General features: G+C 43.9%; 47 protein-coding genes and 1 riboswitch (2 of these 48 cut by a window edge). Of the genes, 13 read left to right on the top strand and 34 right to left on the bottom strand.

What is annotated here, in order from left to right:
- The 9 genes from DXC01_RS05975 to DXC01_RS06015 all read right to left on the bottom strand — a co-directional run.
- Window positions 1-1,379, bottom strand: the 5' portion of a protein-coding gene (locus DXC01_RS05975; RefSeq protein WP_118698505.1) for a family 43 glycosylhydrolase. The gene continues 73 nt to the left of window position 1, outside the view; the window shows 1,379 of its 1,452 coding nt (coding positions 1-1,379); the start codon lies at window positions 1,377-1,379; the stop codon falls past the left edge of the window.
- Between the two features lie 131 nt (window positions 1,380-1,510).
- Window positions 1,511-2,821, bottom strand: a complete 1,311-nt coding sequence (locus DXC01_RS05980) for a hypothetical protein (protein WP_118698506.1) — start codon at window positions 2,819-2,821, stop codon at window positions 1,511-1,513.
- A gap of 2 nt (window positions 2,822-2,823) precedes the next feature.
- Entirely contained in the window at window positions 2,824-4,182 is a 1,359-nt protein-coding gene (locus DXC01_RS05985; protein ID WP_118698507.1) for an MBOAT family O-acyltransferase, read from the bottom strand.
- On the bottom strand, window positions 4,179-5,987 hold the full coding sequence (locus DXC01_RS05990; protein ID WP_118698508.1) for a leucine-rich repeat protein: 1,809 nt from the start codon (window positions 5,985-5,987) through the stop codon (window positions 4,179-4,181). Before DXC01_RS05990 ends, DXC01_RS05985 begins: the two co-directional genes overlap by 4 nt.
- Window positions 5,988-6,124: 137 nt before the next feature.
- Window positions 6,125-7,591 (bottom strand): MFS transporter, encoded by a 1,467-nt coding sequence (locus DXC01_RS05995; protein WP_118252515.1) that lies wholly within the window; start codon window positions 7,589-7,591, stop codon window positions 6,125-6,127.
- A 4-nt stretch (window positions 7,592-7,595) separates the two neighbouring features.
- Window positions 7,596-8,027, bottom strand: a complete 432-nt coding sequence (locus DXC01_RS06000; protein WP_118252514.1) for a hypothetical protein — start codon at window positions 8,025-8,027, stop codon at window positions 7,596-7,598.
- 16 nt (window positions 8,028-8,043) lie between these two features.
- On the bottom strand, window positions 8,044-11,106 hold the full coding sequence (locus tag DXC01_RS06005) for a glycoside hydrolase family 3 C-terminal domain-containing protein (protein ID WP_118698509.1): 3,063 nt from the start codon (window positions 11,104-11,106) through the stop codon (window positions 8,044-8,046).
- Window positions 11,107-11,344: 238 nt separating this feature from the next.
- On the bottom strand, window positions 11,345-13,738 hold the full coding sequence (locus tag DXC01_RS06010; protein WP_118698510.1) for a glycoside hydrolase family 2 TIM barrel-domain containing protein: 2,394 nt from the start codon (window positions 13,736-13,738) through the stop codon (window positions 11,345-11,347).
- A 1-nt stretch (window position 13,739) separates the two neighbouring features.
- The gene (locus DXC01_RS06015) at window positions 13,740-15,704 is read right to left on the bottom strand and encodes an alpha-L-rhamnosidase-related protein (RefSeq protein ID WP_118698511.1); all 1,965 of its coding nucleotides are present in this window, start codon (window positions 15,702-15,704) and stop codon (window positions 13,740-13,742) included.
- Window positions 15,705-15,919: 215 nt separating this feature from the next.
- On the opposite strand from DXC01_RS06015, the gene DXC01_RS06020 reads away from it, so the two are divergent.
- A complete protein-coding gene (locus DXC01_RS06020) occupies window positions 15,920-16,111 on the top strand; it encodes a hypothetical protein (protein ID WP_022213297.1) in 192 nt (63 codons plus the stop codon).
- A 69-nt stretch (window positions 16,112-16,180) separates the two neighbouring features.
- Here the strand turns inward: DXC01_RS06020 and DXC01_RS06025 are convergent, their stop codons facing one another.
- The 25 genes from DXC01_RS06025 to dnaA all read right to left on the bottom strand — a co-directional run bounded on the left by DXC01_RS06025 (window position 16,181) and on the right by dnaA (window position 45,626).
- The gene (locus DXC01_RS06025; protein ID WP_118252510.1) at window positions 16,181-16,900 is read right to left on the bottom strand and encodes a lysophospholipid acyltransferase family protein; all 720 of its coding nucleotides are present in this window, start codon (window positions 16,898-16,900) and stop codon (window positions 16,181-16,183) included.
- A gap of 22 nt (window positions 16,901-16,922) precedes the next feature.
- Window positions 16,923-17,720, bottom strand: a complete 798-nt coding sequence (locus DXC01_RS06030; RefSeq protein ID WP_227222113.1) for a hypothetical protein — start codon at window positions 17,718-17,720, stop codon at window positions 16,923-16,925.
- An 18-nt stretch (window positions 17,721-17,738) separates the two neighbouring features.
- Window positions 17,739-20,273, bottom strand: coding sequence for a DNA gyrase subunit A (gene gyrA / locus DXC01_RS06035; protein ID WP_118698512.1), 2,535 nt, complete (start codon window positions 20,271-20,273; stop codon window positions 17,739-17,741).
- Between the two features lie 11 nt (window positions 20,274-20,284).
- Window positions 20,285-22,210: a DNA topoisomerase (ATP-hydrolyzing) subunit B gene (gene gyrB / locus DXC01_RS06040; protein ID WP_022213293.1), complete on the bottom strand. Its 1,926-nt coding sequence runs from the start codon at window positions 22,208-22,210 to the stop codon at window positions 20,285-20,287.
- Window positions 22,211-22,398: 188 nt separating this feature from the next.
- Window positions 22,399-23,238, bottom strand: a complete 840-nt coding sequence (gene rsmI, locus DXC01_RS06045) for a 16S rRNA (cytidine(1402)-2'-O)-methyltransferase (RefSeq protein ID WP_022213292.1) — start codon at window positions 23,236-23,238, stop codon at window positions 22,399-22,401.
- A gap of 36 nt (window positions 23,239-23,274) precedes the next feature.
- On the bottom strand, window positions 23,275-24,027 hold the full coding sequence (locus tag DXC01_RS06050) for a tRNA1(Val) (adenine(37)-N6)-methyltransferase (protein WP_022213291.1): 753 nt from the start codon (window positions 24,025-24,027) through the stop codon (window positions 23,275-23,277).
- Window positions 24,005-24,919 carry a PSP1 domain-containing protein gene (locus DXC01_RS06055; RefSeq protein WP_118698513.1) on the bottom strand — a complete coding sequence of 305 codons (915 nt, stop codon included), beginning with the start codon at window positions 24,917-24,919 and terminating at the stop codon, window positions 24,005-24,007. The genes DXC01_RS06050 and DXC01_RS06055 overlap by 23 nt, the downstream gene beginning before the upstream one ends.
- Before the next feature lies 1 nt (window position 24,920).
- The gene (locus DXC01_RS06060; protein WP_022213289.1) at window positions 24,921-25,910 is read right to left on the bottom strand and encodes a DNA polymerase III subunit; all 990 of its coding nucleotides are present in this window, start codon (window positions 25,908-25,910) and stop codon (window positions 24,921-24,923) included.
- A gap of 92 nt (window positions 25,911-26,002) precedes the next feature.
- Complete coding sequence (locus tag DXC01_RS06065; protein ID WP_022213288.1) at window positions 26,003-26,590, bottom strand: hypothetical protein; 588 nt, start codon at window positions 26,588-26,590, stop codon at window positions 26,003-26,005.
- 6 nt (window positions 26,591-26,596) lie between these two features.
- Window positions 26,597-28,060: an aminotransferase class I/II-fold pyridoxal phosphate-dependent enzyme gene (locus DXC01_RS06070; protein ID WP_022213287.1), complete on the bottom strand. Its 1,464-nt coding sequence runs from the start codon at window positions 28,058-28,060 to the stop codon at window positions 26,597-26,599.
- 5 nt (window positions 28,061-28,065) lie between these two features.
- Window positions 28,066-28,755, bottom strand: a complete 690-nt coding sequence (locus DXC01_RS06075) for a response regulator transcription factor (protein WP_022213286.1) — start codon at window positions 28,753-28,755, stop codon at window positions 28,066-28,068.
- The gene (locus tag DXC01_RS06080; RefSeq protein ID WP_022213285.1) at window positions 28,748-29,908 is read right to left on the bottom strand and encodes a sensor histidine kinase; all 1,161 of its coding nucleotides are present in this window, start codon (window positions 29,906-29,908) and stop codon (window positions 28,748-28,750) included. Before DXC01_RS06080 ends, DXC01_RS06075 begins: the two co-directional genes overlap by 8 nt.
- 135 nt (window positions 29,909-30,043) lie before the next feature.
- A complete protein-coding gene (gene metK, locus DXC01_RS06085; protein ID WP_022213284.1) occupies window positions 30,044-31,228 on the bottom strand; it encodes a methionine adenosyltransferase in 1,185 nt (394 codons plus the stop codon).
- A 108-nt stretch (window positions 31,229-31,336) separates the two neighbouring features.
- A riboswitch (SAM riboswitch) is annotated at window positions 31,337-31,438 on the bottom strand.
- 78 nt (window positions 31,439-31,516) lie between these two features.
- A complete protein-coding gene (locus tag DXC01_RS06090) occupies window positions 31,517-32,809 on the bottom strand; it encodes a UDP-N-acetylglucosamine 1-carboxyvinyltransferase (protein ID WP_022213309.1) in 1,293 nt (430 codons plus the stop codon).
- A gap of 151 nt (window positions 32,810-32,960) precedes the next feature.
- A complete protein-coding gene (locus DXC01_RS06095) occupies window positions 32,961-33,467 on the bottom strand; it encodes a shikimate kinase (RefSeq protein WP_022213310.1) in 507 nt (168 codons plus the stop codon).
- Between the two features lie 93 nt (window positions 33,468-33,560).
- A complete protein-coding gene (locus DXC01_RS06100; RefSeq protein WP_118252505.1) occupies window positions 33,561-34,142 on the bottom strand; it encodes a flavin reductase family protein in 582 nt (193 codons plus the stop codon).
- Window positions 34,143-34,179: 37 nt separating this feature from the next.
- The gene (locus DXC01_RS06105) at window positions 34,180-35,847 is read right to left on the bottom strand and encodes a putative manganese-dependent inorganic diphosphatase (protein WP_022213313.1); all 1,668 of its coding nucleotides are present in this window, start codon (window positions 35,845-35,847) and stop codon (window positions 34,180-34,182) included.
- Window positions 35,848-35,860: 13 nt separating this feature from the next.
- The gene (locus DXC01_RS06110) at window positions 35,861-36,766 is read right to left on the bottom strand and encodes a S1 RNA-binding domain-containing protein (RefSeq protein WP_118698514.1); all 906 of its coding nucleotides are present in this window, start codon (window positions 36,764-36,766) and stop codon (window positions 35,861-35,863) included.
- 420 nt (window positions 36,767-37,186) lie between these two features.
- Window positions 37,187-37,648 carry a DUF1002 domain-containing protein gene (locus tag DXC01_RS06115; protein ID WP_118698515.1) on the bottom strand — a complete coding sequence of 154 codons (462 nt, stop codon included), beginning with the start codon at window positions 37,646-37,648 and terminating at the stop codon, window positions 37,187-37,189.
- A gap of 361 nt (window positions 37,649-38,009) precedes the next feature.
- Window positions 38,010-38,885, bottom strand: coding sequence for a 16S rRNA (adenine(1518)-N(6)/adenine(1519)-N(6))-dimethyltransferase RsmA (gene rsmA, locus DXC01_RS06120; protein WP_118698516.1), 876 nt, complete (start codon window positions 38,883-38,885; stop codon window positions 38,010-38,012).
- A gap of 14 nt (window positions 38,886-38,899) precedes the next feature.
- Entirely contained in the window at window positions 38,900-41,545 is a 2,646-nt protein-coding gene (locus DXC01_RS06125) for a hypothetical protein (protein ID WP_243111560.1), read from the bottom strand.
- A 91-nt stretch (window positions 41,546-41,636) separates the two neighbouring features.
- Entirely contained in the window at window positions 41,637-42,722 is a 1,086-nt protein-coding gene (gene recF, locus DXC01_RS06130; RefSeq protein ID WP_022213780.1) for a DNA replication/repair protein RecF, read from the bottom strand.
- Window positions 42,723-42,724: 2 nt separating this feature from the next.
- Entirely contained in the window at window positions 42,725-42,934 is a 210-nt protein-coding gene (locus DXC01_RS06135) for an RNA-binding S4 domain-containing protein (protein WP_118698517.1), read from the bottom strand.
- An 11-nt stretch (window positions 42,935-42,945) separates the two neighbouring features.
- Window positions 42,946-44,061 (bottom strand): DNA polymerase III subunit beta, encoded by a 1,116-nt coding sequence (gene dnaN, locus DXC01_RS06140; RefSeq protein WP_118698518.1) that lies wholly within the window; start codon window positions 44,059-44,061, stop codon window positions 42,946-42,948.
- A 191-nt stretch (window positions 44,062-44,252) separates the two neighbouring features.
- Window positions 44,253-45,626, bottom strand: a complete 1,374-nt coding sequence (gene dnaA / locus DXC01_RS06145; RefSeq protein ID WP_022213783.1) for a chromosomal replication initiator protein DnaA — start codon at window positions 45,624-45,626, stop codon at window positions 44,253-44,255.
- 622 nt (window positions 45,627-46,248) lie between these two features.
- Here dnaA and rpmH point away from each other — a divergent pair.
- From rpmH to DXC01_RS06205, 12 genes are all read left to right on the top strand, one after another.
- Window positions 46,249-46,383: a 50S ribosomal protein L34 gene (rpmH, locus tag DXC01_RS06150; protein ID WP_005423866.1), complete on the top strand. Its 135-nt coding sequence runs from the start codon at window positions 46,249-46,251 to the stop codon at window positions 46,381-46,383.
- 55 nt (window positions 46,384-46,438) lie between these two features.
- Window positions 46,439-46,804, top strand: a complete 366-nt coding sequence (gene rnpA / locus DXC01_RS06155) for a ribonuclease P protein component (RefSeq protein ID WP_118252503.1) — start codon at window positions 46,439-46,441, stop codon at window positions 46,802-46,804.
- A complete protein-coding gene (gene yidD / locus DXC01_RS06160) occupies window positions 46,785-46,994 on the top strand; it encodes a membrane protein insertion efficiency factor YidD (protein WP_118252502.1) in 210 nt (69 codons plus the stop codon). Before rnpA ends, yidD begins: the two co-directional genes overlap by 20 nt.
- Before the next feature lie 67 nt (window positions 46,995-47,061).
- Window positions 47,062-48,321, top strand: coding sequence for a YidC/Oxa1 family membrane protein insertase (locus tag DXC01_RS06165; RefSeq protein WP_199704977.1), 1,260 nt, complete (start codon window positions 47,062-47,064; stop codon window positions 48,319-48,321).
- A gap of 23 nt (window positions 48,322-48,344) precedes the next feature.
- Window positions 48,345-49,292: an RNA-binding cell elongation regulator Jag/EloR gene (jag, locus tag DXC01_RS06170; protein WP_118698519.1), complete on the top strand. Its 948-nt coding sequence runs from the start codon at window positions 48,345-48,347 to the stop codon at window positions 49,290-49,292.
- A 270-nt stretch (window positions 49,293-49,562) separates the two neighbouring features.
- Window positions 49,563-50,936, top strand: a complete 1,374-nt coding sequence (gene mnmE / locus DXC01_RS06175) for a tRNA uridine-5-carboxymethylaminomethyl(34) synthesis GTPase MnmE (RefSeq protein ID WP_022213275.1) — start codon at window positions 49,563-49,565, stop codon at window positions 50,934-50,936.
- 30 nt (window positions 50,937-50,966) lie between these two features.
- Window positions 50,967-52,856 (top strand): tRNA uridine-5-carboxymethylaminomethyl(34) synthesis enzyme MnmG, encoded by a 1,890-nt coding sequence (gene mnmG / locus DXC01_RS06180; protein ID WP_118698520.1) that lies wholly within the window; start codon window positions 50,967-50,969, stop codon window positions 52,854-52,856.
- 15 nt (window positions 52,857-52,871) lie between these two features.
- Complete coding sequence (gene rsmG / locus DXC01_RS06185; protein WP_118698521.1) at window positions 52,872-53,594, top strand: 16S rRNA (guanine(527)-N(7))-methyltransferase RsmG; 723 nt, start codon at window positions 52,872-52,874, stop codon at window positions 53,592-53,594.
- 195 nt (window positions 53,595-53,789) lie between these two features.
- Window positions 53,790-54,770: an ABC transporter ATP-binding protein gene (locus DXC01_RS06190; RefSeq protein ID WP_118698522.1), complete on the top strand. Its 981-nt coding sequence runs from the start codon at window positions 53,790-53,792 to the stop codon at window positions 54,768-54,770.
- Window positions 54,767-55,630, top strand: a complete 864-nt coding sequence (locus DXC01_RS06195; protein ID WP_118698523.1) for an ABC transporter permease — start codon at window positions 54,767-54,769, stop codon at window positions 55,628-55,630. The genes DXC01_RS06190 and DXC01_RS06195 overlap by 4 nt, the downstream gene beginning before the upstream one ends.
- Window positions 55,631-55,643: 13 nt before the next feature.
- A complete protein-coding gene (locus DXC01_RS06200; protein WP_118698524.1) occupies window positions 55,644-57,140 on the top strand; it encodes a GldG family protein in 1,497 nt (498 codons plus the stop codon).
- Window positions 57,140-57,671 carry the start of a DUF4340 domain-containing protein gene (locus DXC01_RS06205; RefSeq protein WP_118698525.1) on the top strand. 1,127 nt of this gene lie beyond the right edge of the window, so only the first 532 of its 1,659 coding nucleotides appear in the window; its start codon is at window positions 57,140-57,142; its stop codon lies off the right edge, out of view. Before DXC01_RS06200 ends, DXC01_RS06205 begins: the two co-directional genes overlap by 1 nt.

A 57,671-nucleotide genomic window follows, 5' to 3' on the forward strand; every position in this document is an offset into this window, starting at 1 on the left:
CCAGAAACCTTAAGAGGAGCTTTAAATTCTTTGACTTCTCTGCACGGACTGACAGAAATTGATGCCACAGCTTTTCCATTCTCACTGGTACGAACATACAGAGTTCCTTCTGTGCGTCCTTTTACAGCCACACTGATCTCTTTTGTTGCCCTGAGGTCAAAATACTTAAAGCCTGCCAGGGCACCGTCGCACATATTTGCAATGTACTGATCCGGTCCGGACTCTCTGTCTTTTCCATCCTGAGTCAGATATGGACAGTCTTTCTTCGGATGCTTGATCATGCTTAAGAAACGTGTTCCCTTTTTTCCATAAAGGTTGCAGACAATATAGGACGGGTAAGTTCCTTTCCCTTCCAGCGGTCCGCCATTTAAACCGCAGGAGGTCATCTCTGCCTGATAAAATTTTCCGTCTTCGAAACAGATCTCTTCTGCCATCGCCTGACGGGAGGACTGTTTGCGGTTACTGTGTCTGTGATAGAAAACAAAATATTTTCCATTCAGTTCAATGATACTGCCATGTGTATTTCCAGTATCAAATCTTGCATGCTTCACATCCGGCACACCTTCAAGGCCCACATCACCGTTACTTACCAGAATGCCGCCATACTGGAATCCCTTTACCGGACTGTCACTTGTCGCATAGCAGAGTTCATGGCTGTTCATTGTACTGTAAATAAAGTAATATGTACCATCGAATTTACGCATGGAACTTGCCTCAAGAAAAGAATGACCCTCATAAGGTGTTCCGACAGACTCCTTTTCACCTGCAATGCCAATGTATGATGGTCCGTTCAATACGGTCAGCATATCAGAAGGATCGAGTTCAAAACACATCGGTCCATGCTCTGTTGGTTTGGAGCCATCCAGAAGGATCGGGTTTCCTGCCAGTGCAAAGCCTGTGTACAGATACAGTTTCCCGTCGTCATCCATAAAGATGCCCGGGTCAAACTGGAACGGCTCATTCTTCTTACCGATTGCAACGCCATCGCTGTATTTTACGTATCCGTAGAATTCGTATTTTCCTGCCGGCTCGTCACATACAGCTACGGATATCATCTTTGTACCACCCATAAAATAGTACAGATAAAATCTCCCATCCGATCCCTGTACCATATCTGGGGCAGCAAGGCCATTTGTCAGACGGATCCTCGGTGCCGCCGGATCCTGTTCTCTTTTATAAATACATCCTTCGTAACGCCAGTTACCCAGGTCATCTATCGGTGCGGACCAGCAGACATAATCGCCCAGACAGAAATTCAGTCCGTTGAAGATATCATGAGAACCGTAAACGTACACACGGTCTCCTACAACATGTGGTTCTGCATCCGGGACATATTCCCAGCTTGGCATGTATGGATTTACAGCCTGTTTTGTTTTCATATTTTCCCTCCAATTTCACATTTTCAATTTCACAATTCTGATTTCGTAACTCAAAATTTATAGTCTCACTTTTATCGTATCTGCATTGTATCATGATTTTCCGTATCGGATTTCTTTTGAACGTGGTTGGTTTATTTTTCTGCGTGATCTGTGTTTTCCCGAATCTGTCCCGCATATGTTGACCAGAAATAGTTTCGTTTATAACTGTCCGCGGACATCTGTGGAACAAGAATCTCCGCACTGGTGCCATCCAGAAGGTGCTGACCCACGATACATTTCGAAGGATCTTTCTGTTCAAGTACGATTGCCTTAAGACCTGTGCAGCCCGAAAAAGCATAATCCCCGATCTGCGTCACATTCTCCGGAATCACGATCGTTTCTTCGCCCTGATATGCCTCGCTGTCTCTTGCAGTCCATATCCTTGTCTCTGTAGATATATCTTCCCATGTCCTGTGAGGTTTCTCCGGAAGTTCCACATTTACAGTCCTGTCATCGCCAAGCATCGCTTTGATATCCCGGATCAGCTGCACAGTATTTACTTCTTTTCCCGCCTGATTCAGATGAAAATTGGTGTCAAAAAACCATTCCGCTTCCATCAGGCTGTTTTTCGGATTTCCTATAACCGGAAAATCCAGTTTCTGACGCAGGAACACATCATATGATTTCAGATCATCTGCGTCTTCCACTGCCAGCTCGTTTACCGGGCAATATCTGTACCAGACGGCTGCGCCTTTTTTCTCAAGACGCTCTGCCCAGACATTCATATACTCCAGAAATTCCGGCTGTACCACATCTTCTGTAAATCTTACTTTCTGGTTCACATCATAACCGCCCGGAAGTATATTCTTCTGACATGTATCCAGGTCAATATCTCCATAGGTATTAAAGGATTTTTTCTGATATACGCTGTCTGTCGGAGGATTTTTTCCCTTCCATACATAGTTCAGTTTTTCCAGAGCAAATCCCGGGAAATTTCCCAGCATCACTTCAAAATTTTCACTCTTTATATGGCGCAGCATCCCAAAAGCTCCGTCAGCAGCCTGCCACATATATTCTCCATTAAAATAATCTGAAAGCGTCTGCTCACTCTGTTCCGGGGAAAGGATCACAATATCCCCTTCACGAATATACGCTTCGGAAAGATCCATGACCGCCTTCGTCCCAAGTCCTGCATACATGCCAAAGTTGACAACCTCATACGAAGGAAAAATTTCGTCGATCATCTCGCTGTCACAGTCAAAAGCAACGCCGCTGCCGCCAACAAGTACGATTCTCTGTCCCGGAGTTTCCTTTAATCTCTCATATTTACTTTTCAGTTCTCCCATAAACGTATCCCCATACTGTACAGGCAGTCCAAACCCACAGATCAGGAAAAAAATCTGCTCCACTAGAAGCACTGCCAGCGCAATTATGACAACACGTCTTACTGTTTTTTTATCCATATTTAAAACCTGAAATAAATAAATGCATTTTCACCGCCGGATGCCATCATGCCAAGCCATGAAAATTCAATTACAGTCACTATCACAACAAAACCTGCTGCCGCCAGGCAAAGTCCCTTCCTGGTCTGGCAGTACTTATCAATTTCCTCGGGAATCCGTTCCAGAAGCACCCAGGTAATTCCTGTCGCAAGCAGCCGCAGAATCGCCAGGCCCTGAATGCCAAGAAAACTCATCGTCTCCGAGATTCCACTGCCCAGCGGATTCACAAACGGCTGCAACAAAATCTGCCACGCACCGAAAAGCGAAGGCGCCCGGAAAAACACCCAGGCAATATTCACAAGAAGCATCGTCATAACCCATCCAGCCGCCGGATGCAGAATCCTCTTTTTATCTTTCCTTATCCACGAGAAGCACATAGCCACAACCATATAGATTCCATGGATCAGTCCCCACACAACAAAATTCCAGGACGCGCCATGCCAGAATCCACTCAACAAGAAAACGATCAGCACATTCCGGCATCTCTTCACAAATCCTCTGCGGTTTCCTCCAAGTGGAATATATACATAATCCGTAAACCAGCGCGTCAGGCTGATGTGCCATCTTTTCCAGAAATCCTGTATGCTTACTGCACGGTAAGGATGCCTGAAATTTTCCATAAGCCGTATCCCCATCATACGTGCCGCACCTCTTGCAATATCTGTATATCCGGAAAAATCACAATAAATCTGAACGGCAAAAAACACGGTTCCCAGAACCGCACCAATCCCACCGGCATCCTGCGGTGCAGCATACACTCTGTCAACATACACAGCCAGATAATCTGCCACGACAACTTTTTTGTAAAATCCCCGGAGCATCAGCCAGAAACCATTCAGCAGATCTACCCGGCTCCTTGTATGTTTTTCCTTCAGCTGTCCGAGGAGATTCCCCGCCCTCTCGATCGGGCCTGCCACCAGCTGTGGAAAGAATGAAACAAACAGAGCATAACTTGCAGGATTTTTTTCCGCAGAAATCTCGCCCCGATATACATCGATCACGTATGCCATTGTCTGGAAAGTATAAAATGAGATTCCCACTGGCGGGACCGAATATTTCAGTCCGGTCAGAAGTCCCAGGCACACAGCCACAGCAAAAATCAGCCAGGTTCTTCTGTGTCTGCCTTTCTCGATAGCAATTCCCGCCAGATAAGTAACCGCCGTTGTAAGCAGAAGCAGCCCTCCCGCCCAGGAACTTTCCCGTATATAGAAAAAGTAACTCACTGCCAGCAGAAAAAGTTCTCTGTGTTTCCACGGAATCTTCCAGTACAGGAGCACCACCACTGGAAAAAGGAAAACAAATGTCAGCGATATAAAATTCATTTTTTCTCCTCCTTCGCAAGCTGTTCTTTCAGATCATGGATCACTTTTTCGGTCCGGATCTGCGCCCCTTCTGTAGATAAATGATTATCTGTCCCATACAGATAGATTCCTGTATATAAAGAATCCTCAAGTTCAGAAATAACAGGAACATGCAGCTGACTCTTAAAATATTCATGCAGGCGGGCTCTTTCCTCCTGCGTGCTGTCTTTTGAAAGTGCATATTTATTTCTGGGTGAATAGGTAAAATAAACTTTTATTCCCTGATCCATAAATTTCTGAAACTCTGCATTCGCAGAATCGATATACGTTTCTTTCGGAAAGGCGTTTACTGTATAATTTACCGGAAGTCCGTAAATCGGTTTTTCACTCGTGGAATTCGGGCGATATACGACATAATCCCCATACTCATTGTAACTTGGTTCCTCCACTTCATTTCCATCCTCATCATAATCTGAAGCACAGACATCGTAATTTTTTCGTTCCATATCCTGTCTTGCTGTCTGGTATGCAGAAAAAGCTGTAAAGACCTGTGCATATTCCCTGAGGTCTAAATCGGCAAATGCATCATAATTGGATTCCATCATGGCAAATGTCGCATAATCCAGTTCCTTCTGATAGCAGAACTGCCTGTTTGCCGCATCAAATTCCGGAGAGTCCAGAAGAATATCTCCCTCCTTCATGCAGGACCGGATCAGTTCAAGCTGCGGAAGTGCCGGTGAGTAAGCAAAAACTCCCATATTGACCACCTCATAATCAGGAAAAGCCTGATCGAGCATCGCACTGTCGTATCCAAACCTCGTCGAAGAACCGGAAAACAGGACAATCTTCTTTTTGTCCTTCAGACTCAACAGACGATCATATTTATCCTGAAAGGTATCGAAATAATTTCCACTGTAAGCTGGAGCCTCGATCGAATTGATATGCAGGGTACGAAGCATATCGCAGTCCTGAAATGCATAATCGCTGATTTTCTCCAGATCATCGTAGATATACAGCTGTTCCAGTCGACTGTTCCTGAATGCCCACTTTTCAACTTCATGAATCCCAGGTGAAAGGATCACGGTTTTGCACTCTGTGTCTGCAAAAGCCTGTTCCCGGATGGTTCGCACTGGAAAACCTCCAAGGCTGGACGGAACGCAGATCTGCTGTGCCTTTCCGATATAGCTGGTTATGACTGCAAAGCCTGACACTTTTTTGTATACAAAATCTGCCTCGCCTGTCCAGGGAATCCATTGTGCATACAGCACAAATCCTTCTTTCCATTCGGTCCGGCTTCCGAGCCCCACTGCCTGTCCGGTTCCATCGGCTCTGGTATTCCATCCAAGCAGTGTGTATCCATCTCTGGCAAAAAGATCCGTTCCGGTCGAAGTATTGATCCTCTGATGTGTACCGCGGTAACAGATACTTACTCTGTCTGAATCTCCTGAAATGTTTTGTCCGCCATTGGCATCATAGACAATCTCATATTTTCCTTTTTCGGCCTGAATGCAGATACTCTCTGAATAATTTACTTCATGCAAAACAAGATTTACTGTTTTTCCATCATCCTCTTTTGTTATTTCGGTCTCGCCATGATAATCTGTGCCAAGAAACTGCCAGTTATCATCCAGCATGATCGTAAAGCTCACATCACTTCCAGATTTTATTGTTCTGGCAGGATCTGTTACATGGTAGCCTTCTCCGGCTTCCAGAACGATATGACAGAGATTTTCTTTCTCCGTGTTTTTCTGACCGCATCCGGACAGTCCTGCTATCAGCAGAAGAAGGAATATCCCAGATGCCATTTTCAATTTTCTTTTGCGCATGAATCAAATTCCTCCTTCCATTTCTGACTTAAACTGACTGGCGGTCTTCCGGCATATTCAAGGCACAGTTTCACACTTACTAACCTTATATATACCAGAAGACCGCCTCATTGTAACAGCCCTTTTAGGCTCTTTATTTATTTGTTTTTTCTCGCTGCAATTGCTTTCTGCTCTTCCGGCAGATCCTTCTCTATTGTAAAGAAGAAGATCAGAACTGCACAGATCACATAAGCAATTGTCTCTACCCAGATATATCCGACAGAGATTGCTGTCTGTGCTGCAGCTGTCTGTGCCGCAGTACCAAGTGCGATATCTGCTGCCTGGTCATATCCACTGGCATTTAAGATCGCACTGAAAATAGAGTTGCATACAGGAGTTGCAGCTACCATGATGGAGCTGTAGATAGACATTGTCAGTCCATCTGTACGGATTCCGGATTTGTATTCGATATGATCGATAACATCCGCAAGCATTGCAAGGATCATGTAGCATGCCGGAGCGGATCCGAGACATTTAAGCGCGACGCCAATTGCTACAGGAACGATCTGTCCGTTACCCATAATAGCGATTACACCGCCGACAGATCCCAGAAGCATGCCGACCATACATACGATACGTTTTCCAAATTTGTTGCAGAGAGGTACGATCGCCACTGCTGCCACAGCCATCGGAACCGCACCCATGATGCTCAGGAGTGACTGTGAAGCGCCCCATGCATCTGCTGTACCGAAGAAAGTATTGTCCATTACCCACTTACAGAAATAAGTCATGGAGCCATTTTTCATCGCGCCGCTCCACTGGAATCCCATGTAGAACAGCATAACGATCCACCACATTTTTTCACTGGCAACTGCAGAAAGCTGTTCTTTCAGAGAAGCAGTTTTAACCTTTGCTTCCTCTGTTGCTCCCTCAGACATCTGTTCTTCTGTTACACGCTCACGTGTAAACTTGAACTGTAAGAAGATCGTCAGTGCAGAGAAAATGGCGATCGCAGTCATAGCTACAAACCACAGATGCTGATTTTCTTTCAGCGCAAAAGAAACCAGGATCGGGAATACCATGGAACCAGCACCCATAACGGCAAGTCCTGCCACATTGGTAAAGGAAGCCAGTGCTCCTCGCTGCTTACTGTCTCTTGTAGATACAGGGATCAGTGTGGAGTTTGCTGTATTGTAGATTGGATAAGCTACTGCGTAAAACAGGTTGTACGCGATCGCGATCCATACCATCTTGGCAGTTCCCTCAAAAGGAACTACAAACATCAGAACAGAGGCAATAGACAGGGTCAGTGCGGACAGAAGGATCCACGGTCTTGCCTTTCCTGCCATTGTTCTCGTGCGTTCAATAAGCTGACCTACGATCAGGTTTGCCGCTACGATCAGGATGGTCGAAAACAGCTGTAAGGTTGTCAGAAATGTCAGGTTCAGTTTCAGGACATCTGTAAAATAGTTCTGAAGGATACTGGTAAAGATACCGGAAGCCAGAAGTGCTCCGAACGGTCCGATAAAATATCCGATCAACATCTCCGGAAGTTTTACATCATCTGATTTGATCCTGGAACCGGTCAGGGGACCGTTCCAGAAATCTTTCTTTGTCTTGGTCATAAAATCAATCCTTTACTACTTTGAAGAAGGAAGAAATAATTGTACAGATCAGAGCAGCCGCGCACACGATCATTCCAATGATTGCACCCTTTAAATCCGCCATATTCTGAGCGTTGTTCTCAAAAGTCATGATCGATCCGATCGCAGCGATCCTGCTGCTGATAAACTGAATCAGTGCATATGCTGTCAGTACACCACACGCTACTGGAAGGATATCCAGAACCGGTTTTGCTCCCATTTTCATAGAAGCTGCGATCATAACGATCTCAAGGATCGCAGCTGCAGCCAGGCAGGCTACAACCGCATTATTAACGCCACTGTTTATAAAATAATTTGTTTTGCAGTTCATCATGTACAGAACCAGTCCTGCAACAGTCACAAGAGCAGTGATTACACTTAAGACCAGTCCTGCGCCCATTTTTTTCTTTTCAGCCATAGTTTCGTTTTCCTCCTTACTGCTCTTTCTTTTTCAGTCCAAGCAGATACATTGCTGCACAGAGTACAGTCAGTACACCGAATCCAACGCGAAGACCTGTGATCAGGTTATCGTACCATGTATTCAGTTTTTCAATATGTGTAGTAGTTGCCATGCCATCCATTGCATTGGAATTTGCAAGTGCATAGTTCTGATACAGCATTGCCTGTTTCAGGTCTGTCAGAAGTTCTTCACTCTTGCTTGCATTCTCTACACTCCAGTATGGCCATACTGCTTCTACTGCTGCCATTGTGTTATCACCGGTGTTACATGTCATGGTTACACCATTATGTACTGCCATGCGGATCTTTGTATAAGTCGGATCCTGAATGAAGTCCTCAGACATCAGACCCTTGAATCCCCATTCTTTACGAACGATGTTCAGAAGCAGTCCGGTATGTGCATTACTTGTCACACAGCCGACACGGTTGTATGCAGTCATTACAGCAAGCGCATTTGCATCTTCGATACAGGACTGTACACCACGCAGTTCATTTTCACGGGCAGCCTGCTCTGTCATAAACTCGGCAATACCTGTACGGTTGATTTCAGTGTCATTGAATGCCAGATGTTTCGGTGCGATCAGTACGCCATATTCATGTCCGGCTTCGATGATTGCTGCACCCTGACCAGCTGTCAGAACTGCATCTTCAGAGAAGTACTCGTGGTTACGTGCATTGTAAGGTGTACGATGAAGGTTTGTTCCAACGCCCCACCAGATTGCTGTGTTTGCCCACAGAGAATAGTTACCGATTACTTTGCCCCATTCTTCTGCCAGCTGTTTGCTGAATGTCTGACCAATTACAGTTTCAACTGCCATAACACCCATTTTGTAATCACGGTTCGGATCATCCTCTGCGATCACGCATGGATCTCCTGTGGAATCGTCTGAGTTTGCATACTGTCCCAGCGGATAGGAGTTGAATCCGTTCGGTCCGTCGTTCTGGATAGCTTCCGGAGAAGTGATAGATTCGATCGTTTTTGTACTGGTTCCGCCAAGTCCTGTACGAATCAGGCATTCTTCCAGAGTGATCTGATCCATCAGAGTGCTCCATCTTTCATCTGTAATATCGTCTACTCCTTTGAGGTTAGCCAGAGTCATTCCATTGTCTGCACCAAAGGTTACAGAAGACGGATCTCCGTTTGCTTCGATATCACTGTAGTCATCAGCCATAGTACTGATCATTTCGTTTGTAGCTGTCAGGTCTTTGTATGTTTCCGGCCAGGTTCCTTCCCAGTCATTTCTGCTGAGATAAGTAACTGTGTCTTCCATCCAGTTGTTCAGATCTGCATCCTGGAGCTGATTTTCTACTGGTGTACCATTTAAGGTTACAGCGAAGGAAGAAGAATCAAAATCGCCAAGTTCCCATGTCTGTACGTTGTCTTTATTTCCGTCAACTTTCTGATCCTGTGCGGCAAGGACATTGTTTACAGCCTCATGTGCACCGTTTCCAACAGTGAAGTAATAAGTTCCGTTGTCCAGGATCCAGTTACCGGTTGTACCTGCTTCGTTATCACAGGTGCTGTCCCAGCTTGCCATATCCTGTGCATCTGCTGTGATGGTAACAGTCTGGCTTTCTCCTGGCTCGATCATATCTGTTTTTTCATAATCCAGAAGCTGAACTGCTGATTTTTCTACTTTGTTCTCTATGTCATAGTCTGTATAAGGAACAGAAGTATAAAGCTGTACAACATCTTTACCTGCAACATCACCGGTATTCTTAACCTCTACCTCAGCAGTTACCGTTCTGTTCTCAAGGTCTACATCTACACTCTTGAGAGTCTGTTCGAAGGTTGTATAGGAAAGACCATATCCAAATGGATAAGATACTTCATTATCATAATCCCATGCTTTTCCTGTAGAACTTCCTACGGTTGCATCTGCATTTCCCTGTCCAAGTACAGTGTCTGCATATCTGGTTTCGTAATATTTATATCCTGTATAAATACCTTCTGCTTCAACTTCTTCTGCATTGATATTTACAGTCGGATCTGCATTGATCCACTCATAATTTCCGAAGTTCTGTGCTGCCGGTGAGTTGGCATTTGTTACAGCATAGGTATCTGTCAGATGACCGGACGGGTTTGCCTCTCCAGAAAGAATATCTGCAACACCATAGAAACCATAGCCTCCCGGAAGACCTACTTCCAGGATAGCGTCTACGCCGTCATTGTTTTTGATCTCATCAATCTCCATTGCGTTTGCATTGTTCAGCATAACGATGACTTTACCGCCGTTGCTTTCTTTTGCTTCAACTGCAGCATTGATCAGGTCACGCTCATCATCACTTAATCCAAGCGGATCGGTCTGGTTCAGATCCTGAGATGCATCTACGCCGTCCACACCCGGAAGGTAAGTTCCGTTCTCTGTAGAGGAACGTCCGATCGTTACCAGCATGACATTGTAATCATCCATAGATTCTTTCCACTGGCTGTCTACACTGTCCATTGTTTCCTGTGAAGGCTCTTCGCTTGCAAATACGCCGTCTGTTGCAGGTGCTGTAATGTGGTAGTATTCTACGATATTTCCCCACATATTAACCTCTGTCTTGAACTCTGATTCCAGACTCTTGTACAGATTCTGAAGATCTTCATTGATGCTGAATCCTTTTGCAGCTAATGCTTCAACAAAGTCTACAGTATCTGCATCTGTTCCTTCATTTTCAGTCAGGGAACTTCCCATGTCACCGCCCTGTACCGGATAGTAGCTGGAAAATCCAAGAAGGGACAGCTTCTGTGTCTCATCTTTTGACAGCGGAAGTGCATTATTCTCGTTCTTTAACAGAACAGTTCCTTCCTCACTCATACGTTCTCCGAGATCCTCGATGGACTCCAGAAGTTCTGTAGTGCTGGAATAGTCAGACTTATATGTATACAGATCCTCGTCTGTACTGTCTGTTACCATAGCACTGCTCTTGGTTCCAAGAAATTTGTCGATGTCTGTACGATAGCTGTCTACTACAGGTCCTGCCGCAACAGAAACGGTCAGAAGAGACGCTGTAAGAGTAGTCATACCACGCCAGATATTTTTTCTGCTCATGATTTTATCTCCTTTCTTTCCATGAAATATGGGTAAGCCTCATCGCTCAAGTGCTTCCATAATTTCCATGACCTAAATTTAACATAAATCCCAAAAACGCTCCCATTTTTTTCGCAGACTGCACTTTTTCAGCCGTAAATGGGAGCGTTTTTTTATTGAATTTTCACAAGCAAAATTTTTCAGGGAATCTTGCACAAATTGTGATATTTGTTTTTGTCTATATTGCCTATATGGCAATTTATTTCTGTGTTGTTACCGGAATCTCACATGTATATGTTTTTTCTTCATCAGAGACCGTGATCTTCACGGATCCGCTTTCTCCGGCACGGACTACAGCCATCGCCTCACCATAATAAGTATCGACGGTATCCTGTGCATAGTTACCTTCCACATAGGAGCAGGCACTTCCCAGACCTTCAAGCGTAGCATTCTCTACTGTAACTTTCAGGTGATGTTTTTCCATCGGTTTCCAGATTCCGTTAAAGTCTCCGTACTGCAATGGAACAAACAGCAATCTGCCCGCTTCCACAGTTTCCTGTTCCGGTTTGATATGAAGCATGGTTTCTTTATTTGCTGTCATCAGTGTCTGGCGGTTGATCTCACGTCCGTTCTTATCATAGGAAACTGCTGTAATCTCGCCATCCTCATATGGAATGTGGAATTTAGTCCTGCATTTTTTTACTTTGCCACGTGCAGCTTTCTTTCCATTGACCAGAAGCTCCACCTCTGCTGCCCTTGCAAAAACTTCTACTTCAGCTTTTTCTCCGGCACATCCTCGCCATGACCAGCTCTCCAGTGCTTTGGTCAGAGCCCATCCTGTCAGGTTCAGGTTTTCTTTCTGACAAACAGGTTTCACGGCGATAAACGGACCTGTTTCCCGTTCAAAAGCAACTCTTGTGTAAGCTGCCTCTGCACGCGGCTTTCCAAGAAGGTCGATTCTTCCGTTATTTCCAGTCATTCTTGTATGCGGCATCTTGCCTTTGTATTCTTCGTATTCAGCTGCACCGTCTCCGGTCTCTCCGATATATTCCCATCCTGACCAGACAAAATCTCCCAGGATCCGCTTATTCTTCTTGGCAATTTCCCAGAAACTGTATGCATCCTTGCAGAAAGTCTCTGTACCGAGGATCAGACGTTTCGGGTATTTCTTCAGGTCATGTTTGTAGCGGAAAAGTCCGTAGTTGTATCCTGCGATATCCATGTTCGCATATGCATCCTTTGTTTTCCAGTCACATGGCGGGAGGGTCGCACCGATCTTCATGAAGTAATCTCCGACCAGACAGGCAAGGGTATTATAAAATTCACTTCCTACTGGTTTCTTCTTCTCTTTTTTCTCTGCTTCCTGCTTTGCAGACTGGGCGCTTTTTTCTGCCTTATCATCACTGTAAACGCCCATTCCCATAGAACTTAAGAAGTTAAAGAAAATGTTGATCCCGCAGGTTACTGGTCTGTGCGGATCCAGTTTATGAAGGTAAGAAGTCATTCTGCCGGTGAGTTCGATTCCTTTTTTCTGTGCAGTCTCTGCAACTTCATTTCCTGTAGAATACATGATAACAGACGGATGGTTGTAATCTTTCTCCACCATATCCTTGAGGTCCTGCTGCCACCATTTCGCAAGGTAATTCACATAATCATATTTTGTCTTATGGATATACCAGACATCGACATATTCATCCATCACCAGCATTCCCAGACGGTCGCAGGCATCCAGCATATCCTTAGAGCATGGATAATGAGACGAACGGATCGCATTATAGCCATTCTCTTTGAGGATGCGGATTCTGCGCTCCTCTGCCTCCGGATACGTGCAGGCACCCAGCACACCATTATCGTGATGCACACAGGCACCACGGAGGATTTCTCTCTTACCATTGATCGTAAGGCCTTTTTCCGGGCTCCATTCAAGAAGTCGGATTCCAAATGTTTCCTCTACAACATCTTCTCCAAATGTTGCACGCAGAGTATAAAGATTTGGATGCTTACAGTCCCAGAGTTTTGCGTTCGGGATCTCCATACGGAAAACCGACGGGTGTCCAGTATTTTCTATTTCTTTTGTAAGAACATTTTGCTCTTTGTTCAGGATTTCAACTTTCACCATTCCCGGGCAGGAAGTCTTGATTTCTACTTCGATCACTGCCGGGGCATAGCTTACTGTATGGATCTTGATTCCATTGACCGGAATGTACTTCTTATCGCCTGTCCAAAGATATACCGGACGATAGATGCCGGTTCCGGAGTACCAGCGGCTGTTTGGCTGATCAGAATTTCGTGCGATCACACGGATCTCATTCTGTGCCTCATATTTCAGAAGCCCTTCTGTATCTACATAAAAATTTGTATAACCATACGGTCTGTATGCTGCTTTTGTTCCATTAATATAAACTTCCGCATTGTGATAAACACTCTCGAATTCAATGAGAACTTTTTTGCCGCTGTACTCTGATGGCACAAAAACATGTTTCGTATATTCGTAATCGCCGCCCAGATACCAGCCGGAGTTTCCCTCACTGACACTTTCCTCAGTACGCGGCTCACTCCGCATCGCATCATGCGGAAGTGTCACAGAATACGGTTCCTCATCTCTGGTAAGGCATCTGCATGTCCAATTTCTGTTAAAATCTATTTTTTTCATATCAAATCTTTACCCTTCTTGTTTCTCCTCTGACCAGAGAAAATTTTTGTTCACCGAGTTCCAGAACTCCACCGTCTGCAGCCGGTGTCACTTCCAGATATTCTCCATCCCAGAGCAGTCGGACTGTTCCATGGTTTCCCACCGGGAGTGTGCAGTCTAGTTCTGTAAAATACTGCATCTGTGGTTTTAATACATAAGTCGTCTCTTCTCTGTTTACGAGATCCAGTCCGGCAAAATATTTTGCCAGGAAATAGATCGGGCTTGCCGCCCATGCATGACAGAGGCTCTTGCCAAAATGATCACCGTACATGTCGTACTGTTCTTCCTTCGGCACAGACGGATCGTACTCTTCCCAGAAGGTAATTGCTCCAAGATCCAGCATGCCGCCCCAGTAGGAACGGATCTTGTCCAAAACTTCGGTCAGTTTTCCCATCTGGCACAGTACATCCAGTTCGAAGAAGTTAAAATATGGTGTTGTGATCGCCGGGATCTCATCGTTTTCGAGTACGTTTGTGAGGATTTTTTCCTGCTTATCCTTATCTGCGATAGCAAATAATACAGCAAAAATATTTGCATGTCTTGTCACATTTCGTTTCCCGGAAGTAAAAGAATCGATGTACGCACCTTTTTCCTCATCCCAAAAAAACTCTTCAATGGCAGCAGCCAGTTTCTCATACTCCTGTCTGTAAGCACTTCCGTCCTTGCCAAGCTTTTCGCTGATCTCTGCCATCACACGGAAGCATGCCGCATAAAGCATCTGTTCTGCACAGAGCGGGCCATCTTTGTCCATGTCTGCCCAGTCGATATAAATCCAGTCTTTTTCCTTTCCGATCAGGAAACCGTGTTCATCGCGTCTTCCATTGCAGAATTCCATAAGGGAAACCATCTTTGGATAAACCAGTTCCAGAAAATCCCTGTCACCGTATCCTTCATTGTGATAATTCACCCCCAGAAGCCACAGAAGAGAATAGTCTACGATCGTATTGATATGTCTCGTCATCGGGTCATTGCCGCGCAGTGCCAGAATCGTTCTCTGGTCGATATCTGCATCTGCCATCAGATAACGATTTACAAAAAAGCTCTGGTATGCATCTCCCGACCAGATCCATTTGTCACGTTTGGCACCATCAATAAAAAAGATGCCGCTGCAGAGGCGGAATGTATGCTCTGCCACAGACCAGATCTGGTTCAGGCGTTCCTCTCCGCAGTGGAATGCAGCTTTCACCGGAATGTCGACATACTGATGATTTGCTTTCAGTATGATCTCTCCCGGTTTGCAATCCGGAATGTATGCAAAATGTACTGCACAGCAAGGACATTTGCCAGTCTCCTTGTCCGGCTGCCAGCTATAGTAGCAGTTTACAGGGTCGATTGCCTCTTCTCTGGATTCGCCACAGCAGATCAGTACCGGCTGATATCCGTTTTTGAACTCTGCTTCCAGAACTGCATTCAGCTCTGTCTCAAATTCATAGAGCGTTCCGCTGTTGTATTCTGTTACGTTGACTGGTTCATATATTTTCTCGCTGTATTCCCAGACTGTCGGATTCTGTTCCGGTCTGGTGAAATATCTGCTTCTTCCTGCCGGCTGCGGTTCCTGATCATAATCTTCTGCTATCCAGCCTTTGTCTGAACAGATCACATCACCTTCTACATAAATACATGGAAAAGCCTCAATACATCCTGCGTGAACAGCGATTGCAACTTCTCCCGGTCCACAGGTGATCTTTTTTCCAAATGGGTATTTCTTTTCTCCTGCCAGTACATGCCCGATTGCATTGGAATATACAGTAAAGGAAGTTTCTTTTTCCAAATGATAAGTACGGCGAAAAGCCACGCGGTTGCGGAATCCTTCGCTTTTCCAGAAAGCCGGCCAGCCAAAGCCTCTCTCCACACGGCTGAAATTCTGCTTCATTCCATGATATAATTCAAAATCTCCCGGATACCAGATCCAATAACTTTTGCTCATTCCCGATTCCTCCAAATCTTGTTTGTTTTCATCATATATTTTCTACTTTAACTATACGGGCTGTCCACGCTTAAAGTCAAACACAGTTGACGTTCAAAAAACAGCTGTTCACGCAAGGCAGGGGCAGCCCGGATTTCTGTTGGAAACTTAAGCATTCTATGATAGACTGGATCTTAAAAAAAAGTAAATCTATATAAAAGAAAAGAGGGATTTTTATGGGTGAGATCATTGAGGAATTTTTTAACGGATACTGTCGGAATTTTGACATGACACAGACTGTAATCTGTGAATTCGAGCAGTTTCCAGAGGGGCTTCGTCTTCTTGATTCAAGCTGCGAATACGGGGTCTGTCAATACAGCAAAGACTGCACTCTCATGAAACAGGCACTTGCCAGGGAAAAAGAATGATCTGGACACACTACACAAAAACAGCCGGAAGCTTAACTGCTCCCGGCTGTCTGTTTCTCAAATATTCAGTTAATCCCATCCACCATATTCCTGAATGGTTTCTTCGACTCTTCTTCTGACCTCTGCTGCGATCTCTGTTGATTTCATATCCTTGTATTCGTCATAGCACATCGGTTTCAGGAAATGTACCTGAACGGTCAGCGGAGCCGCTGAGCCTGTGTCAAACGCCTTGTAGGTGTCGATCAGTGCTACCGGAACGATCGGGCATCTGGCTTTCATAGCTGCCTTGAAACTTCCCCCCTTAAATTCCTGCGGATGGTTTCCATTCTTGCTTCTGGTCCCCTCCGCAAAGATAAGATAATTGCGACCGCTCCTGACTTCCTTCGTGACATTGAGGATTACCTGCATGGACTGTCTGATATCCTCTCTGTCCATGATAAAAGCCTTCATACAGGTAAATACCTGCTTCAGAAATGGAACATTGCCCACTTCTTTCTTGGCTACAACAGAAAACGGCACCGGGCAGGCATCCAGGATCGCCAGAACGTCATACAGTCCCTGATGATTCGGATAAAACATAAATCCATTCTCCGACGGAATATTCTCTACTCCGTAGGACTTGATCGTAATGTTTCCGCCTGTATTCGCCTTGCAGTCGATTTTCTTGAGCAGCGCATAACGCTTTTCTTCCGGATAATCATCCACATGTCCCGCATACCAGTTCAGCATAAACCATCCATAAGGCACAAAGAAAAGATTTCGTAATACCATCATTATGATTCTTTTCATGCTACACCTCCCCAGGATCCTTTTAACTTAATTTTGAAGCGATTTTTTCTTCGTATCCTGGATTCTTCTTGATAAATTTATCGTAGGCAACGGTGTATTCCTGATATGCATCTGTCTTCATGAACAGCGCATATTTCTCTGCTGCCTGTTTGTTCATATCATTGGTAACATCTGATGGTGCAAGTATATAGTACTTATTGTCATCTTTTTTCTGAGTCATATAAGTACTGATGCACGGATAGCTCTGTCCGTCCTTGAGTACCAGATCATACGTAATATATATAAATGCATAATTACCATCCTGGTATATCTTATCGCACTTGTTGATCTGGATCTTCTCCGGAGAATGCGCTGCAAAATACTTGATATTTGCATCTATCTCTGCCTGAAGATTGTCATCTGCCTTGGTCACTCCATAGCATTTCTTAATCTTATTTTCATTGCCGCTCTCGTAGGATTCGATCAGGGCTTTGACAACTCTTTCCGGTGTTTTGTGGCTGATACCACAGCTTCTCACAGCAAAAATGATCGCTATGAGCAAAATTACAAGCACTGCGCCTCCCGCAATATACTGTACGGGAATATCCATCTTTCTGGATCTGCTCTTCTTTTTGCTTCTGGAAGTTCTGGGACTGGTTGACTTACTGCTGCCATTTACCTTGCGCATGCCAGTCCTTGAACTTCCCGTTCTTTTTGTTTCGAGTGCAGATCTTCTGATGTTGGATTTTGAATGTCCGGTCTTTCGGCGGCTTTTGGTATTCTTACTGCTCCTGGCAGCAGTTTTGCTGCCGCTGTTTAATGTGACATATTCCTTCTCCATGATGATCTAACGTCCCCTTTATTCTTCCGTGCTCTCCTGTACTTCATCATTTGCTTCGTTTACAGGTTCTTCTGCTGTCTGCTGATTCTCTTTGTCTTCTTCTTTCTCTCTGACTTTCGCAAAGCTTGCAACGGTCACTCCTTTGGAAAGATTGATCAGTTTTACTCCTGAGGTAATTCTTCCCAGAATAGAAATATCAGCGCACTGCAGACGGATAATAATTCCCTCTGTGGTGATCATCATGATCTCATTTTCTTCATTTACAGCTTTTGCACCGATAACATTGCCTGTCTTCTCAGTGATCTTGTAGCACTTCACGCCCTTACCGCCTCTGTTCTGGCAGGTGAACTCACTGATGGAGGTTCTCTTGCCCATACCGTTCTCAGAAACAACAAGGAGATAATATCCCTGCGTGTTAAGCTGCATAGCTACAACTTCATCACCATCCAGCAGATTGATACCGCGAACCCCCATGGAAACTCGGCCTGTGCTTCTTACATCTGTTTCTTTGAAACGGATGCACTGGCCATATTTGGTTACCAGGATAACGTCCTTCTTATCATCCGTTGCCTTTACTTCGATCAGTTCATCATCATCGCGAAGTGCGATCGCTGCAAGACCTACTTTGCGGACATTTGCATAATCCTGGATCGGAGTTTTCTTGACGAGTCCCTTACGGGTTGCCATCATCAGGTAATGTCCCTCTTCGAACTTGCTGATCGGGATAACTGCTGTAATGCGCTCTCCCGGCATCAACTGCAGAAGATTGATAATCGCAGTTCCTCTCGCAGTTCTTCCTGCTTCCGGAATCTCGTATGCTTTAAGACGGTATACACGGCCTGTATTGGTAAAGAACATCACATAATGATGCGTGGTCGTCATCATCAGTTCTTCGATATAGTCATCGTCCAGTGTCTGCATGCCCTTGATTCCTCTGCCGCCTCTGTTCTGGCTGCGGAAGTTGTCTACGGTCATACGTTTAATATAACCAAGTTTGGTCATTGTGATAACTGTATTTTCTCTCGGGATCATATCCTCCATGGAGATGTCATATGCATCAAATCCAATGGCAGTTCTTCTGTCATCGCCATATTTCTCAGCAATTGCAAGGATCTCCTCACGGATGACACGGAGAAGCGTATTTCTGTCTGCAAGAATTGCCTGTAATTTGCGGATCCTCTCCATTAATTCTGCATATTCTGCTTCCAGCTTCTCTCTTTCCAGACCGGTAAGAGCCCTGAGACGCATATCTACGATCGCCTGCGCCTGAACATCTGTCAGTTCAAAGCGATCCATTAATTCCTGTTTTGCGATCTGAACGTTTCTTGCGGCACGGATGATACGGATAACTTCATCGATATTGTCCAGTGCTTTGAGCAGACCTTCCAGAATGTGAGCACGTTCCTGTGCTTTGTTCAGGTCGTATTTGGTTCTTCTTGTCACTACATCTTCCTGATGTGCAAGATACTGCTTAAGCATCTCCGGAAGAGTCAGTACCTTCGGCTGAAGGCTTCCGTTTACGGAAACAAGGCAAAGCATGATCACGCCAAAAGTATCCTGAAGCTGTGTATGCTTATAAAGCTGGTTCAGGACAACATTTGCATTGGCATCCCTGCGGAGGTCGATGCAGATTCGCATTCCCTCACGGCTGGAGTGATCATTCAGGTCTGTGATTCCGTCAATCTTCTTGTCGCGGACAAGTTCTGCGATCTTTTCGATCAGACGGGCTTTATTTACGAGGTATGGAAGTTCTGTGACGATAATACGTGATTTGCCATTTGGCAGTGTCTCGATATTTGTCACCGCACGGACACGGATCTTGCCGCGACCGGTACGATATGCTTCCTCAATTCCTCTTGTTCCAAGGATCGTTGCTCCTGTCGGGAAATCCGGTCCTTTGACGATCTCAAGAAGTTCCTCGATCGTTGTCTCTCTGTCTTCCTCGATAATGTTGTCAATGATCTTGACAACTGCATTGATAACCTCTCTTAAGTTGTGTGGCGGGATATTTGTCGCCATACCAACTGCGATACCGGAAGTACCGTTTACAAGAAGGTTCGGATAACGGGACGGAAGTACAACCGGCTCCCGTTCTGTCTCATCAAAGTTTGGCTGGAAATCAACGGTATTCTTGTTGATATCAGCAAGCATCTCCATGGAGATCTTGCTCAGACGAGCCTCTGTGTATCGCATCGCAGCAGCACCGTCACCATCCACGGAACCGAAGTTTCCATGACCATCTACCAGCGGATATCTGGTAGACCAGTCCTGTGCCATATTTACAAGTGCTCCATAGATAGAACTGTCTCCATGAGGGTGATATTTACCCATGGTATCACCGACGATACGGGCACATTTACGATGCGGCTTGTCCGGACCGTTGTTCAGTTCGATCATGGAATACAGAACCCTTCTCTGTACCGGCTTCAGACCATCTCTTACATCCGGAAGAGCACGTGAGGCGATAACGCTCATGGCGTAATCTATATAAGATTTCTCCATGGTCTTCTGCAGATCCACCTCATGGATTTTGTCAAAAATATTGTCTTCCATTTTTTATTCTCCTAGATATCCAGATTTTCTACAAAACGTGCATTTTCTTCAATAAATTCACGTCTTGGTTCAACTTTGTCACCCATAAGAGTGGTAAAAGTCAGATCGATCTCAGATGTAGCAGATTCGTCCATTGTTACTTTGAGAAGGATTCGTTTCTCCGGATCCATGGTTGTCTCCCAAAGCTGCTCTGCATCCATCTCTCCAAGACCTTTGTAACGCTGGATCTTGTTGTTATTATCACGTCCGATCTCCTCAAGGATGCGGTTCAGTTCCGCATCATCGTAGGCATACCAGACTTTCTTGTTTTTTTCTACCTTGTACAGCGGCGGCTGTGCCAGATATACATAGCCCTGCTTGATAAGTTCCGGCATGAATCTGTAAAGGAAAGTCAGAAGAAGTGTCGCAATATGTGCGCCATCGACATCGGCATCGGTCATAATGATGATCTTGTGATAACGCAGTTTGCTGATATCAAAGTCTTCATGGATACCTGTTCCAAAAGCTGTGATCATTGCCTTGATCTCTGCATTTCCGTAGATTCTGTCAAGACGTGCCTTCTCAACATTGAGGATCTTGCCTCGAAGCGGAAGGATTGCCTGTGTCGCACGGTTTCTCGCTGTCTTGGCAGAACCGCCTGCGGAATCTCCCTCTACGATATAGATCTCGCAGTTCTTCGGATCCTTGTCTGAGCAGTCCGCAAGTTTACCCGGAAGTGACATTCCATCGAGTGCGGATTTCCTTCTGGTAAGGTCACGTGCTTTACGTGCTGCTTCTCTTGCTCTCTGTGCAAGAACAGATTTCTCAACAGTAGCCTTGGCTACAGATGGATTCTGCTCAAGGAAAATTTCAAGCTGCTTGCTGACAACAGAGTCTACGGCGCCTCTCGCCTCACTGTTGCCAAGTTTCTGTTTTGTCTGGCCTTCGAACTGTGGTTCTTCGATCTTGACACTTACGATCGCAGTCAGACCCTCACGGATATCATCACCGCTTAAGTTCGGTTCACTGTCCTTGAGAAGTTTGTTCTTTCTCGCATAATCGTTAAAAGTCTTGGTAAGTGCATTACGGAAACCAACGATATGTGTACCGCCCTCCGGTGTATTGATGTTATTTACAAATCCATAGCTGTTCTCTGTATAGGAGTCGTTGTGCTGCATCGCAACCTCAACAGAAACGCCGTCCTTCTCTCCCTCACAGTAAATAACCTCTGGATACAGAGGTTCTTTACTCTTGTTCAGATATGTTACAAATTCACGGATACCACCCTCGTAGTGGAATACTTTTTCTTTCTTGGAGTCTTCTCTCTCATCTCTGAGGACAATGCGAAGTCCTTTGGTAAGGAAAGCCATCTCACGAAGACGCTGTTTCAGGATATCATAATCATAAACAGTTTCCTCAAAGATTTCCTTATCCGGCAGGAATGTAACAGTTGTTCCTGATTTCTCCGGATCACACTCTCCAACAACCTTGAGAGGATACATTGTATGTCCTCTCTCATAACGCTGCTTGTATTCTCTGCCTTCGTGATATATGGTAACTTCCAGCCACTCGGACAGAGCATTTACAACAGATGCTCCTACGCCGTGAAGACCTCCGGATACCTTATATCCTCCACCGCCAAACTTACCGCCGGCATGCAGAATGGTAAATACAACCTCAACTGCCGGAATTCCTGCTTTGTGGTTGATACCTACCGGAATTCCCCGACCATTATCTACAACTGTAATGGAGTTGTCTGGGTTGATGCTTACCTGGATCTCTGTACAATATCCTGCCAGAGCTTCATCTACCGCATTATCTACAATTTCGTATACAAGATGATGCAGACCCCGGCTGGATGTACTTCCAATATACATACCCGGTCTTTTACGAACCGCTTCCAGCCCTTCCAAAATCTGAATCTGGTCCGCTCCGTACTCCGTATTTTCTCCGCCCATGTGCTGCCTCCTGTCATTCAATGTTATATAAAAATTACTGGTTGTATATCCTCTGTTGGACATACGTATACTAATTTATTATAACACAAAAACAACTCTCTTTCCATTAAAAATCCCGGTTTTCTGTAAAAACAATGTATAAAAAAAGGAACTGTATTTCACATTTTTTGGAAATACAGTTCTCGTATTTACTGGATCAGATATTGATAAATTTCTCTCTTGGATACCCCTCGGTCCTTCGCCACCTGCTTCATGGCATCCTTCCTGGAAAGCCCCTGTTTTTCGTAGATTTCCATATGTTCCTCGATGGAGATCTCCTCCCAGGAAGCTACAGCTTCTTCCTTGAGTTCCTGGCGGCTCTTGCCCTCGATCACAAGGACACATTCCCCTAATGGCTTTTCGTTCTCATAATGAGCGATCAGCTCATCGATCGTCGTATGAAAAGCAGTCTCATGTTTCTTCGTCAGTTCCCGACAAAGTGTCATTCTGCGGTTGCCAAGAGTTTCTTTGAGATCCTTAAGTGTGCGGACCAGCTTGTGTGGTGCCTCATACATAATGATCGTCCTTGTCTCATTGACCAGTTCATCCAGGACTTCCCTGCGTTCTTTTTTGTCCATTGGAAGAAAAGCTTCGAAAGCAAATCTCCTGGTCGGAAGCCCTGACAGAGTAAGTGCTGTAATACAGGCAGCAGGTCCCGGAAGTGAGGTCACTTCGATCCCTGCTTCATAACACATGGCAGCAAGTTCTTCTCCCGGATCTGAAATTCCAGGAGTACCTGCATCCGTGATCAGTGCAATGTTCATTCCTGACTGCATCTTCTCGATCAGTGTATAAGCTTTGTCGATCTTGTTGTATTCATGATAACTGGTCATGGGCGTTTTGATCTCGAAATGATTCAGAAGCTTGATACTGTTTCTCGTATCTTCTGCCGCGATCAGGTCTACTTCTTTGAGAGTACGCAGAACACGCAGCGTAATATCTTCCAGATTTCCGATAGGTGTTGCACACAGATATAATTTACCGCTCATAAATCAGGTTCCTTTCTTGAATTCTTATCCGAATCATCAGACCATCCCGTAGATTTCCAGGATCGCCTTTGTATACTCTCCCGGCTTCTCATAAACGATCAGCGGACGCTCTACCGTGATTCTGGAGTTTCCACCCTTGCAGGCCTCGATCAATACCATATTTGGTTCTCTGTCTATGTACGGATACACAAGCTGCATGCGTTTCGGCTCCAGCTTGTATTTCATCAGCACCTGAAAAATCTCAGCAAGACGGAACGGACGGTGCACCATAAAAAAATGTCCCCTGTCCTTGAGTACTCTGGACGCCTGGCTGACAACATCCTCCAATGTGCAGAGCACCTCATGTCTCGCAATTGCTTTTGCCATATACGGATTACGCAGTCCATGCTCTCCGATCATATACGGAGGATTGCTTGTTACTACATCAAAAGAAGCTGCTCCAAAAATCCCAGCAGCCTCCTTAATATCTCCGCATACAATATCAATTGCAGATTCCAGACTATTGTACGCAACACTGCGTGCGGCCATATCTGCACATTCTTCCTGTATCTCCAGTCCTGTGAGATGTTCTCCCTTGCCTCTGCCTTTGAGCAGGATCGGAATGATCCCTGTGCCGGTTCCCATATCCAGGACCCTTGCATTCTTTCTGATCTTTGCAAAGCCGGACAAAAGAACCGCATCCATTCCGAAGCAGAACTTCTCTGGATTCTGAATTACATAAAATCCATTCTGCAGGTCATCGACCCGCTCTCCCGGATGTACCAGATCAGTTTGCGGATTTCTTTCCATGAAATTTTTTATCTCCTTCTCTGTCTTCGAGTTTTTCCAGTTCCTTCATTTCCTTCTCGGAAACTTTGACTTTTTTCTTACGGGGACGGAATTTCAGTTCATTTACCGGAAATTCCTGAATCTCCTTTTCGTCGTTTACTTCGACAACGACTTTGACTCTCTGGCGAAGAACATTTACATTCTGTACAGTTCCCTGAATTCCATCCGGAAGTGTGACAGTGTCCCCGATTCCCGGAAGTTTCTTATTCAGTTCCTCGTATGTTTCCTGTTCGTTCTTGAGACAGCACATCAGTCTGCCGCATACGCCGGAAATCTTGGTCTGGTTCAGTGAAAGGTTCTGTTCCTTCGCCATCTTGATAGATACCGGTGCAAACTCTGACAGATACGTGTGGCAACAGAGACTTCTGCCGCAGATTCCGATTCCTCCGAGGATCTTGGTCTCATCACGGACACCGATCTGTCTCAGCTCGATCCTTGTCTTGAAGATTGCCGCCAGATCCTTGACAAGCTGACGGAAATCGATTCTTCCATCTGCTGTAAAGTAAAACAATACCTTGTTGTTATCAAATGTATATTCTGCATCGATCAGCTTCATCTCCAGACCATGCTCACGGATCTTCTTCTGGCAGATCTTGAAGGCATCCTTCTCCTTGAGACGGTTCTGCTGCTCTCTGTCCTCATCTGCCTGAGTCGCTACTCTCAAGACTTCTTTGAGCGGATGAACAACCTCGTCCTCTCCAACTTCCTTCGGTCCAAGTACAACTCTGCCGAATTCTACTCCGCGGGCGGTCTCTACGATCACATGATCGCCCACCTGCATTTTATAATTCTTCGGATCAAAATAATATATTTTGCCGACATTTCTGAATCTGATTCCAACTATTTTTGTCATTCTATCTCTCCCTGATCGTCAGGAACAGAAGTTCAAGAGCAAGCTCGAAGTTTACATTTGCACGCAGACGTACCTTGGCCTTCTCCAGTGCTTCCAGTATCTTTTCGAGATTTTCATATGAACGCTGGCTCGCCTGTTCCTTTATATAATTAATTTCCTGCTTGAAGACCAGATTGTCTATTTCCCTTGTAGCTTTGAACATCAGAACATCACGGAACCAGAACTGAAAAATATCCAGATAGTCGCCTATATGCTGTTTCTCATCGGAAAGTTCGCGGATCACATCAGTCAGCTCATAAGTCTGCATCGTACTTACATACTTCAGGATCCTGAGAGCATTCTCTGTCATCTTGCCAAACTCTTCGGATGTTGCTGCCTCCTGTGCCTTGCCGATGCTTCCCTGTGCAAAAGATGCATCGATCTCTGCCTGATAATCCGGCACATGAAGACGTTCCATAAGATATTTCTTAACCAGATTGTCATCTACTACCTTGAGATCCAGTCTGACACAACGGGACTGGATCGTCGGAAGAAGTGCATCTGCATTGCTGGTCAGCAGCATGATGACTGCATATTCCGGTGGCTCCTCAATTGTCTTGAGAAGAGCATTCTGCGCCTGTACTGTCATCATCTCCGCATCCGGAACGATATAGATCTTGTGCGGACTGCAGTATGGTTTAATTGCTACATCGTGAATCAGCTGATCACGAATCTCATCTATCGAAATAGTTCCCGGCTTCTCATGGTTTACCATGATGATATCCGGATGATTCTTACCCAGGGCTTTCTTACAGGAATCACACTTCTGACATGGCTCCGTTCCCCCAGCCTCGCACTGAAGAGTCATTGCATAAGTCGTCGCAAGAAGTTTCTTACCTGATCCAGGTCTTCCGGTAAAAATATAGGAATGAGATACCTTTCCTGTCGTCATGGCATTCTTCAAATGCCTGATAATCTCCTCGTGCCCGATAATATTGTTGAAACTAACCATTCAGAATCACCTCTCTTGTTTCTGTATACGAATCTTTGTTCGCCATGCCTACATTATAGCATACTTTGTTACCCATTCAAAACTATTTTTGTCTATGAAAGGGAATTTATATATTTTATAATATTTTCGACACACAATTCTAAATTCTCATTAGCAAATCTTAATTTAATTCCTGCCTCCCGGATGTTTTCCTCCGAAAAGTCCTCCTGATCTGCCAGAAAACGTCTGCACATCTCTTCGTATTTCGGTTTCTCCTGCTCCCGCTCCCGAAGAAGTGCCCTCTGTAATCGCTCTCCGTCCTCTACTTCAATATAAACCGGGATCACATGTTCTTCCCCGTAATATTGCTTAAGTTTCTGATAAGATTCCAGTGTGCCGATTCCAAGATAGTTTCCCTCTGAGAGATCTACCTGTCCATCATCTGCTGTAAAATATGTCCAGATGCCATGAACAGTATGGTAGGCTCTGGCTTCGATCAGCTTTCCTGATTTCTTAAATTCCTCAAGTCTGCTGTCATCTGTAAAATAATACTGAACTCCATCCTGCTCTCCCGCGCGGATCGGTCTGGTCGTATACAGTACCAGTTTCTTCAGGTTCAGTTCTTTATTGCCTGCCAGTAAAGAATAGATCCGGTCCTTACCGGCGGCACTTTTTCCCATAATATAAAAAATCTTTCCCATGAAATATCAGATTTCCTGCTCCTTCGTAGTATTCTGGGCTACTACACGGATGGTCTCATTGGTATAGTCCTCCAGTCCCTGCAGATACAATCCCTCTTCCATGTATATTCTCATATTACGGATAAATTGTCCAGTAATCTGTTCTCCCGGTACGATCAGCGGGATTCCAGGCGGATAGAGATATCCAAACTCTGCCGATATCCGTCCGACACTTTCTTCCAGTTTGCGGATTTCACTCTCCGATTCCATTGCCTCCGTGATCGACATGAACTGGCTCAATGAAGTGTATGCTGTTCTTCCTGCCTTCGGTTCTTCTGCTTCTCTTTTTTCTTTTTTCTTCTGTGCTTCTTCCTGGTCGATCTCCTCGATTGCCTGGCAAAGTCTCTCAAAGCCTTCCTCACTGTCACCAACTGCTGCCAGTGCAAGCACATAATGCTCCGTTTCCATCTCCACCTGAATGTGATATTTCTCCAGAAGGATCTGTGCCAGTTCACTTCCCGTCATTGACGCATAGCGTGTAGAAAAAAGTAATTTGGAACGATCATAATCAAAAACTCCGGCCGTTCCGATCTCCGGTGAAACCAGGCGGATATACTTGCATTCTGAAAGCCTGCGTCTCGCCTTTTCGAGGATCTTTGTAAATTCACGGAACATCTCATTACCGTCGGAGGACATTTTTTCCATGCAGGCATCCATACTCGCCATAAGGATATACGACGGGCTGCTGCTCTGATAAATTCCCATAAATCTGCGGATCAGTCTGCTGTCCACGCGGTCACTGCAGTTATGGAGCACCGCAGTCTGCGTCATCGACGGAAGTGTCTTGTGGAAACTCTGGATAACCAGATCCGCTCCCAGTTCAGCTGCTGATGTCGGGAAATAATTTGAAAAGTGAAAATGTGCTCCATGTGCCTCATCCACGATCAGCGGAATCTCATATCTGTGTACGATCTCTGCAATCTTCTCAATATCTGATACCACCCCATCATACGTCGGCGATGTGAGAAGCACTGCCTTGATCTCCGGATTCTCCGCCAGTGCTCTTTCCACCTTATCCGGTGAAATTCCTCCGTTTATCCACCACTTTTGGTCCATCTGTGGATAGACATAAGTCGGGATCAGATTCCTCAGATACAGAGCATGATAGACAGCCTTGTGGCAGTTCCTCGCAACAAGGATCTGTCCCTTCCTCGGAACCGCTGCCGAAACAGCCGCAAGAAGTGCCGCTGTGCTGCCATTAACGCTGTAATAACATTCCTTCGTACCATACACATTCGCAGCAGTTTCCTGCGCTTTTTTCAGAATTCCTTCCGGATGATGAAGATTATCAAATCCCTCTATCTCTGTGATATCCCTGTCAAACGGCAGGTCTGTATTGACTGTGTCCGGATTTCTCTTGTGCCCCGGCATATGAAATGGATAATAATCTTCCTGGCTGTAAATTTCTAATGCTCTATATAATCTTTCCATAATTTTTATACCTTAAACCTGTAACCTACACCCCAGATGGTTTCAATATACTGCGGCTTGGCTGTGTTGAATTCAATCTTTTCACGGATTTTCTTGATATGAACGGTAACAGTTGCAATGTCGCCTACAGATTCCATATCCCAGATCTGACGGAACAGTTCCGCCTTGGTAAATACGCGGTTCGGATTCTCCGCAAGGAATGTAAGAAGATCAAATTCCTTGGTCGTAAATGTCTTCTCCTCCCCATTGATCCAGACTCTTCGCGCTGTCTTGTCGATCTTGATCCCACGGATCTCGATAATATCATTCTTGACAACATTTGATCCTACAAGTCTGTTATATCTTTCCATATGTGCCTTTACCCTGGCAACAAGTTCGCTTGGGCTGAACGGCTTGGTCATGTAATCATCTGCCCCAAGTCCCAGTCCACGGATCTTGTCAATATCGTCTTTCTTTGCCGAAACCATGATGATCGGGATATTCTTCTCCTCGCGCACCTGACGGCAGATATCAAATCCATCTACCTCAGGGAGCATCAGATCAAGTATGATCAGGTCGTATTCTTCTTTCAGAGCCTTCTCAAGCCCTACATCGCCTCTTGTGGCGATCTCAACATCAAATCCTGACAGTTCCAGATAATCTTTCTCCAGATCTGCAATTGCCTCTTCGTCTTCAATAATCAGTATTTTACTCATTTACAGGTACCTCCTGGTATTTTCTCAAAACAAAGTACATGATCGTGCCGATGTCCTCGCGGCTGGTTGCCCACACTTTACCTCCATGGTCCTCCAGGATCTTACGCACGATGGAAAGACCAATCCCACTGCCTCCCTTGGCAGAATTTCGCGAAACATCTGTCCGGTAAAAACGGTCAAAAATATATGGCAGATCTTTGGCTGCGATCCCCTTGCCATTATCTTCGATCTCAACCTGGACAAAATCACCGACATCCTTGACACGGATCTGTATGATGCCCTTCATTCCCTTGCCCTTGTCCATATATTTAATCGCATTGCTGATGATATTATGGATCACCCTTCGGATCTGCTCTCCATCTGCGATCACCTGCACATCACTGTCTACGTAGTTGGCATAGCAGAGCTGTATTCCTCTCGTTTCCAGTTCCAGTCCCACTTCCTCTGCACAGTCTGAAAAATAGTCCTCAACATTCAGTTTACTGAACGTATATGGAATGCGGTTTGTATCGATCTTGGAATAAAAAGTAAGCTCATTGATCAGATGATCCATCTCAACTGTTTTGTTATAAATAGTACGGACATAACGATCCATCTTTTCCGGGGTATCTGCCACTCCGTCCATGATACCCTCAACGTAGCCCTTAACGGCTGTGATCGGGGTCTTGAGATCATGAGAAATATTGCTGATCAGTTCTTTGTTTTCTTTGTCCAGGACAAGTTTTTCTTCTGCGGATTCCTTGAGCCGTCTCCTCATTTCCTCAAAATCACGACAAAGTTCCGCAAACTCATCCGCCCCTTCCACATCAAGAACAAAATCAAGATTTCCGTCTTTGATATTCTGCGTGGCCTTACGCAGCTTAACAAGTGGTGTGGCAACACTTCTGTAAATCCACAATCCTACGGACACACTCGTAAATATCAGGATGACCAGTGCCGTAAAAAAAAGATCCTTCGTCATGATCCGTAAGCCCGAACCGTCAACTCCGGTCTCTCCGATCGTAATATCATAATCTGCTTCCTGCACTGCTTCATTCTTAGATGTACTCCTGTGCTGCGCTTCGCTGAACCCGTATAAAGTAGCCGCCAGCAGCAGCATTGGAACTAATATGATCATCAGGAAACCGAGTATGATCCTCTGTTTTAATTTCATAACACATCCCCGCTTCTCTGTATAAAAATAAACGCACATATAACGAGTCTGTACCCGCTATATATGCGTTCATTATATCATATCACGATATTCCTATCTCTAAATTTTCTATAAAAACGGTGAAAAAACCGTGTCTTACAGATATTTCTTGAGATCGTCAACTTTATCCAGTTTTTCCCACGGAAGATCTACATCTGTACGTCCAAAATGTCCGTAAGCAGCTGTCTGTTTGTAGATCGGTCTTCTCAGGTCGAGCATACGGATGATTCCTGCCGGACGGAGATCAAAGTTCTCACGGATGATCTCAACAAGTCTGGTGTTGGAAAGTTTTCCTGTTCCAAATGTTTCTACATTGATGGAAGTCGGTTTTGCTACACCGATCGCATAGGAAAGCTGGATCTCGCACTTGTCAGCCAGTCCTGCTGCAACGATGTTCTTTGCAACATAACGTGCTGCATAAGCTGCGGAACGGTCAACCTTTGTGCAGTCTTTTCCTGAGAAAGCACCGCCGCCGTGACGTCCGGATCCACCGTAAGTATCAACGATGATTTTACGTCCTGTAAGTCCACTGTCACCGTGAGGTCCACCGATCACGAAACGTCCTGTCGGGTTGATGAAGTACTTGGTATCATCATCTACCATGTCTGTCGGGATGATCTCATCAAATACATATTTCTTGATGTCTTCGTGGATCTGCTCCTGTGTAACTTCCGGATCATGCTGTGTAGAGCATACAACTGCATCGATACGGATCGGTTTGCCTTCTTCACTGTATTCAACAGTTACCTGAGTTTTTCCGTCTGGTCTTAAGTATGGCAGAGTTCCGTCTTTGCGGACTTTTGTAAGCTGGCGAGCCAGTTTGTGTGCCATGTTGATCGCATATGGCATGTACTCTTCTGTTTCATTGGAAGCATATCCGAACTGGATTCCCTGGTCTCCGGCTCCGATCGCATCGATCTCGTCTTCTCCCATCTTAGCTTCCAGAGCTTTGTCTACGCCAAGAGCGATATCTGCTGACTGCTCATCGATTGCAGTGATGACTGCACATGTATCAGCATCAAATCCATATTTTCCACGGGTATAACCGATCTCTCTTACTGTATCTCTTACGATTTTCTGGATATCAACGTAAGCGCTTGTTGTGATCTCTCCCATAACAAGTACAAGACCTGTTGTTGTAGCGGTCTCGCATGCTACACGGCCCATCGGGTCTTTTTCCATGATCGCGTCAAGAATGGCATCGGAAATGGCATCGCACATTTTGTCCGGATGACCTTCAGTTACAGATTCGGATGTAAATAAAATCTTTTCTTTCTCCATGATTGGTTCCTTTCTTTTTTATCTGGTCTATTGATCAATAAGTTATCTGCGTACATAACAAAATAAGACAGCCCCAACAATAGGACTGTCTTGAATTTGATTTCAATCCTCTTATTGTTCGATCACTCGCTCAGGTTGGCACCTTCCTCTCAAGGGAGGGGTTGCCGTGGCTTCACAGATCCTTTGTATCTCCACCACTCTGAATAAAAGGCCGTTTATGAAGTTATCGCAGTACATACAATAAACTTATTTTATATACTTGTCAAGTATCTCGGATGACAAATTTTATCAACCTACGCGAAGACGGAATTTCTGAATTTCTTTCTCACTGGAAACTCTCTCGATCTCTGCGCCGAGACTTCTCAGTTTCTCTTCGAAATTCTCATATCCTCTCTGGATATAAACAATATCATCTACTACTGTGATTCCATCCGCTGCCAGACCTGCAATTACCAGAGCCGCTCCTGCACGGAGATCCGGTGCACTGACTCTTGCGCCTGTAAGCTTGCGGACACCATCAATAATAGCAGAATTTCCCTCAACTTTAATATTCGCTCCCATTCTGGAAAGCTCGTCCGCATATTTGAAACGGTTTTCAAAGATACTCTCTGTTACGATACTTGTTCCTTCTGCAAGGGCAAGTGTAACAGCGATCTGCGGCTGCATATCTGTCGGATATCCTGGATATGGAAGAGTCTTGACATGAGTGCGGTGAAGTCTCTTGCCTGCACGTACACGTACTGCATCATCAAATTCTTCAACCTCACATCCGATCTCTTCAAGTTTGGCAGTTGTTGCCTCAAGATGTTTCGGGATAACATTCTTAACTGTAACATCCCCGCCAGTTGCGGCAGCAGCAAACATAAAAGTTCCTGCCTCGATCTGGTCCGGAATGATAGAATACTCTGTACGATGAAGTTTCTCAACACCCTTGATACGGATAACATCAGTTCCCGCACCCTTGATGTTGGCTCCCATACTGTTCAGGAAGTTCGCAACGTCTACAACATGCGGCTCTCTCGCTGCATTCTCGATCGTAGTACGGCCAGATGCCATAGAAGCTGCCATCATAATGTTGATCGTCGCACCTACAGATACAACATCAAGGAAAATATGGCTTCCATGAAGGTTCTCTGTCTCTGCAACGATCGCACCATGAAGGATGTTCACATCTGCACCTAATGCACGAAATCCCTTCAGATGCTGATCGATTGGTCTGCTTCCGATGTTACATCCGCCCGGAAGCGGAACCTCAGCGTGTTTGTATTTGCCAAGTAATGCGCCAAGAAGATAATATGACGCACGGATTTTCTTAATATATTCATAATCTACACTGATATCGTTAATTGTAGATCCGTTAATCTTAACGGTAGACCTGTCAATTCGCTCAACCTGAGCTCCTATCCCGGCAATTGCTTCCAACAAAACATTGATGTCTCTTACGTCAGGCAGATTCTCAATAAGAATGGTTTCATCCGTCATGATCGCAGCAGAAAGAATAGCAAGCGCAGCGTTCTTCGCACCACCGATCTCAACTTCTCCTACTAACGGATTGCCACCTTTAATTACATACTGTTCCATAAAGCACCTCTATAATTATTTTCACTCCGCAAGTCGAAGCGAATGCCAGAGATAAATCTCATCCTCAAAGTCTGTATTATAACACAGATTTGCCATTTGTAAATAAAAATTTACTCTGTCCCCTTCCGCTTCATTGTCTTTTCAACAATAGTTACTTTGAATTCTCTTCTAGTATTTCCAAAAGATCGTGCAGACTTTCTTCCAAATCTTTCCCTTCTTCGTCCAGAACAACATCTGCATATTTCTCATATAATGGAGTTCGTTCTTCGTACAGATCCTTCAATGTCTGACCGTCCTTTAACAGTACGCCTCTGCACTGCAGATTGCCAAGGCGCTTTGCAAGGGAATCTAAAGATAATTTCAAATATACAACTGTTCCAATCGACCTCAGATGATTCATAGCCTCTTCACAGTACACTACGCTTCCGCCTGTCGCGATCACAGTATGGTTTACATCAATAGACGCATTGACACGGTTCTCAATTTCCTTGAATCCCATGTATCCTTCTTCTTCAATGATCTCACGCAGACGTCTTCTTTCCTGTTTCTGGATCAGAAGATCCGAATCAAGGAACTGATAGCCTAATACCTTTGCCAGTACAACGCCTATTGTGCTTTTGCCGACTCCAGGCATTCCTATCAATGTTATATTATTCATAAAATGTCCGTTCTCCTGTTTGATTTCTCACAAATTGCTTAACGCCCATTTTAGCATAAATGCCCTTGTTCTGCAATCCCTCTTTGGGAAGGCTCATTTTTTCGCACTTTTTCTCCGTTTTTTGACACTGTAGCCAAATGTGCCCAGTTTCTTTCCGATACCAAGATATTCTCCATGAGAATATACCATCGGACGTGCACGGTTAAGATCAAAGCGGTTGTTTTCGTCCATATACTCCTCATCCGCATGTACTGCAAGTACTTCCGCAAGAAACATATCATGAGATCCCAGTTTCTTAACTTCTGTAACACGGCATTCTATAGATACCGGAGATTCTTTGATCATAGGTGCTTTGACAAATTCTGCCTTTTCTCTTGTAAGTCCTGTTTCTTTGAATTTATCAACGTCTCTGCCAGAGCGGACACCACAGTAATCCGTAGCTCTGGTAAGTTTCTCTGTCGTCAGATTGATTACAAATTCTCCCGTTTCCATCAGCATATGATGGGAAAAACGGCTCGGACGAACAGAAATATAAACCATTGGAGGATTTGTGCAGATCGTACCTGTCCAGGCTACTGTTATAATATCATCCTGTCCTTTGCCATCTGTAACGCTCACCATAACCGCCGGGAGCGGATACAGCATATTCCCTGCTTTCCAGGTCTGTTTTGCCATGATTTACAAATCCTCCTGTCTGTCTTTTGCTTTTGTTTTATGCATAATCACCGGACATCTGTGCTGCTTCCATCAGCGGCGGGATCAGCTGTTTCTTACGTGAAACTACACCTTCGAGATAGAATGCGTCGTTTTCCGGCTCCATCTTAAATGCATTTTCTGCCATTTCACGGCTTCCCTCTCCATAAAACAGCAGTTCCGTTGACTGTGTTATAATATCCGTCAGCATGAAGTAAACTCTGGTGACACCATGGCGTCCGCATTCGCTTACCATGAACGGCAGCAGTCTTTCTTTGATCTCTTTGAGTTCTTCTGAATCCATAGAACTGATCTGTCCAACGCCAAAGCAGATATCACCTTCTGCAATAAATTTCTTGTAATCCTGATAAAAGATTTCTTCCGGTGATTTATCCTTGAGGTTGCTTCCTGCACGGAACATTTCCTTCGCAAACTGCTCAATGGAAATATCTGCGATCAGTGCCAGTGCTCCTGCTGCCATCTTATCCTGCAGTGTGCAGGTCGGTGAACGGAACATCAGCGTATCTGAAATGATCGCTGCGCACAGAAGTCCTGCAATCTTAGGCGAGATCTCAAGTTTCTGTTCGCCATAGATCTGATACATGATCGTTCCGGTACATCCCACCGGCTGGTTACGGAAGCTGATCGGCTGAACCGTCTGCAGTGTTCCAAGTTTATGATGGTCAATGATCTCAAGAATGTCAGCTTTCTCAATATTATCTACTGCCTGATCGATCTCATTATGGTCTACAAGAACTACCTGCTTCTTGTGCATGCCCAGGAAATTACGTCTGGATATGGTACCGATACATTTGCCCTTCTTGTTGATGACCGGGAATGCACGATGACGGTGCTTGATCATGACATCCTGGATATCATCTGTAAAATCTTCGGTATTAAAAGTTACAAGATTTTCTGTTTTCATGATATATCTGACCGGAATACTCTGGTTGATCAGTCGCGCGATCGTAAAGGTATCATACGGGGAAGAAATAATGATGATATCCTTCTCATGTGCGAGTTTCATAACATTCTCTGATACCTGGATTCCAAGTCCCACGATAATACAGCTTACATTCTGGGAAATCGCCTGAAGATGATCCTCTTCTCTGTCTCCCATGATGATCATATCATCTTCTTCGATATATTCTTTCATTTTATCCGGGTTGGCAGTTCCTACCATAACTCTTCCCTTGATAAAATATCCATGAGGATTTCCCTCGATCACTTCTCCGTCGATCGTCTCTGCGATCTTCTGATACTGTGTTCTTGCTCTGGAAAGAAGATAGCTGTCAGTCGTATCCATATAGGTCTTCGCAATATCACCGATCGTGATCAGACCTTCCAGGGCACCTTCTTTATCTCTGATTGGAAGAGAAACAATGCTGTTCTCCTGCATGATATCCCATGCAGCTTTCAGCGACATTCCCTTGTCTGCATCCGGGCTCATACGGATATCCATGTCCTTGACCTGGGTTCCGATATTACTCAGATATCCCGGCGGCTGAACTCCAAAACGGCTCAGCACATACTCTGTCTCCTCATTGATCTGTCCTGCGCGCTTCGGAATAAATTTCTGGTGCTGGCTTGTCCTGTTTTTGATGTCGCAGTATGCAATTGCCGAGCAGATAGAATCTGTATCCGGATTTTTATGTCCTATAACAAAAATTTTTTCCTGATTTTTCATTCCAGCCGTCCTTTCAATCCAGTTTGATATTTGCAAAGAGAGAGCCCAGTGTAGTGGTTGCCTCTTCTCCTGCATCTGGTACTTCATAAACTTCTTCTTCGATTTCCTTCGCCATCATATCAGATGCTTCCTTAATGCTGAGACTGAGCTTTCCGTCCTTGATCGCAGTGACTTTGACTTTGACCTTGTCTCCTACAGCAAGAACCTCTGACGGTTTCTTGATCCTCTTCTCGCAGATCTGAGAAATATGCACCAGACCGGAAAGTCCGTTTCCAAGATCTACAAATGCACCATATGGCTGAAGGCTCTCTACTGTTCCCTCGGTGATAAGCCCGATCTCAAGGTTTGAAACTTTGTTTCTGCGTTCTTCTTCTGCCTTCTCACGGAGAATTTCCTTAGCAGAAAGAATCAGTTTCTTACTTTCTTTATCAACGTCGATGACCTGTACCTGGATCGGTTTGTTCAGATATGCCTCTGTATCCTCAACATATCCAAGAGCAAGTTTGGATGCCGGGATAAAACCTCTGACACCTTCTACATAAGCGATAACGCCTGCGTTTGTGATTCCTTTTACTACAACATCCAGAACCTCTCCAGATTCCTTTAATTCCTTAAGTTTATCCCATGCAAGGACATCAACTGCCTCTACCCTTGAGAGCAGGATATTTCCATTTCCGTCATCTTTACGGATCACGGTAGCCTGAATCTCGTCCCCTTCCTGGACATTTTCTTTGAGGTTAAATCCTGGCTCTCTGCTGAAATTCTCTGCCGGGATCACACCTTCTGCATAATATTTAAGATCGAGGATCACTTCTTTTTCATCCACACTGATCACAGTTCCTGTGAGAATGTCGCCTTCCTCGATCGTTTTCATGGAAGCTTCCAGTTCTTTTTCATAATCTTTCATTGACTCAGACATGATCTGCAATTCTCCTCTCATATAAAAATCTATCTATATCGTCTATACTTTTGATCATTTTACTATAGTTAGTCTCATTATAGCATATTTTATATGCAGGAGGAAATAAAAAAAGTCCCCAAAAAGGGACTCAATAAACGAGGAGTGCCCCGGCAGTGGTTTACCGGGGCGATTATTATGAAAAAATTTATGTGTAATGAAGAACATTACAACGTCTGTTAGTGAAGTTCTCTTCGAACTGTACTTATAATAACAGTCGATTATGAACTTTTTATGAACAAACGATGAAGTTTCCGTATATTTGCACAATTTTATTTCTGTATATTCATTTTTTTTATTCAAATATACTATAAATTTCTGACTCCTCTATTTTTTATCCTGTGTGTTTTTCACAAACGTACTAGTGTCTTTCCTGTGAGGTCAGTTAAGGATGCTTCTGGCAAAATCGACCAGTTTGCCAATGATTCCTTTGACATCTTCTTTGGTGATCCCAAGCTCATCCAGCTTGTTATAAACCTTATTTACCTGACTTCTCAGCTGGTTCTCATCCAGATCTGTATTCTTGAATTTATCATATAACTGGATCAGAGTCTGTTTCTCAGAATCGGAAAGTGTAATTCCCGCACTTTCTGCTGCCACATCAAGAGCTGAGCCGATCTCATCATTTGTTACATCTACCTGACCGAGAATTTCCTTAGCCTGAACGATCAGATCCACTACCTTGTCCGGATCGGACAGAAGTTCATCCACTCCGTTATCCTGAAGGATCTCTACGGCCTGGTCAACCACATCTGAGCTGTCCTGTGCGTAGACCATCGCCGGTGTTGTACATGCAAGAGCCCCTGCAAGTACCAGTGCACTGATTTTTTTGTTTATTTTCATTGTAATTACCTCCTGAATTCATGCATTCTCATGTATCAGCCTGAATTTCACACCTGTTTCGATGCTTTTTCTCTCAGGCGAGCCCATTATACCACAGTTTTTCGGCTATGCTGTAAAAATTTTTTATCTGGCTGTCATTCATAAAACTTTTGACCTTTGTTCACTGTTTTTTCATAAGTTCAACACGATTCCATCATATTTTCTGGCTATACTAAGACCATAAAAATAATACAGCCAACATTATTTTTATAATTTTCTTTTTCATATGTTGATAGCCTGAAATGGTTATCAACTCTCCTTCCTTTTAAATTTAATAAATAATAAAAAGCATCCGACCAGCCACCGGATGCTTTTTATTTGCTTATTTATTTAATTTCGAAAATGTATCTGACAGTCTGGCAAACTGTTCCAGCGTCAGTGCTTCCCCTCTGATATTCAACGGAAGTCCACATTCTTTGATCGCAGCTTCTACCTCTTCCTTGGAATACGGCAGTTCCTGTGAATTCTTAAGACTGTTTGACAGAGTTTTTCTTCTCTGGTTAAAAGATGCACGAATCAGACGGAACATTAATTTCTCATCCAGCGTTGTTACCGGCGGATTCTGATGTCTCGTCAGGCGGATCACCGCACTTCCAACCTTCGGCCGCGGCATAAAGCAATTCGGCGGTACATTTGCAACGATCTTTGGTTCTGCATAATACTGTACAGCCAGTGAAAGTGCCCCGTAATCCTTGGAACCAGGACCTGTCTGCATTCTGTCTGCCACTTCTTTCTGTACCATTACCGTGATCGAATCTACTGGAACATGGCTTTCGAATAAGCCCATAATGATCGGTGTCGTAATGTAATATGGCAGATTTGCAACGACCTTGATCGGACGCCCCTGATTCTTCTCATCTGCGATCTTACGGATATCTGTCTTGAGGATATCTCCGTGAAGAACGGTTACATTGTCCCATTCCTTAAGTGTATCCTTAAGGATCGGAATCAGTGCATCGTCAATCTCAACTGCTGTTACTTCTCTTGCTGCCTCTGCAAGATACTGTGTCATCGTTCCGATTCCCGGTCCGATCTCCAGTACAAAATCATCTTTGGTGATCTCGGAAGCTTCGATGATACGCTCCAGAACATGGGTATCGATCAGAAAATTCTGACCAAACCTTTTCTGGAATACAAAACCGTACTTTTGAAGGACTTCAATGGTATATTTAGGATTTCCAAGATAAGGTCTGGCCATATTTTCTCCTCTCACTAATTAAAATCTTTCTCGTAAAGTACCAGGTATCCATCCTGATTTACTTTTTTCTTGGAGATCAGTTTACGAAGACCTCCTCTTGATTTGGCGATCGCACTGTCAATGATGTCCTTGACCGCACCGATATTCATCGGCTGATCTTCCTTCTGGCTTGTGCTGATCAGGTTATACAGCGACAGCATTGCCATCTGGTCGATGGTGTATCCGTTCTCTCTTGTGTAGATTTTCGCAAAATTAACAAGTTCATCGTTGGTAAATACCGGAATATTGATCATAGATGTAAACTTGGATGTAAATTTCGGGAATCTTGCGATCAGTTTACGCATTCCGATCTTTTCATCCTCAATGATCACGATCAGTCCGTCAGTCCGGAACTCCATTGCCTTATTCAACTGATTAACTGTTTCTTTTGCCAGCTGATTGGCGTTTTCGATAACCAGGAAACCGCCTGACATCTTACGAACAATCTCTGCTACATTCTTGCCATTGATCTGATCCGCAAATACATAGGCAACCTTGGATGCCTCCAGGTTCAGTTCCTTGCAGATCGCCGGGATCAGTCCTGAGATCAGTCTTGTCTTTCCTGTCTCACGGCCACCCATCACAATAATATTTCCTGTCTTTGAAGTCTTGTCAGAAGCACAGATCTGCGCATCATAAAGTGCATCCACGATCTGTTCCCTTAAGCCCGGAACTTTCGCAAAGTAGGTAAAGAGTTTCTCCTCATCTGCGGTCATCTTCTTTTCTCTCGGAATGATATCCCTGACTTTGCGTTTCGGCTCAACAGTATAGAGAAGCTGCTCCATGTCGTCATCTTCCGGTTCCTGCTGTTTTGCTTTCCTGCCGGATTTTCTGAGAGTTGGTTTCTTTTCAGGAGTCTTGGCTGCTTTTACAGTATCCTCATACTGATCTGCAAGGAATTCTTCTTCCTCAAGATCACTGATATCCTCATCTTCGTAGCCGTCTTCCTCACCGAAATCTTCATCAGAGTCATCTTCCATCTTATAAGAATCCAGATCATCATAAATTTCGTCTTCCGAATCCTGCTTCTTGACAGGTCCGTTCAGGAATTCTTCTTCTGCACTGCGAAGATCCTCTTCAGACATATAATCCTCAGCATCCTCTTCTGCAGTATTTACTTCCTGAACCGGTTCTTCTTTCACTATCGGTTCATCCGGAATTTCAATTCCCTGTGCAGTTGCTGCTGCAAGAATCGTATCTTCCAGATTAAATTCAAAATCAGGTGTCTCCTCAGAATCTTCTGCTCCCGGAAGACAGATATCCGGTGCTTTCGGAATTTCTGTATGTAATGGATTTTCCATTCCAACATTCTTCATTGCTTCCGGGATCTCAAGTTCAGGAAGTTTTGTCTTCTCTTCCTCTGCCGAATCAACAAAGTCATCCTCTGTCTCCAGCGGTTTCACTTCTTCTTCTGGAATTTCAACCTCTTCGATTTCCGGTTCTTCTTCAGCTTCCGGAAGCTCCTCTGCTTCTTCAGCATCTGTTTCCTCAGATTCGATCACTACATCCGGAAGTTCTTCTTCACTGACTTCCTCAGTTACTTCTTCCGGTGTCTCTTCCTGTTCATCCTTGATCTCCTGATTTGTAACTTCTTCTATCTTCTCCTCGATCGTGCTGAAAATAGAAGTTCCAGGTGTTGCCGGAGGCGGGATCACTGCATCTTCCGGTTCAAGTTCCGGTACATTTGTCGGTTCTGCTTCTGAAGAAATATCCTTGATCATTTCTTCCGGAACCTCCTCAGCAGGTGCTTCCTCCTCTTCCTTCATAAATTCCTCTTCGGATTCTTTTTTCTTTCCTGTAAAGATATCGCGGATTCCCTTGGAGATTTTTTCCTGAAGGCTTTCTGCTCCATTAACATCACGCTCATCAATATCTACGCTGTCGATCACAGGTGCATCATCATCTGCTGCCGGTGCTGCTTCTGCCCGTGGTTCTTTCGCTTCTCCATCCTGAACCTCTTCTTTATTCTCAGCGGAATCCTCCACTGTCTTGAGATTCGGAATAAACTGTTTATCGTATTTTTCTTTTTCTTTACCACTCAGCATTCCCATACGACTCTTAAGATCCAGGGCTTTCATGACATACTTACCATCACTGAACCAGAGAACCATTTCATCACAGAGATCCAGGCATTTCTTGGTATCTCCATTCTGATAATATAATTTAGCCAGCTCGTATGACCATCTCTCTGTGAATTCTTTCTCTTTGTAATCCTCGAGAATTCTGATCTGCTCTTCGAGCGGAGCCTGTTCTGCTTTGCGGATTTTATATTTTAATACATACTGTGTACTGTCATTAGGGGCAACTTCCAGGAATTCATCATAATATTCCATTGCCTCATCAATATCCTTCATCTTGAGGGATACTTCGATTAATCGATACAAAATATTTCTGCCAATAGGAGCTCTGTGATAAGCCAGAAGGAAAATCTCCCTGCTGTCGTCATACCGCTTGTTTGCTGCATAGATCTCACCAACAACACAAAGGGTATGAACATTCTTTACACGACGCCAGTCAATACTGTCTACAACTTCCATGGCATCCTTGTAGTTCTTCTTCTCTACAAGGCGGTTAATTTCTTCAAGTTTGATCCGAAATTCCTCTTTGTCCAATATATTCACCAACTTTCCAAGATTATGAACAGTGTAACATACACTAATATCCTTGTCAAAACTGTTTCTTACGTTTTCTTTTTATCCATAGAACTCTGTTTTAAACAGGCTCAAACACTTCTCCTTTGACAACTTTGAAAACTTTGTTCAGGTGAAACTGATGACTTACAAAATCATCCAGTCCAGTACAGGTGATCAGAGTCTGTATATCATGGATACAGTCAAGAAGATAGGTCTGACGGTTGCTGTCCAACTCTGAAAGTACATCATCCAGCAAAAGTACCGGCGTATCCTTGATCTTTTCTTTTACAAGATAAATTTCTGAAAGTTTCAAAGATAATGCTGCGGTCCTCTGCTGCCCCTGTGAGCCAAACTTTCGTATATCCACCCCGTTTACCATAAAACAAAGATCATCCCTGTGAGGTCCGGAGGAAGTCATCTTCATCCGGATATCTCTGTCTCTGTTCTTTTTGAGCGTTTCCTCAAAAAATTCAGCCTCCGTACTGGGCTCATAGAGTACTTCAATATGTTCCTCTCCCCCTGTCAGGTTGCTGTGGATTTCCTTTATGACTGTATTCAGATCTTTTACGAACTCTTTTCTTTTGCTGATGACTTTCTGCCCGTACTGGAGCATCTGCAGATCCCATATTTCAAGCGTATCCTTAAGTGCCGGATTATGATACATATCTTTGAGAAGTTTATTTCTCTGGTTCACGATATGATTATATCCAGCCAGATCTGTAAGATAGATCTGATCCAGCTGGCAGAGTTCAAGGTCCATAAACCTGCGTCTTTCCCCCGGACCATTCTTGATAATATTTAAATCTTCCGGTGAAAAAAAGACAAGATTCACGATTCCAAACAGTTCTCTTGCCTTTTTTATCGGAAGACCGTTAATTGCAACTCCCTTTGCCTTGTTTTTGCGAAGATGCATGTCGATCTTGTAGGAAAGTCCGTCTTTTTTGATCATCATGCGGATGTGGGATTCTTCCTCCCCAAACCGTATCAGTTCTTTATCCTTGCTGCCCTTGTGGGACTTTGTCGTTCCACAGATATAGACAGATTCCAGGATATTGGTTTTTCCCTGTGCATTATCTCCGTAAAAAATATTTGTACCTTTGTCAAAATCAAGCTGCAATTCACGGTAATTTCTAAAATTCTGAAGTTGTACAGATTCAATATACATAATTATTTTATAACTTTGATTTCCTGACCTTCAAAAGTGATCACATCACCAACGTATACTTTGCGTCCACGCCGCTGATCTACTTCACCATTTACTTTTACATTTCCATCCTGAATTTCATATTTTGCCTGAACACCGTCCTCTACAACTCCGGCGAGTTTCAAAGCCTGTCCAAGTTTGATAAATTCATCTCTGATCGTAATTTCCAAAATAATCCTCCTCCTTATCTGGCCTGATTCTGACTGATGTTAACTGGTAAGATCAGATAAGTATATGTTTCTTCGTCATCTCTGATGAAGCATGGTGCTTTTGGATTCATCAGATACATGTGGATCGTCTCATCATCAATAACTTTCAAAGCATCGATCAGGAATTTCGGGTTGAATCCGATAAGAATATCTTTACCCTCTTTTTCAATGTCGATCTCTTCATCCATAGATCCCATAGAAGAATCAATCTTCAGCTCCATCTTACCATCACTGATCTCAATTACGATCGGTTTCTTATCTCCTTCTCTTACAAGAAGTGTTGCACGGTCAATACAGTTCAGGAATTCTTTCTTGTTTACACTGATCTTTGTATCGTAATCACTGGAAAGCATCTGATCAATTCGGAAATATTCTCCCTCAATCAGTCTGGATACCACAATTGTCCGATCAAATTCAAATAAAATGTGGTTTTTTGTGAAATATATACTAACCTGATCGTCAATTTCTCCAGAGAGGATTTTGCTGATCTCGCTGAGTGTCTTTCCTGGAACGACAATCTTGCGATCTGAATAATTTCGCTTCAATGGCATTTTTCTGATGGAAATACGGTGTCCATCCAGAGAAACAATCTTCAGACAATTATCTTTGATTTCGAACAATTCACCAGTCATCAAACGGTTGTTTTCATTGACTGCAATAGAAAAAATAGTCTGACGGATCATCTCTTTCAAAGTAAACTGAGAAAGGGTCAGTGCTTCGTCTTTTTCGATAACAGGAAGGTATGCAAAATCTTCGCCTGCTTTGCCAGGAATTGTAAACTTGGCTTTTTCACAGGTGATCGTTGCTACATAGTTGTTGTCAGTTTTGATAGTTACATCACTGTCCGGAAGTCTTCTGATGATTTCATAAAAGATTTTGGCATCAAGTGCAACCATTCCTTTTTCTTCGATTTGTCCATCTACGATTGTTTCAATGCCCAATTCCATATCATTTGTTGTAAATTTGATCTGGTTTGTGGTTGCATCCATAAGGATACATTCAAGGATTGGCATGGTTGTTTTAGAAGGAACAGCTTTCAAAGAAATATTTACGCTTTTTAATAGATTATTTTTGGGACAGATAATCTTCATGTGTATAACTCCCTTCGTGTTTGAAAATTGCTTTTATAAATATATAAATATATAGATATCCGCCGTAGCCGCCTTAGGGGATGGGGATTATGTGTAAAAGTCTTTCAAACCTTGAAAATAAAGGTTTTGAGGACTGTATAACTACGTGTAAAACTACCAGATAACTTTGAAAGTGGGTGTGGATAAGTCACTTAACCCTGTGGATTAATTTTTTTCTTCAAGGTAGCGATGGAGTTTTTGAGGTTATCATTTGTTGCTAATTCTTTTTCGATTTTCTCAATTCCGTGCATAATTGTAGTGTGATCACGGTTACCAAGATTTTTGCCGATCGTCTTGAGAGAAGTGTCAATGATCTCACGGCAGAGATACATGGCGATCTGTCTTGGCATGACGATCTTGGAACTACGCTTGTTTCCGCAGAGTTCCGCTACAGTTACATGATAGTGTTCTGCAACAACGGAAATAATATAATCCGGAGTGATAACTTTTTGCTCATTTGGGGAGATGATATCCTTGAGTGCCTGCTCGGCAAGTTCAAGGGTTACTTCCTTTTTCTCCAGTTTGGAACTTGCCATTACCTTATTAAAGGCACCTTCCAGCTCACGGATATTGGATTTGATGTTTGTTGCAATGTAATTAATGACTTCTTCGCTGATATTGTAGCCTTCGAGCTCTTCTTTTTTGTGGAGAATTGCCATTCGGGTCTCGTAATCAGGTAAGGTAATATCTGCGATCAGACCCCATTCGAATCTTGAACGGAAGCGTTCTTCCAAAATTTCCATATCTTTCGGTGGTTTATCTGAAGAAATGATGATCTGTTTCTTGGCACTGTGCAGACTGTTGAAAGTGTGGAAAAATTCCTCCTGTGTGGATTCCTTTCCTATAATAAACTGAATATCATCGACCAGAAGAACATCAATATTCCTGTATTTTTCACGGAATTTGGACATTGCGGAGTTATTTCCGTTTCGGATCGTTTCGATCAGTTCATTTGTGAATTCTTCACTGGTTACATACAAAACTTTGCTGTTTTCATCATGTTCAATAATATAATGAGCGATGGAATGCATCAGATGAGTCTTGCCAAGTCCTGCACCTCCGTAGATAAACAGCGGATTATAGGTATCTCCCGGGGATTCTGCAACAGCAAGGGCTGCGGCCTGAGCAAATTTGTTATTATTTCCGACAATGAAAGTATCAAAAATGTATTTCGGATTCAAATGTGCATCTTCACAGCGACGTTCGATATCTGACATTGCAGGTGCTGCATTATCATAAGAAGGAACATCTTTCTGAGGTGCTTCATCAGGAGATATGAATTTGACATCGCACTCACTTATTCCAGTCAGTTCGCAGATGGTAACCTGGAGAAGAAGTTTGTACTTTTTATTAAGAAGGTTTATCAGAACTACCTGTTCAGATGGGACTAAAATTGTGATGACATTGTCAGTCACATCGTAGACTTCGAGCGGTTTGAGCCATGTATTGAAGGCTACGTCGCTGATATTGTAGTCACGTTTGACTGTCTGAAGAATTTCATCCCATTTTTCTATAACTTTATCCATATTTCAAACTCCTGGTTCCTTTGAATGTGTGTAAATTATTCGTAACTGTTCAGTACTTTCACAGTTACAATTGGTCAATTGGACATAGATATCCTTTTATATATTATAATAAATCCAGTGGTTAATCAATCATTATTTGTGTAAAATTATCCCCTGAAAAAATGGTTTGTGTGGTTAAAATCGGGTGTTGTCCACAAGTTATCCACTTTATCCACATGTGCATAAGTTGGAAAGTGTGGATAATCCCCTATAAGTTTACATAACATCCGTACAGGCGGATACTTACCCCTGTGGAATGTGTATAACTTTGTCCACAGAGAGAATGCTGTAAAATAAAGGATTTTTTTAGGAATATGTGTAAAAATATGGGGGTATGTGAGGATAAAACAGCCGAAAAAGTTTAAGTTATCCACAAGTTATCCACAAAAAGTGGATAACTTTACGTAAACCAGATATTTCCACAATTGAGTGTGGGTTATTTTGAAAGTGTCGGAAACACTTAATTTTATTGGATTTTTTGTGAATTTTTGCTTGACGAACGGGTGCAGAATGAATATAATTAAAACGATGTTCTATGATAATAGTATGAATAGGGATAATAGATAAAGGAGGTGCTTTACCTATGAAAATGACATTTCAGCCAAAGAAAAGATCTAGAGCGAAAGTTCATGGTTTCAGAGCTCGTATGAGCACAAAGGGCGGCCGTAAAGTATTAGCAGCCAGAAGATTAAAAGGAAGAAAGCAGTTATCAGCCTAAGATATAAGACCGCAGTTATGTGGTCTTTTCTTCTATAATAAAGAAAGGGGATTCGATGAAATATTCAGAGTCCTTAAAGAAAAACAAAGATTTTCAGCAGGTATACAGACATGGAACATCAAAAGCAAATCGGTATCTGGTGATGTACGTACTGGATAATCAGTACATGAAGAATCGTCTGGGAATATCAGTAAGTAAAAAAGTAGGGAATAGTGTGGTTCGCCACAGGCTCACCAGACTGGTAAGAGAGAGCTATCGTCTGAATGAAGAACTTTTCAGGAGAAATCTTGATATTGTTGTAATTGCCAGACCAGCAGCGAAGGGCAGGAGCTATCAGGAGATAGAGAGTGCTTTCATGCATCTGGCAGGGAAACATCAGATCATAGAAGAGGTTCATACTGATGAAGAAACTTCTTATTAAAATGATTCGTCTCTATCAGAAATATATATCACCGATGAAGAGAACTAAATGTCCTTATATTCCCACATGTTCTCAATATGGTTTGGAAGCAATCGAAAAATATGGTGCAATCAGGGGAGGATTACTGGCAATATGGAGAATATTACGTTGTAATCCTTTTTCTCATGGGGGATATGATCCCGTACCATAAAGGTAAATGGATCAATCATGAAGTTGTTCCATAAGATCATCCAGGAGGAACAAGTAAATTGGAAAGTATGATTTTGGCTACTAAAAGTGGTACCCCGATCATCGGCCAGGTCGCAATCGTGATGGGCTGGATCATGAACGGTATCTACAAAGTGCTGGATATGGTTGGAATTCAGAACCTTGGCCTTTGTATTATTATTTTCAGTATTCTGATCTATCTTTTTATGACTCCTCTGCAGATCAAACAGCAGAAATTCTCTAAGCTGAGTGCGATCATGCAGCCGGAGATCCAGAAAATCCAGAAGAAATATCAGGGTAAAAAAGATCAGGATTCAATGATGAAGATGCAGGAGGAAACCCAGGCGGTATATCAGAAATACGGTGTATCCCCTACAGGAAGCTGTGTTCAGCTCGCTATCCAGCTCCCAATCCTGTATGCTCTGTATCAGGTAATCCAGAATATCCCTGCTTATGTAAGCAGTGTATATAATGTGTTCAATGGTGTCTGCACACAGATCCTTGCAGTAGATGGATTTGCAGATATCGTCAATAACTTTATCACAGACAACAAGATGACACGAGTAAGACAGGTCACAGATAATGCAGATTCTATCGTAGATTTCCTGTATGCTCTGTCTCCATCCCAGTGGAAATCCTTACAGGATATCAGTCAGTTCTCCGGATTCTCAGATCAGATCAGCAAAACTGCTTCCGAGATCCAGAAGATGCAGACTTTTGGTGTGCTCAACATCGCAGACCAGCCGCTGAGCTATATCAAAACAGGATCCCTGATCCTGATCATTGCAGCTCTTGCAATTCCGGTTCTGTCATGGGCAACACAGATGCTCAACCTGAAGCTTATGCCACAGGCAGCAACACAGGGCGGTGGCGAGAATAATGCAATGGCAAGCTCCATGAAGACTATGAATACAGTAATGCCGCTTATGTCTGCATTTTTCTGTTTCACATTCCCGGTAGGTCTTGGTATTTACTGGATCGCAAGTGCCGTAGTAAGAAGTATCCAGCAGCTTCTCATCAACCGTCACCTGAACAAGATGAACATTGATGATCTCGTAAACGAGAATATGAAGAAGATGGAAGCCAAACGTGCAAAAGAAGGACTTCCGCCGCAGAAGATCACAAACCAGGCACATCAGAGCGTAAAGAATATCAACAAGATCGACAAAGGTATGAGCGGTTCTGATGAAGCAAACCGTGCGAAGAAAGTAGAAGAAGCTTACCAGAATGCTTCCCATGCAAAAGAAGGCAGCATTACCGCAAAAGCAAATATGGTCAAAGCTTTTGATGAGAAAAACAAGAAGAAATAGAGAGGGAAGGTCGGGGTTTTATCATGAATGAATATATGCAGTTTTCAGCAAAAACCAAAAATGAAGCAATCACAAAAGCATGTATTGAACTGGGCGTGACCAGTGATCAGCTTGACATTCAGGTAATCAGCGAAGGAAGTTCCGGATTTTTCGGAATTGGAAGTAAGCCTGCGATCATTAAAGCTCGCAAAGTAGAGGATCATTCAGAAGAAAAGGAACTCGAGGAAATCGTAGCTTCTGTCAAACTGGATGCATTCAAGGACGAGCCGAAACCGGAACAGAAGAAATCTTCACCGAAGCCGGCACCAAAGGCACCTGCCAGAACTTCTAATAAACAAGAAGTAAAGCCAGAGGCAGCGAGAGAAGAAAAACCTGCAAAACCGGTCAGAGAGAAACAGCCGAAAGAAAGAGTTTACAAAGAGAAACCAGTAAGGGAGCTGAAACCGGCCAAAGAAAAACCGGTAAGAGTATCCAAGCCGATCGAGATCATCACTGATCCGGCAGAGATCAAAGAGATCGAAGAGAGAGCATCTGTTTTCCTTCATGATGTATTTGCATCCATGGATCTCGGAGAAGTCCAGATCACATCCAAATATAACACAACAGATGGCTGTCTGGAAGTCGATTTTGAAGGCCAGGATATGGGAATCCTGATCGGTAAGAGAGGACAGACACTTGATTCTCTCCAGTACCTTACAAGCCTCGTTGTAAACAAAGGCAAATCCGACTATATCAGAGTAAAACTCGATACAGAGGATTACAGAAGACGCAGAAAAGAAACTCTCGAGAACCTGGCAAGGGGAATCGCCTACAAGGTCAAGAAAACAAGAAAATCTGTAGTTCTCGAGCCAATGAATCCTTACGAGAGAAGAATCATCCATTCTGCACTTCAGGGAAATAAATTCGTAGAGACAGTAAGTGAAGGTGAAGAACCATACCGTCACGTAGTTGTCAAATTAAAGAGATACTAAAGTGTTACTGCTCACAGGTAGTATCCCGCGAGGTGTTTTGCCATGAATATGGCAAAATCCCGAGACATACAGGGCAAAATCCCATCACCGTAGGTGATTTGGAATGGATTTTGACCAAGTTACTGTGAAAGAAGTGAACAGTAACATTAAATCAGCAGTGAAAACAGTTCACAACTGAAATATAAAATGTTATTCTAGGTGAAAGCGTGAATAACACGTGATTGGCGTGTGCTTTCTTCTGGGATAACATTTTTTTTATAAGGAGGAATTATGGAAAAAACGATCGCTGCGATCTCAACTGCTATGAGTGCGTCCGGAATCGGGATCGTCCGTATCAGCGGAGATGAAGCAATGGATGTGATTTCCCGGATCTATCGTTCCAAAAACGGAAAGAAAAATATCAGGGAAGTACAGAGCCACACGATCCATTACGGTTTCATCTATGATGGAGAAGATGTGGTTGATGAAGTTCTGGTTATGATCATGAGAGGACCTCACACTTATACTGGTGAGGACACCGTAGAAATAGATTGTCATGGCGGAGTCTATGCCATGAAGAAGGTTCTGGAAACCGTGCTCAAAAACGGAGCCGTGATCGCAGAACCAGGAGAATTTACAAAGAGAGCTTTCTTAAACGGAAGGCTGGATCTGTCGCAGGCGGAGGCTGTCATGGATGTCATTCAGGCCAAAAACTCCATGGCACTCAAGAGCTCCGTAGAACAGCTCAAAGGCTCCGTACAGCGTGCCGTAAAAGAGATCCGGAGCAGACTGCTCTACCAGATCGCATATATAGAATCTGCCCTGGATGATCCGGAGCACTACGATCTCACCGGCTATCCACAGGAATTAAGAGTCATTGTGGATAAAGAGACCAAAGAGATCCAGGACCTGTTGAAAACTGCCGACGACGGAAGAATGATCCAGGAGGGGATCAAGACAGTTATCCTCGGTAAACCAAATGCCGGCAAATCTTCCCTCCTCAATTTCCTGGTAGGCGAAGACCGCGCGATCGTCACAGAGATCGAAGGCACAACGAGGGATATCCTGGAGGAATACATTTCTCTGAACGGAATTACACTTCGCGTGATCGATACCGCAGGAATCCGCGAAACCGAGGATGTAGTGGAAAAGATCGGAGTCGGCAAAGCCAAACAGATGGCAGAGGACGCAGACCTTATCCTGTATGTTGTAGATTCATCCAGACCACTTGACGAAAACGATGAAGAGATCATAGAATTACTTTCCGGAAGAAAAAGCATCGTGATCTACAACAAGACAGACCTTGAGCCGGTCGTAGATATGGAGAAAATAAAGCAGCGTACCGGAAGTCCGGTGATCCCTGTTTCTGTAGTGGAAGAAACAGGGATCCGTAAACTGGAAGATGAGATCAAGAACATGTTTTTCCAGGGAGAACTTTCTTTTAATGATGAAGTATACATCACAAATGCAAGACACAAAGCTGCACTGGAAGAAGCGAAAGAAAGCCTGGAACTTGTGAAGAACAGTATTGATATGGGAATGGCAGAAGATTTCTTTTCCATCGACCTTATGAATGCCTACGAAAGCCTCGGAAGGATCGTGGGAGAATCCGTAGGGGAGGATCTGGTCAATGAGATCTTCAGTAAATTCTGTACAGGAAAATAAACGCAATTTAGAAAAGAAGGGAAGATAAAAATGGAGGACAGAAGACTGGAGAAAAACTGTGATATCGTTGTAGTTGGAGCCGGTCATGCAGGATGTGAAGCAGCTCTTGCCTGTGCAAGACTGGGACTTGATACCGTAATGTTTACAGTCAGTGTGGACAGTATCGCACTGATGCCGTGTAACCCGAACGTAGGAGGCAGCTCCAAGGGACATCTGGTAAGAGAGCTGGATGCACTCGGCGGGGAAATGGGCAAAAATATTGACAAGACTTTTATTCAGTCCAAAATGCTGAACCAGTCCAAGGGACCTGCAGTTCACTCACTCAGAGCGCAGGCAGACAAACAGGCATACAGCACAGAGATGCGTAAGACTCTGGAAAACCAGTCAAACCTTACGATCAAACAGGGAGAAGTAACCAAACTTCTTGTAGAAGATGGAAAGATCACAGGTGTAAAATTATATTCAGGTGCAGTTTATCACTGCCAGGCGGTCGTACTCTGCACAGGAACTTACCTCAAGGCACGCTGTATTTATGGTGATGTCAGCAACTATACAGGTCCGAACGGACTGCAGGCGGCAAACTATCTGACGGATTCACTCAAGGAACTTGGAATCGAAATGTTCCGTTTCAAGACAGGAACACCGGCACGAATCGCAGGAAATACCATCGACTATTCCAAGATGGAAGAACAGTTTGGTGATAAGAGAGTTGTACCGTTCTCTTTTTTCACAGACCCGGAAAGCGTGCAGATCGAGCAAAAATCCTGCTGGCTTACCTACACAAACGAAAAAACACACGAGATCATTCGTGCAAACCTTGACCGTTCCCCTCTGTATTCCGGAATGATCGAGGGAACAGGACCGAGATACTGCCCGTCCATCGAGGACAAAGTAGTAAGATTTGCTGATAAGAAACGCCATCAGGTATTTATCGAGCCAGAAGGACTTTATACAAACGAGATGTATGTCGGTGGAATGTCAAGCTCCCTTCCTGAAGATGTTCAGGATGAGATGTACCACTCCGTACCGGGACTGGAGCATGCAAAGATCGTAAAGAACGCCTATGCGATCGAGTATGACTGCATCAATCCGCGGCAGCTTTATCCGACACTGGAATTCAAGAAGATCAAGGGACTTTTCAGCGGCGGACAGTTCAACGGAAGCTCAGGATATGAAGAAGCAGCTGCACAGGGACTGATCGCTGGAATCAATGCGGCTATGGAAGTTAAGGGACAGGAACAGCTGATCCTTGACCGTTCCGAGGCATATATCGGCGTTCTGATCGATGACCTTGTTACGAAAGAAAACCACGAACCATATCGTATGATGACAAGCCGTGCAGAATACCGTCTGCTTCTCAGACAGGATAATGCAGATTTACGTCTCCGCAAGAAAGGTTATCAGGTCGGTCTGATCGACGAGGAGACTTATCAGAAACTTCTTGAAAAAGAAGCAGCGATCGCAAGAGAAATTGAGCGAACAGAACATGCGACGATCGGAGGAAATCCGGAAGTGCAGAAGCTCCTTGAAGAAAAAGGAAGCACTCTTCTGAAATCCGGAACAACCATCGCAGAACTGATTCGCAGACCGGAACTCACTTATGAAGACCTTGCGCCGATCGACAAAGAACGTCCGGAACTTCCATGGGACGTAAAAGAACAGGTTGAGATCAATCTGAAATACGAAGGCTACATCAAGCGTCAGATGAAACAGGTAGAACAGTTCAAGAAACTGGAAGCAAAGAAGATCCCGGAGGACTTGGATTATGAAAAAGTCGGAAGCCTCCGTATTGAAGCAAGACAGAAACTGGAAGAATACCGCCCGGTATCTATCGGACAGGCGTCCAGAATTTCCGGCGTATCTCCGGCAGATATCTCTGTGCTTCTTGTATATCTGGAACAGTACAGACGAAATGCATAAAGAAGGAGCAGATCAATGGCATATGATTTAACAATACTGGAAGAAGGCTGCCAGGAACTTGGCATCACTCTCGATGAAGTCCAGAAAAAGCAGTTTACAGATTTTTACGAATATCTTGTAGAAAAAAATAAAGTCATGAACCTGACCGGTATCACAGAATTTCAGGAAGTGCTGGTAAAGCACTTCCTGGACAGCCTTGCCTGCGTAAAAGCAGTGGATATGAGCAAGGTAAACAGGATCATGGATATCGGAACAGGTGCAGGTTTTCCGGGCGTTCCGCTCAAGATCGCGTTCCCGCATCTGGAAGCCTGCCTTCTGGATTCTCTCAAAAAAAGAGTGAACTTCCTTGAGGAGACTTTCCAGCTTCTGAAACTGGAGAATATCACTGCGATCCACGGCAGAGCCGAAGAATTTGCCAAAAACAAAGCATACCGCGAAACTTATGATCTCTGTGTTTCCCGTGCGGTATCCAATCTGGCAACTTTATCAGAATACTGTCTTCCATATGTGAAGACAGGTGGATTTTTTATTTCCTATAAATCAGGTACTGTACAGGAAGAAGTAGAGCAGGCACAGAAAGCAGTCAAGATCCTCGGCGGCAGGATCCAGGATGTTGTCTATTTCCAGCTTCCGGATTCAGAGATCCAGCGCTCCCTCGTTGTGATCGAGAAGGTCAAAGCGACCCCGGGACGTTATCCACGCAAAGCGGGTACTCCGCTTAAAGAACCTTTGTCATAAATTATCCTGAATTTCTCAAATTCCTTTTCACAGAATCCTCACAGATTTATCCAATTTTTATCACAACTTTCTCATAGAATATTTCAAGGAGCGGATGTAAGATCCGCTCTGTAATAAAAGATGTTTCCGGGTACCCCCCTATCTCTGTTTCGCCCGGAAGCATCTTCTGTTTGTAAAGAAAAGGAGGAGAATTTTGTGATTGAAGTAAACAATTTGGTCAAACGTTATGGCGACCATACAGCAGTTGACCACCTTTCTTTTAAGATAGAGAAGGGAAAAATCTACGGCTTTCTCGGGCCGAACGGAGCTGGTAAATCAACGACTATGAACATGATTACCGGTTATATAGCATCTACGGAAGGAACGGTAACCATTGACGGTCATGACATACTGGAAGAACCGGAACAGGCAAAGAAATGTATCGGTTATCTGCCGGAAATTCCGCCTCTTTATTTCGATATGACAGTGCTCGAATATATGAATTTCGCCGCTGATCTCAAAAAAATCCCAAAAAACGAAAAGAAATCCATGGTTGAAGAAGTCATGGAGATGGTCAAGATCTCAGATATGCGTAACCGCCTGATCAAAAATCTGTCCAAAGGTTACAGACAGAGAGTTGGACTTGCACAGGCGATCCTAGGATATCCGGAAGTTATCATCCTGGATGAGCCGACAGTAGGACTTGACCCGAAGCAGATCATAGAGATCCGCGATCTGATCAAGAGCCTTAAAAAGAAACATACCGTTATCCTGAGTTCTCATATTCTTTCTGAGGTAAGTGCAGTATGTGATTATGTATTGATCATTTCTCATGGCAAACTGGTTGCCAGCGATACGCCGGATAACCTGGGGAAACTCGCGCAGGGTTCCAACAATCTGTCACTTCTTGTCAAAGGAGATAAGGACAAGATCCGTATTCTGCTTGGAGAGATCGAGGGGATCAAGGAGATCGCGATCAACGCAGCCAAGGATCAGGAAGGCTGGGAAGTGAAACTTTCCACAGAAGAAAGTACAGATATCCGTGAGGAAGTTTTCTTTAAGATGGCAGAACATCATTATCCGATCCTTGAAATGCAGTCCAAGAAAGTATCCCTCGAAGAGATCTTCCTGGAGCTGACCGAAGATGACAAGAAGAAAAAACCTGAGGAACCGGAGAAGGAGGGAGAAACGAAATGACAGCAGTATATAAGAGAGAGCTGAGAAGTTATCTCACATCTATGGTAGGATATTTGTTTATTTTCTTTATCCTGCTTCTTACAGGTATTTATTTTTCGGCCTATCAGCTGGCAGCAGCTTATCCGAAATTTGAATATACGTTAAGTGCGCTGACCTTTGTATTTCTGATCAGCGTTCCAATTCTGACCATGAGAGTTCTTGCAGAAGAACGGAAACAGAAGACAGACCAGCTGCTTCTGACAGCGCCGGTTTCTGTCGGCCAGATCGTTCTTGGTAAATATCTTGCACTGGTAACGATCTTTGCGATTCCGATGGTCATCATGTGCTTTTACCCACTTCTGATGTCAAAATTCGGAACAGTTTCTTTTGCAGGAGCCTATACAGGTATTCTGGGATTTTTTCTGCTTGGCTGTGCAAACCTTGCAATTGGTGTATTTGTATCTTCCCTGACTGAGAGTCAGGTTATTGCAGCAGTTCTTACCTTTGTATTTCTATTTGCATTTTATATGATGAACGGAATTTCCTCATTCTTTTCAGAGGGAGCTCTGTCTACCTGCATTACATTTGGACTTCTGATCCTTGCGGCAGCTCTGATCATTTATACGATGATCAAGAATCTGCTGATCTCGGCAGCAGTATGTGTGATCGGAGAGATCATTCTTGCGATTATATATGTGGTAAATTCTTCTTTCTTCTCAGGCGGGATCCAGAAGGTTCTGAATATCGTTAACCTGAGCAGCCATTTTGATAACTTTGCCAATTCGATCTTTGACATCAAGGGAATCCTGTATTTCGTGTCAGTGATCGCAGTTTGTCTTTTCCTGACCGTACAGTCTATTGCGAAGAGACGTTGGAATTAAGGAGGCGAGAAAGATGAAACTGAAGGAAAAGTTTAACAAAAAAGACGGGCAGAACAAGAAAGAAAAGAAGCCGTTAAAGCAGAGGATTAAAGAATCCATGAATGGAAAATATCTGAAAAACGGTTCCTATAGTGTTGTGATCAGTGCGATTTTTATTGTGATCGTAATTGTGATCAATATGATCGTCGGATCTCTGCCATCCAAATATACAGAGTTTGATGTAAGCTCACAGAAGCTTTATAGTATCGGCGATGAGACGAAAGCTTATCTCAAGAAGCTGGACAAGGATATCACGATCTATCAGGTTGTCCAGAGTGGTTCTGAGGATGAGACATTAAAGAGACTTCTGGAAAAATATGCGGAAGAATCTTCGCATATTAAAGTTGAGACAAAAGACCCTGTTGTAAATCCGAAATTTACTTCTCAGTATACAAGTGATGATGTTTCTGCAAACAGCCTGATCGTTGTATGCGGTGACAGAAGCAAAGTCGTATCTTACGATACGATCTACCAGTCCTCCATGGACTATAACACTTACAGTTATACAACAACAGGATTCGACGGCGAAGGACAGATCGACAGCGCGATCTCTTATGTAACATCCGAAAATCTTCCGATCCTGTACACACTCGACGGACATGGAGAGAAGGAACTCGATTCTACCTTAAAAGAAGATATCGAGAAAGCGAATATCGATATCCAGTCCCTGAATCTTCTGACAGAAGAGAGCGTGCCGGATGATGCAGCCTGCCTGCTGATCAACGCACCGACAAGTGATATTTCCGAGACAGAAAAAGATGCGATCATCGAGTATCTGGAAAACGGCGGCAAGGCTATGATCTTCTCTGATTATACGGAAGAATCCATGACAAACTTTGACGCTGTACTTGCAAATTACGGCGTAGAGAGAACAGAGGGAATCGTGATTGAGGGAGATTCCCAGCATTACGCACAGATGCCATATTATCTGGTTCCGACAGTTAACAGCACAGATGCGATCACAGATTTTGCTTCCAAGGGATATTATGTGCTGATGCCTACAGCACAGGGTATCCAGAAAACAGATGATGTGAGAGATACGGTAACGATAGAGAGTCTTCTTACTACATCAGACAGTGCATATTCCAAGGTGGATGTAAACAGTGGAAGCATTGAGGAAACAGATGACGATATCAAGGGACCATTTGACCTAGGTGTAAGCATCACAGAATCTCTGGATGATGACAAAGAAACACAGATCGTTTATTATGCTTCCTCCAATCTGATGGACAGCCAGATCAATCAGATGGTATCCGGTGGAAATGAGCAGATGATCATGGAATCCTTAAGCTGGATGTGTAGCTCCGATGAAACTTCTACGATTTCTGTTTCGGCAAAAGACCTCCAGGTTTCTTACCTGACTCTGACTGCCTATGATGCAAGTTTCTGGAAGATCATTATCATGGGTCTGATTCCGGTTGCATTTCTGGTGATCGGCTTCGGCGTATGGCTGAAAAGGAGAAAAGCATAATGAAAAAAAAGACAGTAAAATTTGTCTCTGCTGTAGTTGCACTTGGCGTGGTGTCCGGAGCTTATGTGGGCGTAAATTCTTATGTTTCTTCTCAGGAAAAGAAAGAATCTGAGGAAGAGGACACAAGTGTTGAACTGACCAGCCTGTCTACAGATGATATTACTTCGGTTGCATTCACAGCAGGACAGGACAATGTAGAATTTGACAAAAAAGACGACGCCTGGTCGGAAAAAAGCGATGCGGATTTCCCGGTGGATCAGGATACTGTAAATACTGCAGTGGGAGGGATCGCATCCCTCTCTGCTGCACAGGAAATCTCTGATGTGGAGGATTTAAGTGAATATGATCTGGATTCTCCACAGAATGAGATCAAACTTACGACAGATGACGGAGATACAGTACTTCAGATCGGTATGGAGAATGAATCCACCAGCCAGTATTATGTGAAGAAAAGCGATGATGACAAGAATGTATATCTGGTAGACAGCTCTGCAGTGGAGCCATTTATGGGAACTCTGTATGACTTTGCAG

The organism is Blautia sp. OM07-19, assembly GCF_003481595.1.
In the GTDB taxonomy this organism is placed as follows: Bacteria; Bacillota; Clostridia; order Lachnospirales; family Lachnospiraceae; genus Blautia_A; species Blautia_A intestinihominis.

Excerpts from the sequence above, each read along its gene's own strand:
- DXC01_RS05980 (WP_118698506.1), bottom strand. The coding sequence starts at position 2,821 with ATGGATAAAAAAACAGTAAGACGTGTTGTCATAATTGCGCTGGCAGTG.
- DXC01_RS05985 (WP_118698507.1), bottom strand. The coding sequence starts at position 4,182 with ATGAATTTTATATCGCTGACATTTGTTTTCCTTTTTCCAGTGGTGGTG.
- DXC01_RS05990 (WP_118698508.1), bottom strand. The coding sequence starts at position 5,987 with ATGCGCAAAAGAAAATTGAAAATGGCATCTGGGATATTCCTTCTTCTG.
- DXC01_RS05995 (WP_118252515.1), bottom strand. The coding sequence starts at position 7,591 with ATGACCAAGACAAAGAAAGATTTCTGGAACGGTCCCCTGACCGGTTCC.
- DXC01_RS06000 (WP_118252514.1), bottom strand. The coding sequence starts at position 8,027 with ATGGCTGAAAAGAAAAAAATGGGCGCAGGACTGGTCTTAAGTGTAATC.
- DXC01_RS06005 (WP_118698509.1), bottom strand. The coding sequence starts at position 11,106 with ATGAGCAGAAAAAATATCTGGCGTGGTATGACTACTCTTACAGCGTCT.
- DXC01_RS06010 (WP_118698510.1), bottom strand. The coding sequence starts at position 13,738 with ATGAAAAAAATAGATTTTAACAGAAATTGGACATGCAGATGCCTTACC.
- DXC01_RS06015 (WP_118698511.1), bottom strand. The coding sequence starts at position 15,704 with ATGAGCAAAAGTTATTGGATCTGGTATCCGGGAGATTTTGAATTATAT.
- DXC01_RS06020 (WP_022213297.1), top strand. The coding sequence starts at position 15,920 with ATGGGTGAGATCATTGAGGAATTTTTTAACGGATACTGTCGGAATTTT.
- DXC01_RS06025 (WP_118252510.1), bottom strand. The coding sequence starts at position 16,900 with ATGAAAAGAATCATAATGATGGTATTACGAAATCTTTTCTTTGTGCCT.
- DXC01_RS06030 (WP_227222113.1), bottom strand. The coding sequence starts at position 17,720 with ATGGAGAAGGAATATGTCACATTAAACAGCGGCAGCAAAACTGCTGCC.
- gyrA (WP_118698512.1), bottom strand. The coding sequence starts at position 20,273 with ATGGAAGACAATATTTTTGACAAAATCCATGAGGTGGATCTGCAGAAG.
- gyrB (WP_022213293.1), bottom strand. The coding sequence starts at position 22,210 with ATGGGCGGAGAAAATACGGAGTACGGAGCGGACCAGATTCAGATTTTG.
- rsmI (WP_022213292.1), bottom strand. The coding sequence starts at position 23,238 with ATGAGCGGTAAATTATATCTGTGTGCAACACCTATCGGAAATCTGGAA.
- DXC01_RS06050 (WP_022213291.1), bottom strand. The coding sequence starts at position 24,027 with ATGGAAAGAAATCCGCAAACTGATCTGGTACATCCGGGAGAGCGGGTC.
- DXC01_RS06055 (WP_118698513.1), bottom strand. The coding sequence starts at position 24,919 with ATGACAAAAATAGTTGGAATCAGATTCAGAAATGTCGGCAAAATATAT.
- DXC01_RS06060 (WP_022213289.1), bottom strand. The coding sequence starts at position 25,910 with ATGGTTAGTTTCAACAATATTATCGGGCACGAGGAGATTATCAGGCAT.
- DXC01_RS06065 (WP_022213288.1), bottom strand. The coding sequence starts at position 26,590 with ATGGGAAAGATTTTTTATATTATGGGAAAAAGTGCCGCCGGTAAGGAC.
- DXC01_RS06070 (WP_022213287.1), bottom strand. The coding sequence starts at position 28,060 with ATGGAAAGATTATATAGAGCATTAGAAATTTACAGCCAGGAAGATTAT.
- DXC01_RS06075 (WP_022213286.1), bottom strand. The coding sequence starts at position 28,755 with ATGAGTAAAATACTGATTATTGAAGACGAAGAGGCAATTGCAGATCTG.
- DXC01_RS06080 (WP_022213285.1), bottom strand. The coding sequence starts at position 29,908 with ATGAAATTAAAACAGAGGATCATACTCGGTTTCCTGATGATCATATTA.
- metK (WP_022213284.1), bottom strand. The coding sequence starts at position 31,228 with ATGGAGAAAGAAAAGATTTTATTTACATCCGAATCTGTAACTGAAGGT.
- DXC01_RS06090 (WP_022213309.1), bottom strand. The coding sequence starts at position 32,809 with ATGGAACAGTATGTAATTAAAGGTGGCAATCCGTTAGTAGGAGAAGTT.
- DXC01_RS06095 (WP_022213310.1), bottom strand. The coding sequence starts at position 33,467 with ATGAATAATATAACATTGATAGGAATGCCTGGAGTCGGCAAAAGCACA.
- DXC01_RS06100 (WP_118252505.1), bottom strand. The coding sequence starts at position 34,142 with ATGGCAAAACAGACCTGGAAAGCAGGGAATATGCTGTATCCGCTCCCG.
- DXC01_RS06105 (WP_022213313.1), bottom strand. The coding sequence starts at position 35,847 with ATGAAAAATCAGGAAAAAATTTTTGTTATAGGACATAAAAATCCGGAT.
- DXC01_RS06110 (WP_118698514.1), bottom strand. The coding sequence starts at position 36,766 with ATGTCTGAGTCAATGAAAGATTATGAAAAAGAACTGGAAGCTTCCATG.
- DXC01_RS06115 (WP_118698515.1), bottom strand. The coding sequence starts at position 37,648 with ATGAAAATAAACAAAAAAATCAGTGCACTGGTACTTGCAGGGGCTCTT.
- rsmA (WP_118698516.1), bottom strand. The coding sequence starts at position 38,885 with ATGGCCAGACCTTATCTTGGAAATCCTAAATATACCATTGAAGTCCTT.
- recF (WP_022213780.1), bottom strand. The coding sequence starts at position 42,722 with ATGTATATTGAATCTGTACAACTTCAGAATTTTAGAAATTACCGTGAA.
- dnaN (WP_118698518.1), bottom strand. The coding sequence starts at position 44,061 with ATGAAGATTATCTGTCCCAAAAATAATCTATTAAAAAGCGTAAATATT.
- dnaA (WP_022213783.1), bottom strand. The coding sequence starts at position 45,626 with ATGGATAAAGTTATAGAAAAATGGGATGAAATTCTTCAGACAGTCAAA.
- rpmH (WP_005423866.1), top strand. The coding sequence starts at position 46,249 with ATGAAAATGACATTTCAGCCAAAGAAAAGATCTAGAGCGAAAGTTCAT.
- rnpA (WP_118252503.1), top strand. The coding sequence starts at position 46,439 with ATGAAATATTCAGAGTCCTTAAAGAAAAACAAAGATTTTCAGCAGGTA.
- yidD (WP_118252502.1), top strand. The coding sequence starts at position 46,785 with ATGAAGAAACTTCTTATTAAAATGATTCGTCTCTATCAGAAATATATA.
- DXC01_RS06165 (WP_199704977.1), top strand. The coding sequence starts at position 47,062 with ATGATTTTGGCTACTAAAAGTGGTACCCCGATCATCGGCCAGGTCGCA.
- jag (WP_118698519.1), top strand. The coding sequence starts at position 48,345 with ATGAATGAATATATGCAGTTTTCAGCAAAAACCAAAAATGAAGCAATC.
- mnmE (WP_022213275.1), top strand. The coding sequence starts at position 49,563 with ATGGAAAAAACGATCGCTGCGATCTCAACTGCTATGAGTGCGTCCGGA.
- mnmG (WP_118698520.1), top strand. The coding sequence starts at position 50,967 with ATGGAGGACAGAAGACTGGAGAAAAACTGTGATATCGTTGTAGTTGGA.
- rsmG (WP_118698521.1), top strand. The coding sequence starts at position 52,872 with ATGGCATATGATTTAACAATACTGGAAGAAGGCTGCCAGGAACTTGGC.
- DXC01_RS06195 (WP_118698523.1), top strand. The coding sequence starts at position 54,767 with ATGACAGCAGTATATAAGAGAGAGCTGAGAAGTTATCTCACATCTATG.
- DXC01_RS06200 (WP_118698524.1), top strand. The coding sequence starts at position 55,644 with ATGAAACTGAAGGAAAAGTTTAACAAAAAAGACGGGCAGAACAAGAAA.